At 72.1% G+C, this 57,671-nt stretch carries 50 protein-coding genes and 1 tRNA gene (2 of these 51 only partly in view); 31 read left to right on the forward strand and 20 right to left on the reverse strand.

Going from position 1 to position 57,671, the window contains the following annotated elements; genetic code table 11:
• Positions 1–1,628, reverse strand: partial view of a glycoside hydrolase family 25 domain-containing protein gene (locus BR70_RS22485; RefSeq protein ID WP_051596919.1) — the 5' portion only. It extends 235 nt beyond the left edge of the window; the window shows 1,628 of its 1,863 coding nt (coding positions 1–1,628); the start codon lies at positions 1,626–1,628; the stop codon falls past the left edge of the window.
• 120 nt (positions 1,629–1,748) lie between these two features.
• Positions 1,749–3,050 (reverse strand): O-antigen ligase family protein, encoded by a 1,302-nt coding sequence (locus BR70_RS20995; RefSeq protein WP_081827387.1) that lies wholly within the window; start codon positions 3,048–3,050, stop codon positions 1,749–1,751.
• Between the two features lie 90 nt (positions 3,051–3,140).
• Here BR70_RS20995 and BR70_RS0113475 point away from each other — a divergent pair, with 90 nt between their 5' ends.
• Positions 3,141–4,508, forward strand: coding sequence for a hypothetical protein (locus tag BR70_RS0113475; protein ID WP_027466494.1), 1,368 nt, complete (start codon positions 3,141–3,143; stop codon positions 4,506–4,508).
• A gap of 37 nt (positions 4,509–4,545) precedes the next feature.
• Here BR70_RS0113475 and BR70_RS21000 read toward each other — a convergent pair whose 3' ends face one another.
• Together BR70_RS21000 and BR70_RS21005 are read right to left on the reverse strand one after the other, a co-directional pair.
• A complete protein-coding gene (locus tag BR70_RS21000) occupies positions 4,546–5,946 on the reverse strand; it encodes an O-antigen ligase family protein (protein ID WP_051596920.1) in 1,401 nt (466 codons plus the stop codon).
• Positions 5,943–8,087 (reverse strand): acyltransferase family protein, encoded by a 2,145-nt coding sequence (locus tag BR70_RS21005; protein WP_081827388.1) that lies wholly within the window; start codon positions 8,085–8,087, stop codon positions 5,943–5,945. The genes BR70_RS21000 and BR70_RS21005 overlap by 4 nt, the downstream gene beginning before the upstream one ends.
• A gap of 45 nt (positions 8,088–8,132) precedes the next feature.
• Here BR70_RS21005 and manA point away from each other — a divergent pair, with 45 nt between their 5' ends.
• The 5 genes from manA (at position 8,133) to BR70_RS0113510 (ending at position 15,297) form a co-directional block, all read left to right on the forward strand.
• On the forward strand, positions 8,133–9,341 hold the full coding sequence (gene manA, locus BR70_RS21010; protein WP_035808868.1) for a mannose-6-phosphate isomerase, class I: 1,209 nt from the start codon (positions 8,133–8,135) through the stop codon (positions 9,339–9,341).
• 56 nt (positions 9,342–9,397) lie between these two features.
• The gene (gene galE, locus BR70_RS0113495; protein ID WP_027466495.1) at positions 9,398–10,360 is read left to right on the forward strand and encodes a UDP-glucose 4-epimerase GalE; all 963 of its coding nucleotides are present in this window, start codon (positions 9,398–9,400) and stop codon (positions 10,358–10,360) included.
• Between the two features lie 188 nt (positions 10,361–10,548).
• Positions 10,549–10,881 (forward strand): WhiB family transcriptional regulator, encoded by a 333-nt coding sequence (locus BR70_RS0113500; RefSeq protein WP_081827389.1) that lies wholly within the window; start codon positions 10,549–10,551, stop codon positions 10,879–10,881.
• Positions 10,882–11,059: 178 nt separating this feature from the next.
• Positions 11,060–13,897, forward strand: coding sequence for a glycosyltransferase (locus BR70_RS21015; RefSeq protein WP_051596922.1), 2,838 nt, complete (start codon positions 11,060–11,062; stop codon positions 13,895–13,897).
• On the forward strand, positions 13,894–15,297 hold the full coding sequence (locus tag BR70_RS0113510; RefSeq protein WP_027466497.1) for a DUF5719 family protein: 1,404 nt from the start codon (positions 13,894–13,896) through the stop codon (positions 15,295–15,297). The genes BR70_RS21015 and BR70_RS0113510 overlap by 4 nt, the downstream gene beginning before the upstream one ends.
• A 48-nt stretch (positions 15,298–15,345) precedes the next feature.
• Here BR70_RS0113510 and BR70_RS0113515 read toward each other — a convergent pair whose 3' ends face one another.
• Positions 15,346–15,786 carry a metallopeptidase family protein gene (locus BR70_RS0113515; protein ID WP_027466498.1) on the reverse strand — a complete coding sequence of 147 codons (441 nt, stop codon included), beginning with the start codon at positions 15,784–15,786 and terminating at the stop codon, positions 15,346–15,348.
• A gap of 59 nt (positions 15,787–15,845) precedes the next feature.
• On the opposite strand from BR70_RS0113515, the gene BR70_RS0113520 reads away from it, so the two are divergent.
• Together BR70_RS0113520 and ahcY are read left to right on the forward strand one after the other, a co-directional pair.
• Complete coding sequence (locus BR70_RS0113520) at positions 15,846–16,061, forward strand: DUF3499 family protein (RefSeq protein ID WP_027466499.1); 216 nt, start codon at positions 15,846–15,848, stop codon at positions 16,059–16,061.
• A gap of 103 nt (positions 16,062–16,164) precedes the next feature.
• Positions 16,165–17,643 carry an adenosylhomocysteinase gene (gene ahcY / locus BR70_RS0113525; protein WP_027466500.1) on the forward strand — a complete coding sequence of 493 codons (1,479 nt, stop codon included), beginning with the start codon at positions 16,165–16,167 and terminating at the stop codon, positions 17,641–17,643.
• Positions 17,644–17,795: 152 nt separating this feature from the next.
• On the opposite strand, the gene BR70_RS21020 is transcribed toward ahcY, so the two are convergent.
• Complete coding sequence (locus BR70_RS21020; RefSeq protein WP_051596923.1) at positions 17,796–18,665, reverse strand: RDD family protein; 870 nt, start codon at positions 18,663–18,665, stop codon at positions 17,796–17,798.
• Positions 18,666–18,707: 42 nt separating this feature from the next.
• Here BR70_RS21020 and BR70_RS0113535 point away from each other — a divergent pair, with 42 nt between their 5' ends.
• On the forward strand, positions 18,708–19,706 hold the full coding sequence (locus tag BR70_RS0113535; RefSeq protein WP_027466501.1) for a stage II sporulation protein M: 999 nt from the start codon (positions 18,708–18,710) through the stop codon (positions 19,704–19,706).
• A gap of 13 nt (positions 19,707–19,719) precedes the next feature.
• On the opposite strand, the gene BR70_RS0113540 is transcribed toward BR70_RS0113535, so the two are convergent.
• The 5 genes from BR70_RS0113540 to BR70_RS0113560 are packed head-to-tail and all read right to left on the reverse strand — an operon-like array spanning position 19,720 to position 25,355.
• Positions 19,720–21,072 (reverse strand): DUF58 domain-containing protein, encoded by a 1,353-nt coding sequence (locus BR70_RS0113540; protein ID WP_027466502.1) that lies wholly within the window; start codon positions 21,070–21,072, stop codon positions 19,720–19,722.
• Positions 21,072–22,079 carry an AAA family ATPase gene (locus BR70_RS0113545; protein ID WP_371836761.1) on the reverse strand — a complete coding sequence of 336 codons (1,008 nt, stop codon included), beginning with the start codon at positions 22,077–22,079 and terminating at the stop codon, positions 21,072–21,074. The genes BR70_RS0113540 and BR70_RS0113545 overlap by 1 nt, the downstream gene beginning before the upstream one ends.
• Positions 22,080–22,084: 5 nt before the next feature.
• A complete protein-coding gene (locus BR70_RS21025; RefSeq protein WP_051596924.1) occupies positions 22,085–23,335 on the reverse strand; it encodes a DUF4350 domain-containing protein in 1,251 nt (416 codons plus the stop codon).
• Positions 23,332–24,024, reverse strand: a complete 693-nt coding sequence (locus BR70_RS22490) for a DUF4129 domain-containing protein (protein WP_051596925.1) — start codon at positions 24,022–24,024, stop codon at positions 23,332–23,334. Before BR70_RS22490 ends, BR70_RS21025 begins: the two co-directional genes overlap by 4 nt.
• The gene (locus BR70_RS0113560; protein WP_081827391.1) at positions 23,979–25,355 is read right to left on the reverse strand and encodes a glycerophosphoryl diester phosphodiesterase membrane domain-containing protein; all 1,377 of its coding nucleotides are present in this window, start codon (positions 25,353–25,355) and stop codon (positions 23,979–23,981) included. Before BR70_RS0113560 ends, BR70_RS22490 begins: the two co-directional genes overlap by 46 nt.
• Positions 25,356–25,504: 149 nt before the next feature.
• On the opposite strand from BR70_RS0113560, the gene mtrA reads away from it, so the two are divergent.
• The 6 genes from mtrA (at position 25,505) to secA (ending at position 34,178) form a co-directional block, all read left to right on the forward strand.
• Positions 25,505–26,179, forward strand: a complete 675-nt coding sequence (gene mtrA / locus BR70_RS0113565) for an MtrAB system response regulator MtrA (RefSeq protein ID WP_017888813.1) — start codon at positions 25,505–25,507, stop codon at positions 26,177–26,179.
• Positions 26,180–26,184: 5 nt separating this feature from the next.
• Positions 26,185–27,909 carry an MtrAB system histidine kinase MtrB gene (gene mtrB, locus BR70_RS0113570; protein ID WP_027466505.1) on the forward strand — a complete coding sequence of 575 codons (1,725 nt, stop codon included), beginning with the start codon at positions 26,185–26,187 and terminating at the stop codon, positions 27,907–27,909.
• Positions 27,909–29,591 (forward strand): LpqB family beta-propeller domain-containing protein, encoded by a 1,683-nt coding sequence (locus BR70_RS21035; protein WP_051596926.1) that lies wholly within the window; start codon positions 27,909–27,911, stop codon positions 29,589–29,591. Before mtrB ends, BR70_RS21035 begins: the two co-directional genes overlap by 1 nt.
• Positions 29,592–29,688: 97 nt before the next feature.
• Entirely contained in the window at positions 29,689–30,351 is a 663-nt protein-coding gene (locus BR70_RS0113580; protein ID WP_051596958.1) for a ComF family protein, read from the forward strand.
• Positions 30,352–30,509: 158 nt separating this feature from the next.
• The gene (hpf, locus tag BR70_RS0113585) at positions 30,510–31,226 is read left to right on the forward strand and encodes a ribosome hibernation-promoting factor, HPF/YfiA family (protein WP_027466507.1); all 717 of its coding nucleotides are present in this window, start codon (positions 30,510–30,512) and stop codon (positions 31,224–31,226) included.
• A gap of 171 nt (positions 31,227–31,397) precedes the next feature.
• A complete protein-coding gene (secA, locus tag BR70_RS0113590) occupies positions 31,398–34,178 on the forward strand; it encodes a preprotein translocase subunit SecA (protein WP_027466508.1) in 2,781 nt (926 codons plus the stop codon).
• Between the two features lie 143 nt (positions 34,179–34,321).
• On the opposite strand, the gene BR70_RS0113595 is transcribed toward secA, so the two are convergent.
• Entirely contained in the window at positions 34,322–34,759 is a 438-nt protein-coding gene (locus BR70_RS0113595) for an Rv3235 family protein (RefSeq protein WP_051596927.1), read from the reverse strand.
• A gap of 118 nt (positions 34,760–34,877) precedes the next feature.
• Here BR70_RS0113595 and BR70_RS0113600 point away from each other — a divergent pair, with 118 nt between their 5' ends.
• Positions 34,878–36,377 carry a sensor histidine kinase gene (locus BR70_RS0113600; protein ID WP_027466510.1) on the forward strand — a complete coding sequence of 500 codons (1,500 nt, stop codon included), beginning with the start codon at positions 34,878–34,880 and terminating at the stop codon, positions 36,375–36,377.
• A 356-nt stretch (positions 36,378–36,733) separates the two neighbouring features.
• Here the strand turns inward: BR70_RS0113600 and BR70_RS0113605 are convergent, their stop codons facing one another.
• Positions 36,734–36,982, reverse strand: coding sequence for a WhiB family transcriptional regulator (locus tag BR70_RS0113605; RefSeq protein ID WP_017888820.1), 249 nt, complete (start codon positions 36,980–36,982; stop codon positions 36,734–36,736).
• Between the two features lie 261 nt (positions 36,983–37,243).
• On the opposite strand from BR70_RS0113605, the gene BR70_RS0113610 reads away from it, so the two are divergent.
• Entirely contained in the window at positions 37,244–37,675 is a 432-nt protein-coding gene (locus BR70_RS0113610; protein ID WP_035808873.1) for a hypothetical protein, read from the forward strand.
• Between the two features lie 79 nt (positions 37,676–37,754).
• Here the strand turns inward: BR70_RS0113610 and bcp are convergent, their stop codons facing one another.
• Positions 37,755–38,225, reverse strand: a complete 471-nt coding sequence (gene bcp / locus BR70_RS0113615) for a thioredoxin-dependent thiol peroxidase (RefSeq protein ID WP_027466512.1) — start codon at positions 38,223–38,225, stop codon at positions 37,755–37,757.
• 95 nt (positions 38,226–38,320) lie between these two features.
• Here bcp and BR70_RS0113620 point away from each other — a divergent pair.
• Positions 38,321–38,393, forward strand: a tRNA-Lys gene (locus BR70_RS0113620).
• A gap of 105 nt (positions 38,394–38,498) precedes the next feature.
• On the opposite strand, the gene BR70_RS0113625 is transcribed toward BR70_RS0113620, so the two are convergent.
• A complete protein-coding gene (locus BR70_RS0113625) occupies positions 38,499–39,149 on the reverse strand; it encodes a YigZ family protein (RefSeq protein ID WP_027466513.1) in 651 nt (216 codons plus the stop codon).
• A gap of 101 nt (positions 39,150–39,250) precedes the next feature.
• Between BR70_RS0113625 and BR70_RS0113630 the strand changes: the two genes are divergently transcribed.
• The 7 genes from BR70_RS0113630 (at position 39,251) to BR70_RS22495 (ending at position 44,272) form a co-directional block, all read left to right on the forward strand.
• Complete coding sequence (locus tag BR70_RS0113630; RefSeq protein WP_051596928.1) at positions 39,251–39,691, forward strand: hypothetical protein; 441 nt, start codon at positions 39,251–39,253, stop codon at positions 39,689–39,691.
• Positions 39,688–40,149, forward strand: a complete 462-nt coding sequence (locus BR70_RS0113635) for an ImmA/IrrE family metallo-endopeptidase (protein WP_027466515.1) — start codon at positions 39,688–39,690, stop codon at positions 40,147–40,149. Before BR70_RS0113630 ends, BR70_RS0113635 begins: the two co-directional genes overlap by 4 nt.
• Entirely contained in the window at positions 40,146–41,072 is a 927-nt protein-coding gene (locus BR70_RS0113640) for a hypothetical protein (protein WP_027466516.1), read from the forward strand. Before BR70_RS0113635 ends, BR70_RS0113640 begins: the two co-directional genes overlap by 4 nt.
• 162 nt (positions 41,073–41,234) lie before the next feature.
• Positions 41,235–41,447 carry an SCO4848 family membrane protein gene (locus BR70_RS0113645; RefSeq protein WP_027466517.1) on the forward strand — a complete coding sequence of 71 codons (213 nt, stop codon included), beginning with the start codon at positions 41,235–41,237 and terminating at the stop codon, positions 41,445–41,447.
• A gap of 48 nt (positions 41,448–41,495) precedes the next feature.
• Positions 41,496–42,173 carry a response regulator transcription factor gene (locus BR70_RS0113650; protein WP_027466518.1) on the forward strand — a complete coding sequence of 226 codons (678 nt, stop codon included), beginning with the start codon at positions 41,496–41,498 and terminating at the stop codon, positions 42,171–42,173.
• Positions 42,166–43,566 carry a sensor histidine kinase gene (locus tag BR70_RS0113655; RefSeq protein ID WP_027466519.1) on the forward strand — a complete coding sequence of 467 codons (1,401 nt, stop codon included), beginning with the start codon at positions 42,166–42,168 and terminating at the stop codon, positions 43,564–43,566. Before BR70_RS0113650 ends, BR70_RS0113655 begins: the two co-directional genes overlap by 8 nt.
• 49 nt (positions 43,567–43,615) lie before the next feature.
• Positions 43,616–44,272: a PepSY domain-containing protein gene (locus tag BR70_RS22495; RefSeq protein WP_197019652.1), complete on the forward strand. Its 657-nt coding sequence runs from the start codon at positions 43,616–43,618 to the stop codon at positions 44,270–44,272.
• An 84-nt stretch (positions 44,273–44,356) separates the two neighbouring features.
• Here the strand turns inward: BR70_RS22495 and BR70_RS0113665 are convergent, their stop codons facing one another.
• Positions 44,357–44,656 (reverse strand): hypothetical protein, encoded by a 300-nt coding sequence (locus BR70_RS0113665; RefSeq protein WP_155896884.1) that lies wholly within the window; start codon positions 44,654–44,656, stop codon positions 44,357–44,359.
• Positions 44,657–44,733: 77 nt separating this feature from the next.
• Positions 44,734–46,266, reverse strand: coding sequence for an amino acid permease (locus tag BR70_RS0113670; protein ID WP_027466521.1), 1,533 nt, complete (start codon positions 46,264–46,266; stop codon positions 44,734–44,736).
• 138 nt (positions 46,267–46,404) lie between these two features.
• Here BR70_RS0113670 and BR70_RS21045 point away from each other — a divergent pair, with 138 nt between their 5' ends.
• On the forward strand, positions 46,405–47,568 hold the full coding sequence (locus tag BR70_RS21045) for a mechanosensitive ion channel family protein (RefSeq protein WP_035808876.1): 1,164 nt from the start codon (positions 46,405–46,407) through the stop codon (positions 47,566–47,568).
• A 124-nt stretch (positions 47,569–47,692) separates the two neighbouring features.
• Here the strand turns inward: BR70_RS21045 and BR70_RS0113680 are convergent, their stop codons facing one another.
• A complete protein-coding gene (locus BR70_RS0113680; protein ID WP_027466522.1) occupies positions 47,693–47,881 on the reverse strand; it encodes a hypothetical protein in 189 nt (62 codons plus the stop codon).
• A gap of 93 nt (positions 47,882–47,974) precedes the next feature.
• Between BR70_RS0113680 and BR70_RS0113685 the strand changes: the two genes are divergently transcribed.
• On the forward strand, positions 47,975–49,126 hold the full coding sequence (locus BR70_RS0113685) for an SLC13 family permease (RefSeq protein WP_027466523.1): 1,152 nt from the start codon (positions 47,975–47,977) through the stop codon (positions 49,124–49,126).
• A gap of 45 nt (positions 49,127–49,171) precedes the next feature.
• On the opposite strand, the gene BR70_RS0113690 is transcribed toward BR70_RS0113685, so the two are convergent.
• Both BR70_RS0113690 and BR70_RS0113695 read right to left on the reverse strand, forming a co-directional pair.
• Positions 49,172–50,143 carry a magnesium transporter CorA family protein gene (locus tag BR70_RS0113690; protein WP_027466524.1) on the reverse strand — a complete coding sequence of 324 codons (972 nt, stop codon included), beginning with the start codon at positions 50,141–50,143 and terminating at the stop codon, positions 49,172–49,174.
• Between the two features lie 99 nt (positions 50,144–50,242).
• Positions 50,243–52,951, reverse strand: a complete 2,709-nt coding sequence (locus BR70_RS0113695; protein WP_027466525.1) for a hypothetical protein — start codon at positions 52,949–52,951, stop codon at positions 50,243–50,245.
• Between the two features lie 226 nt (positions 52,952–53,177).
• On the opposite strand from BR70_RS0113695, the gene otsA reads away from it, so the two are divergent.
• The 4 genes from otsA to BR70_RS0113715 form a co-directional block, all read left to right on the forward strand.
• Positions 53,178–54,770, forward strand: coding sequence for an alpha,alpha-trehalose-phosphate synthase (UDP-forming) (otsA, locus tag BR70_RS0113700; protein WP_027466526.1), 1,593 nt, complete (start codon positions 53,178–53,180; stop codon positions 54,768–54,770).
• A complete protein-coding gene (gene otsB / locus BR70_RS0113705; protein ID WP_027466527.1) occupies positions 54,763–55,545 on the forward strand; it encodes a trehalose-phosphatase in 783 nt (260 codons plus the stop codon). Before otsA ends, otsB begins: the two co-directional genes overlap by 8 nt.
• A gap of 70 nt (positions 55,546–55,615) precedes the next feature.
• Positions 55,616–57,310 (forward strand): dihydroxy-acid dehydratase, encoded by a 1,695-nt coding sequence (gene ilvD, locus BR70_RS0113710; RefSeq protein WP_027466528.1) that lies wholly within the window; start codon positions 55,616–55,618, stop codon positions 57,308–57,310.
• 45 nt (positions 57,311–57,355) lie between these two features.
• Positions 57,356–57,671, forward strand: partial view of an acetolactate synthase large subunit gene (locus BR70_RS0113715; protein ID WP_027466529.1) — the 5' portion only. Its footprint extends 1,508 nt past the window's final position; 316 of the gene's 1,824 nt are visible here — the first part of the coding sequence; the start codon lies at positions 57,356–57,358; its stop codon lies beyond the right edge, outside the window.

The raw sequence follows: 57,671 nt of genomic DNA on the forward strand, positions 1-57,671 counted from the left end.
GCCCGCAGGGCGGCGACCATGCCCTCGATGTCCGCGCGGTTCTGCGTCTGGTGGTCCTTCGCGTCGGCGGCCGTCAGCCAGGACAGCCCCGTCTCGACGTCGATCCACCAGCGGTGAGAGGACGGGTTGGGGACCCCACGGGTGTGGGTGTCCTCGTACGCTCGGGTGTAGCCGTACATGAAGGAACACGCCTGGTCGTAGCCGCCGGTGCAGGTGCCGTACGGGTTCGTGACCGTCGTGCCACCCGGGTCGCGGTTCGTCCGCGGCCAGACCGACGCGGCCTTTCCGGGGTTCGCGGCGAGCACGTAGAGCTGCGTCGCCGGCTGCGACGTCCCGCCCGTGGACCCGGCTGCCCACGCGAGCTGCGGGGCGAGCGAGGGGTTGTCCTGGTTCGGCAGCGAACCGTTCACACCGACGATCCCGAACGCCTGGCCGACGGGGTAGTCCGACGGCGAACCGCCCTGCGGCCACGAGACGTCGGCGCCGAAGCCGGTCCCGCTCGAGCCGTCCAGGAAGTACCCGGCGACGTCGAGGTGGAGCTGCGCCGAGCCGCGCGAGACCTTGGCCTGCACCCGGCGGTCGACGCTCGACCCGGTGACCTTGGCCATCACGAGGTTCGCGACGGGCCGCCCGGCGTCGAACAGCTGCGTCGCCACCTGGGGGTCCTGTCCGGCCGGCGTGAGGCGCAGGTACCCGGCCGTCGTGGGCTTCGTGACCTCGGCGTTGGCGACGACGGCGGTCGCGGTGCCCGGGACCCCGGCCACGCCGGAGAGCCGGACGGTGCCCGCGGTCGTCGACACGGCTCCGGCGAAGGCGCGCGTGGTGTCGATCGGCACGAACACCGAACCGGTCGACGCGTTCGAGTAGTACCCGGCGACGTCCATGAAGACGGTCCCCGATCCCTTCGAGAGCTTCACCTGCGCCGCACCGCCGACGAGCTTCACGATGGCGAGGTTCGACAGCGACTGCCCGGCCGAGTACAGCTGCGTGACGACCTGCGGGTCCTGCCCGGCGGGCGTCACCCGGACGTAGCCCGCCGTCGTCGGCCCACTGACCTCGACGTTGACGGCGACGGCCGTGGCGTCGGCGGGGATCCCGCCGCGGCCGGCGAGCGGCACGGGGACGGGGGTGGTGCCGACCGGGCCGCTGAACACGCGGGCGGCGTCCAGCGGGGTGTACGTCGCGCCGGCGCCGTCGGCGTAGTAGCCGGCGACGTCGAAGTACCCGCTCGCGGTGCCCGCTGAGAGCTTCGCCTGGATCGACCCGTTCACCAGGCGGACGGTCACGAGGTTCGCGATCGTCTGGCCGGCCGCGAAGTCCTGGGTGGCCACGGTGGCGTCCTTGCCGGCCGGCGTCACCCGCACGTAGCCGGCGGCCGTCGGCTTCGCGACCTCGACGTTGACGACGACGGCGGTCGCGTTCGTCGGCACCCCGGCCGAACCGGCGATCTTCACGGCCTTCGGCGTCGTGCCGAGGGCGCCCGACCACACGCGCGTCGTGTCGATCGGCGTGTAGCGACCGGTCGCCGGAGCTGCGGCGTCGGCCGCGGTCGCGGGTGCGACGACGGCGACGCCGGTGGCGACGAGCGCGGTGGTCAGGACGAGAGCGAGGCGGCGGTGCAGGCGCATGTGGTGCTTCCTTGACGACGAGGACCGTCCCCCTGACGGTCCCGGGCAGTCTAGGGGCACCCGGTGACGGGAGCGCGTTCGACGGCGCGGTGGTGTGTCCGTCGGCACACGGCCCGGCGATCAGGTGCGTGGCAGGTGCCGACGCCACGACCGACGTCGTGCCGCGATGACGAGGACGGCCACGAAGACCATCAGGCCCGCGCCGTGCAGCAGGTAGCTCTCCGCCGTGCTGGTGACCGCGAGGAGCACCAGGACGGCGGCCGGCCACACGTAGGCGACGCCGGGGAACGTCGTCGCCGTCACCCACGCGCGTGCGAACGCGAGCACGGCCGTCAGCCCGAGGATGATCGTGCCGGCGAGACCGATCTGCAGCCACGCGTCGATGAACGCGTTCAGCCCGGACGTGAACCGGTGCCCGGCGGGGTCGATGAAGGTGACGTACGGGACGACTGCCTCCCGGGGCCAGGTCCCCACCCAGCCCCAGCCCTGGATCGGGTACTGGCCGATGAACACTCTGATCTGCGACCACAGGTCGAGCCGTGTCGCGGTACCGCCCGCTGCGCCGATCTCGGCGAGGACCCGGTGCCGGGCGAGCACGGCGACGGCGACCATGAGCAGCACCGTCCCGCCCAGGACCCCGTTGACCACGGGCCGTGTCGTCGGGCGGGCGTGCCGCAGCGACCACAGTGCGAGGGCGGTGACCGCGAGGGCGATCATCGCCAGACCGGTGATGGGGGACTGCACCAGCATCAGCGCGATCACGGCGAGGGCGACGGACCCGATCGCCCGCCAGGTGGTCACCGAGCGGGTGAGGAACTCGACGACGAAGGTGACGAGGGCCATCGCCGCGATGAACCCCATGAAGTTGCGGGTGCCACCGATGCCCTGGATCGGGCCGCCGTAGGCGATGGTGCCCTGGATCCCGAACGCGGGGATCGGCAGGTCGAGGACGAGCCCGGACAGGACCTCGAGGCCGAGCGCGGCGACGAGCAGGATGCGGAAGGCGTCGCCGGACGCCCGGATGAGCTGCACCAGGTCGCGGCCGAGCGCCAGGTACAGGCCGAGGCCGATGAAGCAGACGGTGCTGACGAGCCCCCGCAGGGCGACCCACGAGTACTCGCTCCAGAGCACGCTCAGGGCGCAGTAGCCGACGAGGGCCAGGAGCGACAGCGGGAGGACCCCGTGCCACTCGATCCGGTAGCGCTGGCCGAGCAGGCTGAGCCCGGCGAGGACGACGAGGGCGACGAGCACGGCCCAGACCCCGGCACGGCCGACGAGCGCCTCGACCGTCGGCTGGCCGAAGGCGAACAGGACGATGACCGTCGCGAGCGCCTGGCTGAACCGTCCACCGGCGGAGAACCCGACCCACGCGGAGAGGTAGCGGCGCGCGAGCACACGCTTCGTCAACCGTCCGTCCGTCACCCGACCATCTTGGCGCACGCACCTCGGAGCCGGGCATCGCGGAGCGTCGATATCGCTGATCCGTGATGAACCGGCTAGCGTCGTCCGACGATGCAGCGCCCCGCGAGCACGATCCCCCGCCCCTTCCACGCCCTCGGCGCGGTCGGCGCCGCACTCGTGGTCGGCGTGGTCGTGGCCGCGCTCACGTGGTGGCGCCTCGGTCCGGCGACCCGGGGGACCGTGTGGGCGGAGGACGGCGGTGTGTTCCTCCGGGAACGCCTGGCCCTCGGCCCGGTCGACTCCCTCCTGCACCCGTACGCCGGGTACCTGCACCTCGTGCCGCGGGTGCTCGTCGACGTCGCCTGGTCGGTGCCCGTCGAGGAGTACGCCCGGGCGCTGTCGGTCGGCGCCTGCCTGGTCGTCGGGGCTGTGGCGGCGACCGTGTTCGTGCTGTCCCGCGAGGTCGTGCCGCAGTGGCCGCTCCGTGCGCTGCTCGCCGCGGTGCCCGCCCTGCTGCCCCTCGCCCCGTTCGAGATCGCCGGGAACGCCGCGAACCTCCACTGGTTCCTGCTGTTCGCGGTGCCGTGGCTGCTCGCGTACCGGGCACGGACCTGGTGGGGCTCCGGCGTCGTCGCCGTCCTGACCGGCCTCGTCGTCCTCTCCGAGCTGCAGGCGGTGCTGTTCCTCCCGCTCCTCGGACTCGCGTGGTGGCCGCCACGGGATCCGTCCGGAGCCCGGGCGTGGCCCCGCGCCGTCCCGGTCACGGTGGTCGCCCTGACCGGAGGCGTCGCACAGATCGTGACGGCGGCCACCGACCACCGTTCGCGCACCGCGGGCTCGCCGACGATCGCCGACGTGATCGCCGGCTGGGTGCTGCAGCCGGTCGCCGGGATCTGGAACCCCGACGTCGGAGCCGCCGTCCGCTCCGTGGTGACGCACGGCTGGGGCGTCGTGGTCGTCCCCGTCCTGCTCCTGACCGCCGTGCTCGTCGCCGCCGTCGTGGTCGCGCAGTGGCGAGCCCGGTGGGTGATCGTGGCGCTCGCCGTGGCGTCCGGCGGTCTGTGGTGGGCGGCGCTGTACGCCAACGGCGGCGAGGCGCAGCCCTGGGCGGCGCCGACCGCGGCCCTCGCGGCCGTCCCGCCGCTGCGCTACGCCGCTGCGTCCGGCCTGCTGCTGCTCGCCGGCGCAGTCGTCGCGGCGAGCGTCCTGCTGGGGGAGCAGCCGAGGCGGAAGGCCTCGGGCTCGTCGCCGACCCGGTTCGTCCGTCTCCTGACCGGCTGGTGCGTCGTCGCGGTGGTGGTCGTCGCCACGCTGGGCAACGTCGGGCCGGGCCCGACCCGCCGGAGCGATGGTCCGGTGTGGGCGACACAGATCCCGGCGGCGGTCGCGGCGTGCGACGGGGACCCGACGGGTGCGGTCGCCGTCCGGAAAGCACCGTGGCTTGCACGGGTGCCGTGCGCGCGACTGCTCGAGCGCTGACGGCCCCGGTGTGCTCGGTCCGTGTCCGGGGAGGCGGTCAGCGCCCGGTCGGCAGCCGGAACTCGCGTCGTGCGGCCGGTGTGCGTGGGCCGTCGCCCGTGGAGTGGGGTTCCTCGCCGACCAGGACGATGCGCGTCTTGATCGCGATGAGGGCGAACAGCACCCAGTTGCCCTGGTAGAGCAACCGGGACTCGGCGACGGACTGCACGAGCAGTGCGACGACGACGAGCAGCGGCAGCAGGGACACCGGGTCGAACGGCCGTGGGACCTGCGTCGCCCCGTACCCGATGCGGGTCGCCGACGACCACGAGCGGTTCAGGGTGGTCAGGACGTACACGGCGAACAGGACCAGCCCGATCAACCCCGTCTGCATCCACACGTCCAGGTACGCGTCGTGGGCCTGCAGGTAGGTCACACCCTTCCGGTGCGCCAGGTCGGCCAGCGTCGGGATGCTCGGCCACCAGTACCCGATCCAGCCCCACCCGAGCACCGGGTGCTGGTCGACCAGGCCGAGGACGCGGTCCCAGATCTGCCCGCGGCCCGTCGCGTCGGCACCCTTGCCGAGCAGCTCCGAGACGGCTCCGCTCGCCGCTGACGAGACCACGGCGACCACCGCGGCGCCGAGCAGGACGACCAGGTACCTGGGGGTCCGCCGCTCGGTCGGGACGCTCCGGATCCACAGCGCGACGACGAGGACGACCACGACGACGAGCGCCGCGACGAGCACGGTGGACGACCGCGTGAGGGCGAGCACCAGGGCGGCCAGGACCAGCCAGCCGACGGCACGGTTCCGCCGGATGCGCCCCTCGGCGAACTGCACGGCGACGGCGATGGCGACGAGCAGGGCCACCATGGCGAGCAGGTTCGCGTTGCCGGGCAGACCCTGGATGCGTCCGCCGGTCAGGAGCTCGGCCCGCGAGAAGTAGAACGCGTCCGGGATGTCCCGGTCGCCGTAGTCGGTCCAGACCGGCACGATCGGGTGGCGCACGACCACGGCCACGAACGCCTCGAACAGCAGCGAGACCAGCAGCACCCAGCGCATGGCGAGGCTCAGCGCGTCCAGGATCCGGCGCCAGGTGAGGGTGGACGCGACGGCGAAGGCCACCGCGACGCAGATCACCTGCGCGGTGATGCTGGCGAGCGTCGCGAGACGCCAGTGCGACCACGCCACCGACACCAGGCACCAGCCCAGGAAGAACCAGAGCGCCCAGGGCGTCCGGACGATCGGCGGACGCGCCCGGACCAGGATCGAGACACCCCACGCGGCGACGAGCGCCCAGAGGACCGCCCCGCCCACCCACGTGAGCGTGTTGGGGACGGCGTCCCCGGCGAAGAGCACGAACAGCAGGGTTGCCCCGAAGGAGAACGCCTCGCGCTCGGGGACGGTCCCGCGGGACAGCGGCCAGGTGTTCGTCACGACGTCAGGGTACGTGCTCATCGACGACCGTCGCCGCCGAACGTGTCGAGTGCGCCGGCGATCTCGTCGCCGAGGTACGGGGCCAGGGTCACCGCGAAGGTGTTCGTCAGGTGGGTCCGGTCACGGTGCACGAGCACGCCGCCGATGACCGCCGGGCAGATCGTGTCGGTGCAGTAGTAGCGCGACAGGTCGATCAGGCGCGCCTTGTCCGGCATCCGGGCGACCGCCTGCTCGGAGCCGTCGAACAGGGTGAACCCGACCGAACGGCTGGAGTCGCACTCGTCGGTGGTCGGTCCGGACATCTGCCCCACGCAGGCCACGATGTCCGGTCGCGCAACCGGGTTGTCGCGCAGCGCCACGATCGGGATCCCGACGTCGGCCGCGGCCTGCCACGCCTGCACCAGGCCGCCGACGACGGCGTCCTCATCGGACTCGCCGGCCGCCGGCTCGACCGGCCCGTTGCCGGTCGAGTGCGTCGCGATCACACCGTCGAGGTCCGGGTGGGAGCGGAGGTACGCCATCGCGTTCTGCTTCCAGGCGTTGCAGTCGTCGACCTGCTTCTGCGAGCCAGCGCTCTGCACCGCCGTGGTGAGGTAGCAGCTCTGGTGCCCGGCGACGTCGATGCGCCAGTTGCGCGCCTCGGCGATCTTCTCGTACGTGTCCACGAAGACGTTGTTGTGCGAGTCGCCGATCGCGATGAGGTGCTTCGTGTAGCCGGACTTCGGGCCGAGCGCGCAGACGTTGAACGCGCTCGAGTCGTTCGACCAGCACGCCGGCCGGTTCGAGTCGTCCTCAAGGGCGTTCGCGGGAGCGGGGACGCGGACCTCCGCGAGCGCCGGGTTGACGCAGGGATCGGACGACGAGATCAGTGCCGCCGCTCCGAAGCACCGGACGTCACCGGTGCTCAGGCGCTCCTGGAACTCGGCCGCCTGGACCTGCTGCACGTGCAGGGCGGTGAGCGACGCGGCACCGAGCGCCACGACGAGGGCGGTGCTGACGACGCCGTACAGCGCGACCCGCCGCGGTCGGAGCGACCGCACCCGCGCGGAGAACCGCAGGGGTTCCTCGATGCCGAGCGTCGTCACGGCGGCGACCACGACCGAGCCGACCAGGATCGCGAGCCGGTCCTTCGTCGTGAGGTCGTGGCGGAGCACGATCGGCAGCAGGACGACCGCGGGCCAGTGCCAGAGGTAGACCGCGTACGAGATCCGGCCGAGGAACGCGACCGGGGTGGACCGGCCGACGCGCTGCAGGCCGGAGTGCCCACCGAACAGCACGACGAGCGTGGCCGACACGACGGGCAGGGCCGCGGCGATGCCCGGGAACGGCGTCGACGCGGTGATGGCGAACAACGACACCACCAGCCCCGCTGCGCCGAGCCACGCGCCGACGATGCGCACCGACCGCGCCGGCGTCGTCCGCGGTGCCGTCAGGGGGAGGGTCGCGGCGAGGCCGCCGAGCGCGAACTCCCACGCCCTGGTCGCCGTCGAGAAGTACGCGACACCCGGGGCCGTCTGCGTCTGGATGATGCTCCACGCGAGCGACAGCACGACCACGGCCCCCAGGAGCACCCGGGTGACGGTGACCGGGTCGGCACCCGATCGGCGCATGCGGCGAGCAGCCCACAGTGCGGCGAGCAGGAGGAGCGGGAGCGCGATGTAGAACTGCTCCTCGACCGACAGCGACCAGAAGTGCTGGAACGGCGACGGCCGGTTGCCCTGCGCCAGGTAGTCGACCGAGTCGGCTGCCAGCTGCCAGTTCTGCACGTACACCGTCGACGCGATGAGCTCGCGTCCGTACTGCCCCCAGAGCGCGCTCGGCACCCACAGCAGGACGGCGGAACCGGTCGCGACGATGGTGATGAACGCCCCGGGCAGCAGCCGTTTCGCGCGGCGCGCCCAGAACCCGGCGAGCCCGATCCGGCCGGTGGCGGTGAGCTCGCGGAGCAGGTGTCCGGTGATGAGGAAACCCGAGATGACGAAGAACACGTCGACGCCGACGAACCCGCCGGGCAGACGTGCCGGCCAGAGGTGGTAGAGCACGACCGCCAGGACCGCGAACGCGCGGAGCCCCTGGATGTCCCACCGGGTCGGGTCGGTCGACCGGGGCGAAGAGGTGCGGAGGGATCCTCGGGTCGGCGGTTCCACCGTGCTTGCAGACATCGCGGAGATTCTAGTGTCGCGCGCCGCGCCGGTAGGCTCTGGCCCATGTTCCTCGGCATCACGAACACCCCCCGCGACTACGCCTGGGGCTCGGTCACCGCGATCCCGGAGCTCCTCGGCCGTACCGTCACGGGTGCCCCGCAGGCGGAGCTCTGGCTCGGCGCCCACGCCGGCAGCCCCAGTGTCGTCGTCAACCCGGCCATGGTCGGCGGGGCCGACACGCTCCGTGACTGGATCGCCGACGAGCCGGAGACCGCACTGGGTCCGGACCGCACCGACCTGCCCTTCCTCCTCAAGGTGCTCGCGGCGGCGGCACCGCTCTCGCTGCAGGCGCACCCGACCCCGGAGCAGGCGGAGGAAGGGTTCGCCCGCGAGGAGCGCGAGGGGATCCCGCTCGACGACCCGGCCCGCAACTACAAGGACCCGTTCCCGAAGCCCGAGCTCGTCGTCGCGCTGAGCGAGCGGTTCGAGGCGCTGAGCGGCTTCCGCCCCGTCGAGGAGACCCTGGCCGAGGTGCGCGTGCTCGACGCCGGCACCGGACGGCTCGGTCCGCTCGAGGTGCACCTGCTGCACGGGCTCGAGGACACCGTCCGCTGGCTCGAGACCGCCGACGAGTCCGCGCTCGCCGTGGTGCAGGCCGCGAGCGACCTGGCCGTCTCGCTCGACGACGACCTGCTCACCCCGAACACCGCGACCGTCCGCGACCTGGCGACCAGCTGGCCCGGTGACCCCGGCATCGTCGTCTCCCTGCTCATGCACCGGGTGACGCTCGCCGCTGGGCAGGCCATGTACCTGCCCGCCGGCAACATCCACGCCTACCTCGACGGGCTCGGCATCGAGCTGATGGCGCCGTCGGACAACGTGCTGCGCGGCGGGCTCACGCCGAAGCACGTCGACGTACCGGAGCTCCTGCGGGTGCTCGACTTCACCGCGTACCCGGCCCCGGTCCTCGAGCCGGAGCGCATCGCCCCGGGCGTCGACCGGTTCGCGCCGGACGGCGTCGGGTTCGCGCTGCTGCGGGTGGACGGCGACGGTCGCCCCGCGGGACTGAGCACCGGCGGCGTCGCCCCGCTGGTCGGCCCGTCGATCGCCGTCTGCACCGAGGGCGTCGTCACGCTCGTCGGCGCGAAGTCCGCCACCCTGCTCCGCAAGGGCGAGTCGTGCTTCGTCACGCCGGACGAGGGCGACGTGACGGTCGAGGCGGACTCGTCGGACGGCATCACGTCCACCGTGTTCATCGCCACCGGCGCCTAGGGCGCGACACCGGCGCCGCGACCGGGGCGTCGCCGACGTCCGCTAGCGTGGCGAGCATGAGTTGGCTGGTCACCGGCGGTGCCGGGTACATCGGGTCCCACGTCGTCCGAGCACTGCGCTCGGCCGGCATCGACACGGTCGCGTTCGACGACCTCTCGAGCGGCTTCCGCGCGTTCGTCCCGGACGACGTGCCGTTCGTCGAGGGCACGATCCTCGACGGCGAGCTCGTCGCACGCACCCTGCGCGAGCACGAGGTCACCGGCGTGGTCCACGTCGCGGGGTTCAAGTACGCCGGCGTCTCGGTCGAGCGTCCGCTGCACACCTACGAGCAGAACGTCACCGGCATGGCCACCCTGCTGCGTGCGATGGCCGAGACCGGCGTCACCAAGGCGGTGTTCTCGTCGAGCGCGGCGGTCTACGGCACCCCGGACGTCGAGACCGTGGTCGAGTCCACCCCGAAGAACCCGGAGTCGCCCTACGGCGAGTCGAAGCTCATCGGCGAGTGGCTGCTGCGCGACATGGAGGTCGCCGCGGGCTTCACCACCACGTCGCTGCGGTACTTCAACGTCGTCGGTTCGGGGGAGCCCGACCTGTACGACGCCAGCCCGCACAACCTGTTCCCGCTGGTCTTCGACGCGCTGCTCGCCGGCCGGACCCCGCGGATCAACGGCGACGACTACGCCACCCCGGACGGCACCTGCGTGCGTGACTACGTGCACGTGGCCGACCTGGCGCACTCGCACGCGGTGGCCGCGCAGAAGCTCGAGGCGGGGGAGCCGCTCGAGCGTGCCTACAACCTCGGCAGCGGCGACGGCGTCAGCGTCCGGCAGATCATGGACGCCATGGCGGCGGGCACCGGGATCGCCTTCGACCCCGAGATCGCACCGCGGCGCCCCGGCGACCCGGCCCGCATCGTCGCGACCGGCGAGGCCGCCGCCCGTGACCTCGAGTGGGCGATGCGGCACTCCCTGGACGAGATGGTGTCGAGCGCGTGGGAGGCACGTCGCAGCGCCTCCTGAGCGCCTGAGGACGCGTCAGTTGTCCCCCGGAAGGCCCACCGGTGCGGTGCGACACGCCCAAACGGGGGACATGACACGCTGGAGCGGTCAGTGCCTTCTATGATCCGCGACTTGACTCAGACGAATGACACCGCTGTAATTACAGGCAACGGCCGCAAGAGTTGGGGTTCGTTGTCGAGGCGGCAGGGGTGATCAGGGTGAACGGTTCCGAGTTCCACGCCGGAGTTCCGGAGGACTGGCACGTCGATCCCGTGGCGCTCGGCGTCCCGGGTGTCCGACGTCCGGAGACCGACGACGAGGAGAACCCGCTCGCCTGGCAGGTCGACTCGCTCTGCGCGCAGACCGACCCCGAGGCGTTCTTCCCCGAGAAGGGCGGCTCCACGCGCGAGGCGAAGAAGATCTGCACCTCGTGCGAGGTCCGGGCGCAGTGCCTCGAGTACGCGCTCGAGAACGACGAACGCTTCGGCATCTGGGGCGGCCTCTCCGAGCGCGAACGCCGCAAGCTGCGGAAGCGGGCGTAGGAGCGTTCACGGCGCGCCAGCGCCGTGCGACCGCGCCCCTGAGGAGCCTGCGACGAAGGCGCCGGAAGGCGACCACCTCCGCCCGTCCCGCACCGTGCAGTGAGCGCGTCCACAGGTTCACGGCGCGCCGCCGTGCGCAGCCGACACCGCGCCTCCAGACCGTAGAGTGACGCCCGTCATGCAGCCCAGAGTCACCGCGATCCTCGTCGCCGCCAACGGGGCGGCCCACCTCGACCGGACCCTGGACGCGCTCGCCGCCCAGACCCGCCACCCCGAGAACCTGGTGGTCGTCGACGTCGGCACGACCGACGGATCGACCGCCGAACTGTCCTTCGGTGGGTCCGCGCAGCTCGTCCGTCTCCCCGCGGGCAGGGCGTTCGGCGACGCCGTCCGCCAGGGCGAGCGCAGCGCGCCGCCCGCAGCGACCGACGAGCCGGTCGACGAGTGGCTGTGGATCCTCGGCCACGACAACGCGCCGGCACCGACCGCGCTCGCCGAGCTGCTGTCCGCCGTCGAGATCGCACCGTCCGTCGTCGTCGCCGGTCCGAAGCTCGTCGCCGACGACGACCCCTCGCTCATCCGTGCCTTCGGCGAGAGCATGACCCGTTTCGGCCGGTCGATCGTGCTGGTGCAGGACGAGCTCGACCAGGGCCAGCACGACCGCAACACCGACGTGCTCGCCGTCGCCGCTGGCGGCATGCTGGTGCGCCGCTCGGTCTGGAACGAACTCGGCGGCTTCGATCCGGCGCTGCCGGACGTCGACGCGGCCCTCGACTTCTCGGTGCGGGTCCGTCTCGCCGGACACCGCGTCGCCCTCGTGCCGGAGGCCAAGGTCACCAGCGCCGGACCGATCGAGGAGTTCGGTCGCAAGCGCGTGTCCGAGGCGCGACGCGTCCGGATGCACCGGCAGGCGCAGCTGCACCGCCGGATGACCTACGCGCCGGCCGCGCTGGTCTGGCTGCACTGGCTCACGCTCGTGCCGTTCGCGATCGGCCGCGCGCTCGGACACCTCGTCGCGAAGCACCCCGCCGCCGTGGTCCCCGAGCTCTCCGCCGCGTTCGCCGTCGCGTTCGGCGGTGGCACCGGGCGCGCGCGCAAGAACCTGGCCCGCACCAAGAAGCTCGGCTGGGCGGCCGTCGAGCCGCTCCGCGTGAGCTGGCGGCGGGTGCACGAACACCGCACCACCTCGCGCGACGTCGAACTCGCCCGGGTCGAGGACGCCCCGATCGCCCGGGCGTCGTTCCTGAGCGACGGGGGCATCTGGGTGGTCCTGGCCGCCGCGGTGCTCAGCGTCGTGACGCTCTACCCGCTGCTCGGGTCGCCGGCCCTGACCGGAGGGGGACTCCTGCCGCTCTCCGCGACCCCGGGGCAGCTCTGGCAGAACGTCGGCTACGGCTTCCACTCGCTCGGCACGGGCTTCACCGGCCCGTCCGACCCCTTCGCCGCGGTGCTCGCCGTGCTCGGCTCGATCGTCTTCTGGTCGCCGTCCACCGCGGTCGTGCTCGTCATGCTCGTCGCGTTCCCGCTGTCCGCCCTGGGTGCCTGGTTCGCAGTGCGCAAGGTCACGACCCGCACGTGGGTCCCGGTCATCGGTGCGTCGCTCTACGCGATCGCCCCGTCGCTCGTCGGCGCGGTGACCACCGGGCACCTCGGCGCCGTGATCGCGCACCTGGTCCTGCCGTGGCTGTTCGTCGCCGTGCTCGAGGCGCACCGCTCGTGGGCGTGGGCCTCCGGCGCGTCGCTCCTGTTCGCCGTCGTCGCCGCCTCGGCGCCGTCGCTGTTGCCGGTCCTGCTGATCGGCTGGCTCGTGGCGCTCCTGGTCGGCTGGCGCCGGGCACACCGTCGTGTGTTCATCCCGGTGCCGACCGCGGTGCTGTTCCTGCCGCTGATCCTGGCGCAGGCGGCACGGGGCAACCTGCTCGCCGTGTTCGCCGACCCCGGTGTGCCGTCCGCGACGCGGGCGCCGTCCGCGCTCCAGCTGGCCATCGGGCAGCCCCTGCCGGACTGGAGCGGCTGGCTCCCGGCCACCTCCGGGCTCGGACTGGTCGCCGCGGCCCTGCCGATCGTGATGGCCGTCCTCGCGCTCCCCGTGGCCGTCGCCGCGATCGGGGCGATGCTCGGACACCGCTGGGCGGTCGCCGGCTCGGCGCTCGTCATCGCGCTCCTCGGCTTCGCGACGGCCTTCGCCGCCACCCACGTCACCGTCACCGGTGTCGGCTCGACCACCACCATCGTCTGGCCCGGCAGCGGTCTGTCCGTGTACTGGCTCGCCCTCGTGGTCGCGGCCTGCATCGGCATCGACGTGCTGCCCAAGGCCGCCCCGGTCACCGGGCTCGTCGCGACCGTGCTCGCCGGGGTCGCCGTGGCGCCGGCCTTCGCAGCGTTCTACCTCGGCACGGCCACGATCGAGCCGACCACGGGCCGGGTGCTCAGCGCCTACGTGAACGCCGAGGCCCAGGCGAACCCGGACGTCGGCACGCTCGTGGTCGTCCCGCAGGACGACGGATCGCTCGCGGTCACGCTCGAGCGCGGGCAGGGTTCCACCCTCGACGACCAGTCGACGCTCGACGCCACCGCACTCCGGCTGAGCGAGTCCGGCGCACGCCTCACCACGCTCGCCGGCAACCTGGCGAGCCGCAGCGGGTACGACCCGCGGCCGGCGCTCCGCGAGCTCGGCGTGAGCTTCGTGCTCATCGATGACGCCGACGACGACCCCGAGGCGCAGACGGTGCACGACCGGGCCGCGGGCGCCATCGGGCAGAACGCGCTCTTCACGAGCATCGGCGAGACCACCAACGGGCAGCTGTTCCACTACGACGGCGAGGTCGACCGCACCCGCTCCGGCTCCGCCGCGACCCAGGCCACCCACGTGCTGTACCTCGTCGTGCTCGGCGTGGTCTTCGGCGCCGCAGCCCTGCTCGCGGTCCCGACGGCACCGCGCCGCCGCCGTGCCACCTCGAACGTCATCGAGGCCGAGGAACCCGCCACCACCTTCGACGAGGAGCGAGACGAATGAGCCGCACCCCCGCCTCCGTCCGCCGGTGGGTCGTCCGCGGCACCGCCACGGCGGTCGCCGTCGTCGTCGCCGCCGGCGCGGTCACCGCGGCGCACGCCTACGGCACCGACTCCGAGCCCGGGCGTCCGGCCGGGCGCACGGTCACACCGATCCCGGCCGCTGCCGAGCGCGTCTGCGCCGGCAGCGCCCTGCGCCTGTCCGACGACGCCGGCAACGACGCGACCCAGGCGAGCACGGTCGGCACCGCCACCGTCGCCACCGCGACCACGGGCTCGACGGTCGACCGGTCCGAGCTCGACGCCTCGACCACCGGCGGCAGCGACCCCCGGCTGCTGACGGCCCCGGCGGGGGAGACCACGCCGCAGGTCGCGGGCAGCAGCTTCCAGAGCGTCTCGAACGGCGACCTCGTCGGCGCCGGTGCCGCCTCGTGCGACGACCCGAGCCAGTCCACCTGGCTCGTCGGCGGTTCGACGGAGACCGGGCGCACCAGCCTCGTCACGCTGTCGAACCCGACCGACGTGAACGCCACCGTCGACCTGGCGATCTTCGACAGCAACGGCACCGTCAGCGCGCCGGGCACCACCGGGATCGTCGTGGCGCCGAACACGCAGAAGGTCGTCCCGCTCTCGGGCTTCGTCTCCGACGCGGCCTCGACCGTCGTGCACGTCACCTCATCCGGCGGCCAGATCGTGGCACACATGCAGGAGACCGTCGTCCGGACGCTCACGCCGGGCGGCTACGACATCGTCTCCGGCGGCGCCGCGCCCACGCGCTCGCAGGTGATCCCCGCGGTCGCCCTCGCGAACGCCAAGGCGGCCCAGCGCGGCAGCGACACCGCGGACGCCGCACCGGTCGTCCGGCTGTTCGTCCCCGGCGAGCGGTCCGCACGCGTCACCCTCGGCATCACGACGGCGGACGGTGGCGGCACGACCGTCAACGCCACCGCCGAACCCGGCGTCGTCACCGACGTCCCGCTCGACGACTTCCCGGACGGCCGGTACTCGTTCACCATCACCTCGACCGTCCCGATCGTCGCCGGGGCCCGCACGACGACCCCGACCGACGGCGACGGCACCGACCTCGGCTGGTTCGCGTCGGCGGAGCCGCTCGGCGAGCGGGCGATCACCTCGATCGCCCCGGGCGACGGCGCACGGCTGAACCTCGTCAACCCGACCCGATCGGACCGCACCGTGACGATCCGCTCGGGCGACGAGCAGCGTCGGGTCGAGGTGCCGTCGGGAGCGACCGAGACCCTGTCGGTCCAGACCGCGAAGCAGCTCACGATCACCGGTGCCGACGGAGTCGTCGCCGGCGTCAGCTACCTCGGGGACGACGGGATCGCCGGGTTCCCGATCCGTCCGGCCACCGCGGTGTCGACCCCGGTCCGCGTCTACCCCTGACGCCCGGCGGAGGCGCGTCGACGGACGTCGTCGGCGGCCCGCCGTGGCTCACCAGTGGCGGTAGCGGTCCGGTGCCAGGTCCCAGGGGTCCTTGCCGATCAGCTCGCCGACGGCGCGGAACACCGCGGTCTCGATGATGATGCGGCGGTCCGAGTCGTCCTTCTCGGGGCTCCGGTTCACCCGTTCGACGGGGATCCGGAAGACGGTCACGCGGCGGGTGTCGCGGTCGATGCGCCAGCGCGGCATCTCGTCCGGCAGCGTCGTGTCGCTCGGCATGTCCGCCACCTGGAACACCACGCCGGAGAGCTCCTCGGGCCAGAGACCGAGCAGGTAGTGCGCGCTGTCACCGACGATCCGGTCGAACGCCTCGGCGCGGGTGATGACCGGGGCGAGTTCCGGCCCGGTGACGCTCGAACGCCCGCCACGGCCGTGCCGGGAGCGCCCCCGACCGCGGTCGACCGGGGTGACGAGGCGAGGCTTCCGACGCATCCCCACATCGTACGCGGGGACCGGTGCGCGCCGGACGCTCCGCTAGGCTCCCTGACGAGATGGACGTGCGGATCTGCAGCAAGGTGGCGTGTGCCAACAGCGCTTCGTCGACCCTGACGTACGACTACGGCGACTCCATGGTGGTCGTCGGCCCGCTGTCGACCCGGGTCGAACCGCACGGCTACGACCTCTGCGCCCGCCACGCGGCCACCCTGCGCGTCCCGCGGGGCTGGCAGGTGGTGCGGCGCGAGCCGCTGCCGCGCGACGCCGACTGACGGCTCGCGTCCGCGACGTGCCGCGGTGGTCGGACGGGAGGCCCGTGGGACGTGACCGGGATCGGCTGGTGATCCGCGCCTCCCGGCATGGAAGACTGTGGGCATGCCCACCGAAACCCGCACCGCTGCTGCGTTCCGCGTCGCCGACCTGTCCCTCGCCGAGGCGGGCCGGCACCAGATCCGCCTCGCCGAGAACGAGATGCCGGGCCTGATGTCCCTGCGTGACGAGTTCGCGGCGTCGCAGCCGCTCGCCGGCGCGCGCATCGCGGGGTCCCTGCACATGACGGTGCAGACCGCGGTGCTCATCGAGACGCTCGTCGCCCTCGGCGCGCAGGTGCGCTGGGCCAGCTGCAACATCTTCTCCACCCAGGACGAGGCCGCCGCCGCCGTCGCCGTCGGACCCACCGGCACCCCGGACGCCCCCGCCGGCGTCCCGGTGTTCGCGTGGAAGGGCGAGACGCTCGAGGAGTACTGGTGGTGCACCAGCCGCATCTTCGACTGGAGCGACGAGGCCACCGCGGCCGGCGCCGACTGGACCGGGCCGAACCTGATCCTGGACGACGGCGGCGACGCCACGATGCTCGTGCACACCGGTGCCGACGCCGAGGCGGCCGGCGCCGCTCCGGTCGCCGAGCCGGACGCGAGCACCGAGTGGAAGATCGTGCTCGACACCGTCGCGCGGTCGCTCGAGACATCGTCGGACCGCTGGACCCGCATCGCGGCCGACATCCAGGGCGTCACCGAGGAGACCACCACGGGCGTGCACCGTCTGTACGAGTTGTTCCGGAACGGCGAGCTGAAGTTCCCGGCGATCAACGTCAACGACTCCGTGACGAAGTCGAAGTTCGACAACAAGTACGGCATCCGGCACTCGCTGCCCGACGGCCTGAACCGTGCCACCGACGTGCTCATCGGCGGCAAGGTCGCCTTCGTCGTCGGCTACGGCGACGTCGGCAAGGGGGCGGCCGAGGCGCTCCGCGGGCAGGGTGCGCGTGTCATCGTCAGCGAGGTCGACCCGATCTGCGCGCTGCAGGCGGCGATGGACGGCTACCAGGTCGCGCGCCTGGCGGACGTCGTCGACACCGTCGACATGGTCATCACGTGCACCGGCAACCTGGGCGTCGTCGGGGTCGACGAGATGCTCGGGCTGAAGCACCTGGCGATCGTGGCGAACGTGGGGCACTTCGACAACGAGATCGACATGGCCGGGCTCGAGGCGCTGCCCGGCGTCTCGAAGGTCGAGATCAAGCCGCAGGTGCACGAGTGGCGGCTGCCGACCGAGCGGTCGATCCTGGTGCTGTCCGAGGGCCGGCTCATGAACCTCGGCAACGCGACCGGGCACCCGTCGTTCGTGATGAGCAACTCGTTCACGAACCAGGTGCTCGCGCAGATCGAGCTGCACACCCGGCGCGAGGAGTACCCGACGGGCGTGTACGTACTGCCGAAGCACCTGGACGAGAAGGTCGCGCGGCTGCACCTCGACGCCCTCGGGGTGCAGCTGACGTCGCTGCGTCCGGAGCAGGCGGCGTACATCGGTGTCCCCGTCGAGGGTCCCTTCAAGCCGGACCACTACCGCTACTGAGCGCGGCGGGGCGGCCCGCACAACCAAAGTCACCCGGAACCGCGCGATTGTGTGGTGCCGGGTGACTTTGGTTGTGCGAACTCTTCCGGCGCTGCGCGCAGCGGCGCAGCGCGCAGGGCGCAGCGCGCAGCGCGCAGCCCGCGCGCCGCGCGTCAGCGCGGGAAGCCCGGCGGGGGCGCCGCCGCCGTCGCCCCCGCGGCGGTGAGCAGTTCTGCGCGGGCGCCCAGCGCCCGGACGTCCCGTCGGCGCCGCAGCACGACGACCCCGGCCAGGAAGACCTCCGGCGGGACGGGCGGCACGGGGTGCGCGAACGCGGACACCTCGGCCGCCAGGGTCTGCGCCGCGGCCTCGCGCAGCTCGGGGCGCATCAGAGCAGCCCCGCGGAAGAACGCACCGAGACGGTTCTCCAACCGCTGCGGCAGCGCCGAGACGTCCGCGACGACGGCCCACGCCGTCAGCTCCGGGGGCAGCAGCACCTCGGGGTCCCGCTGCTTCGGCAGGCGCTCGTGCTGCACGATCGTGCCCGCGAGCAGGTCGCCGAGGCGCCGGGGCCGACTGCCGAACAGCGCGACGAGCAGGGCGACCGAGCCGAACGTCATCCAGAGCTCGAACAGGCCGACGAGCGCCCGGGTGAAGGCGTGCCGGAACCCGATCGCGCCGCCGTCGAGCCGGACCACCCGGGTGCCGGTGGCGAACCGTCCGACGCTCCGTCCCTTCGTCACCGTCTCGACCGCCGCGGGGACCAGCACCAGCACGACGACGAGCAGCACGATGCCGAGCGCTGCGCCCCAGGCCGGGTCGATGCCGCTGGGCCAGAGCCGCGAGACACCGAACAGCGCGAGCACGAACAGGACGAGGACGCACAGGCCGTCCAGCAGCGCGGCCGCGAGCCGCAGCACGAGTCCGGCGGGTTGGACGTCGAGCGCGACGCCCTCGCCCACCACCAGCTCGTCGGCGGTCTCGTCGAGGTCGCGCGAGAACCGGGCGTCGGCGAGGTCACGCGGCGTGCGGGGCTTCGGCATGGGATCATTCTGTCGGAGATCGCGCGACCTGAGGGGGAACACGTGGACCTGGATGCCTACACCGAGGTGCACCGTGACCGGTGGCAGGAGCTCGACCGTCTGGCGCGTGCCCGGCACCGGTCCGGTGCGGACGTCGACCGGCTCGTCGCCGGCTACCAGGAGGCCGCGACCGACCTCGCCCGCATCCGGGGCGCCGCACCGCGTACCGTGGCCGGCGACCGGCTCTCGCTGACGCTGTTCCGCGCCCGTCTGCGGTTCACGGGGACCCCCGTCGACCCGCTGACCGCGGTCGCCCTGTTCTTCACGCGGCAGCTGCCCGCGGCGCTCTACCGGATCCGCTGGGTGACCATCTGGGTCGCGCTCGCGACGGTGGCGATCGCGGCGATCGTCGCCGTCTGGATCACCACCACCCCCGGTGCGACGGCGACGTTCGGCAGCGACGAGGCCCTGCGCCGGTACGCCACGCATGACTTCGTCGACTACTACTCCGACCGTGGCCTCGGGGCCTTCACCGCGCAGGTCTGGACGAACAACGCCTACATCGCCGCGACGATGGTGGCGTTCGGCATCACCGGCGTCTTCGTGCCGTTCTCGATCATGCAGAACGCCGTCAGTCTCGGGGTCTCCGCGGCGATCATGCACTCCCAGGGGCGCCTGGCCGACTTCTTCCTCTACATCTCCCCGCACGGGCAGCTCGAGCTCTACTCGGTGTTCCTCGCCGGCGGCGCGGGGCTGATGATCTTCTGGTCGTGGGTGGCACCGGGGTCCGGACGGACCCGCGCCCAGGCTCTCGCCGAGGACGGCCGTGCGCTCATCACCATCGCGATCGGCCTGACCCTGACCCTGCTGCTGTCCGGCATCGTCGAGGGCGTGGTGACGCGGCAGGACTGGCCGTGGCCGATCAAGATCGGCATCGGTACCCTCGCCCTGGTCGCGGTGCTCGCCTACCAGTGGGTACTCGGCGGCCGCGCGTACCGAGCGGGAGAGCGCGGCGACCTCGAGGAGTTCGAGCGCGGCTCCACCGCCCTGGTGGCCGGCTAGCGTCCGTCCCGGTTCAGAGCCGGCCGGTGGCCTTCGCCCGGATGTACGCGTCGGCGACGAGCGGCGGGACGTCCGCCGGTGCGCCGCGCACGACCTCGGCGCCGGAGCGCCGTGCGACGTCCGCCGCACCGTCCGCGTCGAGCAGGGTGCGTTCGGCGGCGGCGCGTCGGTAGACGTCGCGCTCCGCGCCGGTCGGGAGGCCCGGCACCCGTCCGCCCCGCGCGGTCCGGATCGCCGTGGTCGGGTCCACCCCGCCGCGCGCCATCCGCTGGACGGCCGGGTCCTCGATGCTCGTCACGACGACCGCGTGCCGTCGGGACAGCCGGGGGAGCACGGCGAGCAGGTCGCCCGAGGCACCGACGGAGTCGAGGCTCGAGGCGAGCACGACCAGGGCGCGCGAGGTCGTGATCGACTCGACGAGTGCGGGCACGGATGCCCAGTCGGTCGCGGCGAGCCCGGGTTCGGCCATCGCGAGCGCCTCGCCGAAGCGCTGCACGACGTCGGTGCGGGTGGCGCCGTGCACCCGGTCATGTGCCGTGTCGTCGAGCACCACCAGGTCGACGCGGTCACCGGCGGCTGCCGCGAGGGCGCCGAGGAGCAGTGCCGACTCGATGAACGTGTCGAGTCGGGGTTCGTCGGCGACCCGGCCGGCACCCGCCCGGCCCGCGTCGACCACGACGACGACGCGCCGGTCGCGTTCCGGACGCCAGGTGCGGACGACGAGGTCCTGCCGTCGCGCGGTGGCTCGCCAGTCGATCGACCGCACGTCGTCGCCGCGCACGTAGTCGCGCAGGGAGTCGAACTCGGTGCCGTGCCCGCGGAGCTGCAGCGTGGTCTCGCCGTCGAGCTCGCGGAGCCGCGCCAACCGTGACGGCAGGTGCCGCCGGGAGCGGAACGGCGGCGTCACGACGAGTTCGCCCGGTGCCGCGACGACCCGCTGCCGTGCGGCGAGGCCCAGGGGACCGAAGGACCGCACGGCGACCCCGGTGGTGCGGCGTCGACCCCGACGGAACGGTGTGAAGCGCATCCGGGCCGTCCGCCGCTCCCCGGCGGGGACCGTCATCCGGATCCGACGGGGACGGTGGCCGGCCGACGGCTCCCACATGTCGCGGACCACACCACGGACGGTCCGGGAGCCGTCGTTGGCGAGCACGAGGGTGCCGTCCGCGGTGCTGTCGCGTCGAGCGAGCCGGGGCATCCGCCGCTCCACGCGGACCCGTCGCAGGTCGGCGGCGAGCACGACGTCGAGCACCGCGGCGAGCAGCACCACCCCGACCCACGCCAGACCGGCCCACCCGCTGCCGAGCAGCACGGTGGGCACGAGGGCGACGGCGAGGAGCGCGACGAACCGGCCGGAGACCGCCACTAGATCGGCACCCGCACCTGCTCGAGCACCTGCTGGAGCACGCCGTCGGCGCCGACGCCCTCGAGCTCGGCGTCGGCGGCGACCCGCAGGCGGTGCCGCCAGACCGGCAGGGTCATGGCCTGCACGTGGTCCGGGGTGATCGCGTCGTAGCCGGTGAGCCAGGCCCAGGCCTTGGCGGCCGCGAGCAGTGCCGTCGCACCGCGGGGGCTGACACCGACACGGACGGACGGTGCCTGCCGGGTGGCCCGGGCGAGGTCGACGATGTACGCGAGCACGTCGTCGCGGGCACCGACGGCGCGCACGGCACGCTGCGCACGGACCACCTCGTCGACGCCGACCACCGGGGTGATGCCGGCCGACCGGACGTCGCGCGGCACGAAGCCGTCGGCGTGGCGACGGAGCACCTGCCACTCGACGTCGCGCGGCGGGATGTCGAGGGTCAGCTTCATCAGGAACCGGTCGAGCTGCGCCTCGGGCAGCGTGTACGTGCCCTCGAACTCGATCGGGTTCATCGTCGCGGCGACGAAGAAGGGGTCCGGCAACGCGCGGGCGTCACCGTCGACGCTCACCTGGCGTTCCTCCATCGCCTCGAGCAGCGCCGACTGGGTCTTCGGCGGCGTGCGGTTGACCTCGTCGGCGAGCAGGACGTTCGTGAAGACGGGGCCCTCGCGGAACGGGAACGTGCCGGTCGAGGCGTCGTAGACGAGCGACCCGGTGACGTCGCCGGGCATCAGGTCCGGCGTGAACTGGATGCGCTTCGTGTCGAGCGTCATCGCGGCGGCGAGGCTGCGGACGAGCAGGGTCTTCGCGACACCGGGGACGCCCTCGAGCAGCACGTGCCCCTGCGCGAGGAGTCCGACGATCATGCCGGACACCGCGCCCTCCTGGCCGACGACGGCCTTCGCGACCTCGGTGCGGACCCGGCCGAACGCGTCGCGCAGGTCGGAGACGGCCGCGGTCGTGGGGTCGTGCTCCGGCGCGGTGTGCTCGGTGGTGGCAGGGGGCAGGTCGGTCACGGTCGTGCTCCTGGTCGGTCGGGGTCAGAGGTGGGTCGGTCGCCGGAGGTCGCCCGGCGCACGGCGCGTTCGAGGTCGTCGAGCGCCGCGGTGCCGTCGACGAGCGCACGGTCGTCGGCGGTGGTCCCGCCGACGAGCACGGCACCGACACGGGTGTGCGGGATGCCGGTGGCCTGGGCCGCGGCCCGGACGACCTCGTCGACGTGGGCCGAACGGGGGAGTCCGAGCATCCGGCCGATGCGGCGGACGGCGGCGACGCGCAGGGTGTCGAGGGCGTGGGTGCGGTCACGGGTGCGGGCGTACATCCGGGCACGCCCCTCGGTGGTCTCGGCAGCACGGACGACGACGGGCAACCGCTCGACGACGAGCGGGCCGAGCCGTCGGCCCCGCCAGACACCGGCTGCGACGGCGACGAGGGCGAGCAGTGCGAGGGCACTCGGGACCCACGGCGGGGCGAGCTCGCCGAGGGTCGGGGCGGCGTCGGGGGTGCCGACGGCCGGGGTGTACCAGACGAGTCGCTCGTCGGCGCCGAGCAGCCCGAGGCCGAGCGCGGCGTTCCCGGCGGTGGCGATCGTGTCGTTCCGGAACGCCGAGGTCGTGCCGAGCAGGGTGACGTCGCCGCCCGGCGTCGCGGTGCGCACGAGGCCCCAGACGCGCGAGCCGCCGTCGCCCGTCGGCGCGCACCGTTCGGCGGCGTCGTCGTCGTCCACGGTGAACCCGGAGCCGGCGGTGGTGACCCGGGCAGCCGAGGCCGCCGCCGGGATCCCGCACGAGGCCGTCGAGACGGTGGCGTCCCCGTCGACCTGGACGGCCGGGTCGACCGGGAACCCGAGCAGTGCCTCGAGCCCGGCGCCGCTCGTGCCGACGACCACGACGTGCCGCGCCGTGCGGGCGATCCGTTCTGCGACGTCGGGGTCGAGCGCCCCGTCGGCGTCGTCGATGAACACCGTGCCGCCGTCGATCCCACCGACGCCGTCGACGGTGTCGGTGACGGAGACCGCGGTGCCCCGCTGCTCGAGCACCCTGACCAGGGCGGCCGAACCACTCGCCGTCGTCGAGGTCGGGTCGAGCGCGCGCGGTGCGTCCGGGTCGGTGCCCTGCACGAGGGCGGTCAGGGCGGCGAGCAGGACGCCGACCAGGACGATGGCGACCCAGAACCCGACGCGGAACCGGCGTCCCTCGGTCGGAGCCGGAGCCGGAGCAGGAGTCGGCCCGGTGCTCGTCCGCGTGGCGGTGTCGGTCGTCATGCCGGTACCGCCGGACCCTCGGCGCGGGCGGGGCGGGCCTGCCGGACGGAGCGCTCGGTGTCGAGCACGCGGAGGGCCGCGGCCTCGTCGGCCTCGTCGGCCTCGCCACCGAGGTACCGGACCGCGTCGAAGGCGGTCGCTGCCGCGTCGAGTGCACCGGCCGACGCGGGGAACGGCACGGCGCCCCGTGCGGCGATCGTCCGCGCGGTGGCTCCGGGCACGTCGGGCACCAGGTCGCGCTCGCCGAGGCCCCTGGCGATCGCGCGGAACCCGTCGAGCACCGCTGCTGACCAGTCGGCGCGACGGACCGCGGCCTGTGCCGCTTCGAGGAGTTCCCGGGCGGAGCGCAGGTCGTCGGCGTCGAACACCCCGCCGGTGTCACCGTCACCGGCCCGGGCGCGCCGGCGGGGGAGTCCGCGGGCCACGACGACGAGCACGACGACCGCGACGAGGACCACGATCGCGATCACCAGCGCCGTGCGGGCCGCAGCGGGGGAGTCGATGCCGTCGGCGCGGAGCGACCCGAGCCAGTCGAGGAAGGAGCGCGAGGCACGGTCCCACCACGTCGGCCGGGCACCGTCGTAGGCGGACCGCTCGAGTTCACGCTCGAGCAGGCGCCGCGCCTCGTCCGGGTCGACCGCCGTCACGCGGAGCCGTTCGGTGGCGCCTGGCCCGGACCCGGCTGCCACGGCTGCTGCTGTTGCTGCGGGCCCGGCTGCCACGGCTGTTGCTGCTGACCGGGCTGCCACGGCTGCTGCTGCGCGGGCTGCCAGGACTGCTGCTGCCCCGGCCACTGCTGCGCCTGCCACTGCTGGCCACCCCACTGCTGCTGCGGCGGCCACGGCGGGCGTGCGACGGGCTCGGACGGCGCGAACGGGTCGGTCGGCTGCCCCGAGTCGAGGTGCGACGCGATCCGCTGGTCGAGCGCCTCGGTGCGGATCCGCCGGTCGATGGCGAGGAACGTGGTGATCGACGCGCTCAGCACGTCGGTGACGCACTGCACCGCGATCGCGAGCAGGCTCCCGACGACGATGGCGATGACCGCACCGGTACCGGCACCCGACGTGCCGCCCGTCTGCCCGAGGGGGTCAAAGGTGCCTGCGATGAGCACGGCACCGATGGTGAGCGGGATCGACGCGATGGACGCGGCGAACCCGAACATGAGCTGCACGAGCAGCAGGATGCCGAAGGTCCGCCAGAAGGCCCCGCGGGTCAGGCGCCACGACTGGGCGGCAGCGGCGAAGACCGGCCGGCCCTCGAGCGCGATGGTCGGGACGGTGAGCACGAAGCGCGTGGCGAGCCACACGACGACGACACCGATCCCGAGCACGAACAGCACGAGCGCCAGCACGAACCACCCGGCGGAGTCGGCGGCACCCATGGCCGCGAACACCCCGAAGAACACGAGCCCGGCCAGGATCGCGAGGACCACGCCGGCCCCGATCTGCACGAGCATCCACGCGACGACGGACCACCGGCGGCCGGCGAGCAGCGCCCACAGCCCCCGGAACGTGGCTCGACGGCCGAGCACCCGCTGCCCGGTGTCCGCGGCGACCGGCGCCACCAGGAACCCGCGACCGAGGTAGGCGAGGAACGGCAGCACGACCGAGAGCAGCGCCGTGAGCGTCAGCGTGCCCGCGACCACCGAGTCGGCACCGCTGCCGCCGTCGAGGGCCGAGAACATCCGCGACTGCAGCGCCTGCTGCCCGAAGGTGCTGGCCAGCGTCGAGAGCAGGCCGAGCACACCGCTCAGCAGCACGCTCCAGAGCAGCAGCACGCGGGCGTTCCGGCGGAAGACCGTGAACGCGCCGGCCAGGACGTCACCGAGGCCGAGCGGGCGCAGCGGGATCACCGGACGCGAGCCGCCGGACGGGCCGCCCGGTCGCCCCGGACCCGGCCCGGGGGCGGGCTGCGGCGGCACGGAGAAGCGGGGCGGGCCTCCAGACAGGGGTCCTGGTCCGGACGCCGGCGGCGTCGGCGCACCCTGCTGCCCACCGCCCGGTGTGTGCCAATCGGACATGACTCCAGCCCCCTCGTCGTGTCGGACCGAGCCAGCGATGCACGGTCCACCTCCATCCTGGCGGAAAACCCGGCGCGGCGGGGCCTCGGCTATCGTGTGGGGACACGTGCCGACCACGGCACCCGCACGCCACCCGGAGTCCAGATCACATGACACCGCGCATCCTCGTCGTCGACGACGACCAGGCCCTCTCCGAGATGATCGGCATCGTGCTCCGCTCCGAGGGGTACGAACCCGAGTTCAGCGCCGACGGCAACGACGCCGTCGACGCGTTCCACGCCACCAAGCCGGACCTCGTCCTGCTCGACGTCATGCTGCCCGGCATCGACGGCATCGAGGTGTGCAAGCGCATCCGTGCCGAGAGCGGCACGCCGATCATCATGCTCACCGCGAAGAGCGACACCGCCGACGTCGTCCTCGGCCTCGAGAACGGTGCCGACGACTACGTCGTGAAGCCCTTCAACCCGAAGGAGCTCGTCGCCCGCATCCGGACCCGCCTGCGGCCGAGCGCGTCCGACGCCACCGTGCTGCACGTCGGCGACGTCACGGTCGACGTCGCCGGGCACGAGGTGCGCCGCGGCGACACCGTGATCGCGCTCACGCCGCTCGAGTTCGACCTGCTCCGGGCGCTCGCCGAGAAGCCGAACCAGGTGTTCACCCGCGAGATGCTGCTCGAGCAGGTCTGGGGCTACCACTACAAGGCGGACACCCGCCTGGTGAACGTGCACGTGCAGCGGCTCCGCGCGAAGATCGAGCACGACCCGGACAACCCGAAGACCGTCACCACGGTCCGCGGCGTCGGGTACCGCGCCGGAGGAGCCTGAGCACCGTGCCGCCCTCGACGCGCCCGTCGGGCTCGGCACGCCGCTCGGGCCGCGCCGGCGGGGCCGGCGGCGCCACCGTCTCGATCGGCGTCGTCGACCGCAGCCGTCGCCGGATGCGGCGCTGGCTCCGACGCGCCTGGCGTCCGATCGCGTACCTGTGGCGGCGCTCGCTCATGTTCCGCTCGGTTGCCATCACCGTGATGACGACGGGACTCGCGGTGGGGATCATCGGCACCGCGGTCATGGTGAGCATCTCGACGAACGTCTACTCGCAGCGCCGCGACCAGATCGAGTCCGAGTCGGCACGGGCAACGATCGTCGCCCAGGGGATCTTCGACGCGGCGACCGCGGGCGAGGACAACAACCAGTCCGAGCTCGAGACGCTGCAGAACGAGGCGCGGCAGGCGATCCTGTCGAACACGACGAGTCCGGGCGGCACGAGCATCGCGATCGAGCGGAGCCCGGACCAGTCCACCGCGCAGACGCTGCAGACCATCGCCAGCCAGGGCTTCCCGGACGCCGTGATCACCGATGCCCTGCGCAAGGAGGTCGCGCAGAACACCGGGCGGCTGAGCCTGCAGCCCGTCGAACTCGAGGACGACGGGCGCCGGGTGCCGGGCCTCGCCGTCGGGTCCACGCTGCAGATCCCGAGCGCCGGCCAGTACGAGCTCTACCTGGTCTACGACCTCTCCGACGCGCAGCAGACCCTGGACTTCGTCTCCCAGACGCTCTCGATCGGCGGTGTGGCGCTCATGGTGCTCATCGCCCTGGTCACGTCGCTCGTCGTCCGGCTCGTCGTCGTGCCGATCCGCGGTGCCGCCGAGACGAGCCGGAAGATCGCCGCGGGGCGCCTCGACGAACGCATCCCGGTGCGCGGGCAGGACGACCTGGCGACCCTGGCGCGGAGCTTCAACGGGATGGCCGAGGCGGTCAGCCGCCAGATCACCCAGCTCGCCGAGCTCTCCCGCGTGCAGCAGCGGTTCGTGTCCGACGTGTCGCACGAGCTCCGCACCCCGCTCACCACGATCCGGCTCGCCGGCGACATGCTCTACGACTCCCGGCACGCGTTCGAACCATCGGTCGGCCGGTCCGCCGAGCTCCTGCACACCCAGGTGGAGCGCTTCGAGACGCTCCTCGCCGACCTGCTCGAGATCTCGCGGTACGACGCCCAGGCGGTGCAGCTCGACACCGCACCCGTCGTGCCGGCGTCCCTCGCCGCGGACATCGTCGACGAGTTCCGTCCGCTCGCCGAACGCGCCGGCGTCGAGCTGCAGCTCGCGACCCCCGGCGGCCACACCACGATGCGGCTCGACGCCAAGCGGGTCCGCCGGATCCTGCGCAACCTCGTCGGCAACGCCATCGAGCACGGTGACGCGAAGCCCGTGCAGGTCGTCGTCGACAGCGACGCACGCACCGTCGCCATCGCCGTCCGCGACCAGGGCGTCGGCATGCCGCCGGAGGACGCCGCTCGGGTGTTCGACCGCTTCTGGCGGGCCGACCCGAGCCGGAAGCGCACCATCGGCGGCACCGGGCTCGGCCTCGCGATCAGCCTCGGCGACGCGAAGCTCCACGGCGGGCGCATCGACGTGTGGTCCCGACCGGGCGAGGGATCGACCTTCGTGCTCACCCTGCCCCGCAACGAGCAGGGCACCACCGCCACCTCGGCGATCCCGCTGCCCGAACTCGACGAGTCGTACGACGGCCCCCGCGCCGTGCGAGAGGAGTCCTGATGCGCCACCGGATCCGCCACGTCCTCGCCGTCGCGCTCGCCGCGGTCAGCCTGCTCGCGGTCACCGCCTGCGCGGCCATCCCGACCGACGGCGCCGTGCGCACCGGGCAGACGATCAAGGACGAGTCGCTCTCGGGCGTCGACTTCCGGCCGGACAAGCCGATCACCGGGTCCGACCAGACGGCGATCCTCCGCGGGTTCATCGCCGCCGCGACCGGTGCCCAGGACAACTACGCGATCGCCCGGCAGTTCCTGGCCGCCGACTTCGCCCAGCAGTGGAACCCGCGGCAGGGCGTCACGATCCGCGACGGCAGCGGCACCGTCGAGCGCGCCGACGACAGCGAACTCACCTACACGATGACGGCCAGTGCCACGGTCGACTCCGAGGGGGAGTACACCCAGGCCGTCCGCCCGACCTCGTCGACGCTGACGTTCCAGTTCGTCCGTGAGGACGGCGAGTGGCGCATCGCCTACGCCCCGGACGGCATCATCCTGTCGCCGGTCAGCTTCGAGTCGGTGTTCCAGCCGCACGCGCTGTACTTCTACGACCCGACCTACCGCTTCCTCGTGCCCGACCAGCGCTGGTTCCTCGCCCGGTCCTCCACGAGCACCCGCATCGCCAGCGCCCTGCTCGCGGGGCCCGCCGACTGGCTGAAGGGCGCCGTCGTCTCGTCGTTCCCGGAGGGCACCCAGCTGTCGCTCAACGCGGTGACGATCGACAGCGGCACCGCCCTGGTCGACCTGTCGAGCGACGCCCTGCGCGCGAGCACCGTCGACAAGGTCCGGATGCGGGAACAGCTCAGCAAGTCCCTCGCCTCGGTCGCCACCATCTCGTCGGTCTCGATGACGATCGAGGGCGCGACGCTGTCGGTGCCGGACTCCGGGGGAGCGGACGCCCAGCAGAACCCCGACGTCGACCCCCGACCCCTGGTCGACGAGGACGGCGTCGTCGGCTACGCCGCCTCGGGCACCGGCAAGGTCTCCGAGCTCGGCAGCGGCGTCGGGGCCGCGATCGCCGGCCTCGACCCGACCTCGATCGCCCTGTCGGCGTCCGGCACCACGGCCGCCGTCGGCAACCGGGACGGCGTCGTCGTCGTGCGCGGCAAGGACCGCCTGCGCGTCGATGCCCGCGACGACCTCATCGCCCCCGCCGTCGACGACCTCGGCTTCGTCTGGGCGGGGCAGCAGTCCGACACCCGTCACATCACCGCGTACGGCCTCGGCGGCGACCCCCACCAGGTGCGCACCACCCTGCCGCGCGGCGACCTCGTGTCGTTCCAGGTGTCCCGCGACTCGACCAGGGCGCTCGCGCTCATCCAGACCTCGGACGGCCCCGGCCTGTACGTGATGGCGATCATCCGCGGTTCCGACCGGTCACCGACCTCGTTCGGCGCCCCGGTCCGGGTGCAGGCCGCCAGCGGCACCGCGGTCGATGCCGCGTGGGTGAGCGACACCGACGTCGCCTCGGTCGGGCAGACCCCCACCGGTCCGAACATCGTCCGCACCACCATCGGCGGCAAGTCGAGCACCCTGCCGAAGCCCGACGGGCGCGCCACCGCGATCAGCGGCGGCAGCGGTGGCGCGCTGCTGCTCCGGATGTCGAGCGGCAACGTCCTGCAGTCCACCGGGGGTGGCTGGGACACGACGGGCGTCACCGCCGACGTGCTCGGCGTCCAGCGCTGACGCGACGGTCCTCCACACCCCACCCGGCCTGGAGGCCCGTCCACCGTCCGGCGCACCGGCCCACCGCCGTCGTCCGGTCACCACCACAGTCGTGGGCATGTCCCCTGATGACGCCCCCACCCCCTGGTGCGATGCCCTGCTCGCCGTGCTCGGGCTCGTCCTGCCCGTCACCTGCCTGGGCTGCGGCCGCCCGGACCGCGCGCTCTGCCCACCGTGCGGCGCGGCGCTCGCAGCACGGCCCCGGCGGGTCCGGCTGGTCGCCGGCGTCCGGCTCGACGCCGCCTTCGAGTACGAGGGGCTGGTCCGCACCCTGGTCCTCGAACTCAAGCTCCGGGGCCGGGTCGACGTCGCCCGACCGCTCGGCGTCCGCTTCGGTGCACTCGTCCGTGCGGCGCTCGCCGCGGCCCCGGACGGCACCGTGGTGCTCCGGGTGCCGCCGTCCCGGGCGGGCGCCCGACGGCGTGGGTTCGACCCGGTGGTGCTGCTGCTCGCCCGTGGTGGTGTCCGGCACACGGGGCGCCTCGTCCGCTCCCCTGCCGGACGACGGCGATCCGGACCGGGGCAGAAGGAGCGGTCGGCGGTGGAACGCGTCGCCGCGACCGTCGGGACCCTGCGTGCGTCCGGCGTCGACGGCCGCGACGTCGTGCTCGTCGACGACGTCGTCACCACGGGAGTGACGATGGCCGAGGGCGTCCGTGCCGTGCGCGCTGCGGGCGGGCGGGTGGTGCGCTGTGTCGCCGTGGCGAGCGTCGACGACTGACGCTCGGTGAACACCCGGTGGCCGCTGTGTGTCCGGTGAGTGTCCGACGGACTCGCCGCCTCCCCGTGACGCCGAGGGTGCGCCGGGTCTAGCCTCGCGACAAGGCGTTCGGGTCGCCGGACGGAGGCGACGCGCCGACACTGGATGGGAGCCGCCACATGGACGTGACGATCACGGGCCGGAACGTCGGGGTCACCGACCGTTTCCGCACCTACGTCGAACAGAAGTCCGAGAAGATCGACGTGCTCGCCGACCGCGCCCTCGCCTTCGAGGTGCGCATCAGCCGCCACCACGAGAAGTCGAGCGGCAGCCAGGGCGAGGACCGCGTGGAGCTCACGCTGATCGGACCGGGGCCGCTCGTGCGGGCCGAGTCCGCGGCGTCGGACAAGTACGCCGCCTTCGACCTCGCCTTCGCGCGGATCATGGAACGCCTCCGTCGGGCGCGTGACCGCCGCAAGGTGCACCACGGCCGGCACCGCCCCACCTCGGTCGCCGAGGCCGCCGGCAGCGGCTTCGACGGCATGGGTGTCGTCCCGGCCGACGGCAAGCTCATCGAGGACGTCGCGACCGGTGCCGTCCCGGTCGTCGACCAGGAGACCGCCGAGGACGAGAACGAGGTCTACAGCCCGGTCGTCATCCGGCACAAGGTCTTCGAGGCCGCCCCGATGACGGTCGACGACGCCCTGTACTACATGGAGCTCGTCGGGCACGACTTCTACCTGTTCCTCGACGCCGAGACCCGCCGTCCGAGTGTCGTGTACCGACGCAAGGGCTGGGACTACGGCGTGATCGGCATCGACGAGGTGCCGGCCGGCCAGGCGCCGGCCGCGGTCGACGCGGACGCCGACGCGGAGCGCGCAGCCGCGATCGCCTGATCCCACTCGGGACCACCGGTCCCGCACCGTGTGCGCGGTCCGTTCGCGGGCCGCGCACACCCGTGTCCGCGGGCAGCGGCGCCGCTCACAGCGCCGTGCGTTCGCGGGTTGCTAGCATGACTGGTCGATCGGGCGTGCAGGTCGCGCGCGACGACCTCGTAAGGAGTTCACGTGGCAAACGTGCTGGAGAAGGTCCTCCGCATCGGCGAAGGACGAACCCTCCGTCGGCTGAAGGCGTACGCCTCGGCCATCAACGACCTCGAGGACGACTTCTCGAGCCTCACCGACGAGGAACTCCACGACGAGACCAAGGAGCTGCGCGAGCGGTACGCCAACGGCGAGACCCTCGACGACCTCCTGCCCGAGGCGTTCGCCGCCGTGCGGGAAGCCGCGAAGCGGACCCTCGGCATGCGGCACTTCGACGTGCAGCTCATGGGTGGCGCGGCACTGCACCTCGGCAACATCGCCGAGATGAAGACCGGTGAGGGCAAGACCCTCGTCGCGACGACCGCCGCGTACCTCAACGCGATCCCGTCGCGCGGCGTGCACGTCATCACGGTCAACGACTACCTGGCGTCGTACCAGTCCGAGATCATGGGCCGCGTCTTCCGCGCGCTCGGCATGACCACCGGCTGCATCATCGCGAACCAGAGCCCGGCCGAGCGCCGCGAGCAGTACGCCGCCGACATCACGTACGGCACGAACAACGAGTTCGGCTTCGACTACCTGCGCGACAACATGGCGTGGCAGGCCTCGGACATGGTGCAGCGCGGCCACTTCTTCGCCGTCGTGGACGAGGTCGACTCGATCCTCATCGACGAGGCCCGCACGCCGCTCATCATCTCCGGTCCGTCCTCGGGCGAGGCCAACCGCTGGTTCACCGAGTTCGCCTCGATCGCCAAGCGCCTCACCCCGGGCGAGGACTACGAGGTCGACGAGAAGAAGCGCACCGTCGGTGTCCTCGAGCCCGGCATCGAGAAGGTCGAGGACTACCTCGGCATCGAGAACCTGTACGAGTCGGCGAACACCCCGCTCATCTCGTTCCTGAACAACTCCATCAAGGCCGTCGCCCTGTTCAAGAAGGACAAGGACTACGTCGTGATGAACGGCGAGGTGCTCATCGTCGACGAGCACACCGGCCGCATCCTGATGGGCCGCCGCTACAACGAGGGCATCCACCAGGCGATCGAGGCGAAGGAAGGCGTCGAGGTCAAGGCCGAGAACCAGACCCTCGCCACCGTCACGCTGCAGAACTACTTCCGCCTCTACCAGAAGCTCTCCGGCATGACCGGTACCGCCGAAACCGAGGCGGCCGAGTTCATGTCGACCTACAAGCTCGGCGTCGTCCCCATCCCGACGAACAAGCCGATGCAGCGCATCGACCAGACGGACCTCGTCTACAAGAACGAGAAGGCGAAGTTCGAGCAGGTCGCCGAGGACATCGCGGAGCGCCACGAGAAGGGCCAGCCCGTCCTCGTCGGCACCACGAGCGTCGAGAAGTCCGAGTACCTGTCGAAGCTCCTCGCCAAGCAGGGCGTCAAGCACGAGGTCCTCAACGCGAAGAACCACGCACGTGAAGCCGCGATCGTCGCCCAGGCCGGTCGCTTCGGCGCCGTGACCGTCGCGACGAACATGGCCGGTCGTGGTACCGACATCATGCTCGGTGGCAACGCGGAGTTCCTCGCCGTGCAGGAGATGCACGCCAAGGGCCTGTCGCCGGCCGAGACCCCGGACGAGTACGAGGCCGAGTGGGACGACGTGTTCGCCCGCGTCAAGGCCGAGGTCGAGGAAGAGGGCGACAAGGTCCGCGCCGTCGGCGGCCTGTACGTGCTCGGTACCGAGCGCCACGAGTCGCGCCGCATCGACAACCAGCTGCGTGGTCGTTCCGGCCGCCAGGGTGACCCGGGCGAGAGCCGCTTCTACCTGTCGCTGACCGACGACCTGATGCGCCTGTTCAACTCCGGTGCCGCCGAGAGCCTGATGGGCCGCTCGAACGTGCCGGACGACCTGGCGATCGAGAACAAGCTCGTCGGCCGTGCGATCCGGTCCGCCCAGGCGCAGGTCGAGGGCCGCAACGCCGAGATCCGCAAGAACGTCCTGAAGTACGACGACGTCCTGAACCGCCAGCGCGAGGCGATCTACAGCGACCGCCGCCACATCCTCGAGGGCGACGACCTGCACGACCGTGCGCAGTCGTTCCTCAAGGCCGTCATCGACGACGTGATCGACAGCCACACCGGCGAAGGCTCCCCGGACGACTGGGACCTCGACGCCATGTGGACCGAGCTCGGCACGCTCTACCCGATCTCGATCTCCATCGACGAGGTCATCACCGAGGCCGGCTCGAAGGGCAAGGCGTCGCGTGACTTCCTCGCCCGCGAGATCCTCTCGGACGCCAAGCTGGCCTACCAGCAGCGTGAGGAGCTCCTCGGCGACGAGGCGATGCGTGAGCTCGAGCGTCGCGTGGTGCTCTCGGTGATCGACCGCCGCTGGCGCGACCACCTGTACGAGATGGACTACCTCAAGGACGGCATCGGCCTCCGCGCGATGGCGCAGCGCGACCCGCTGGTCGAGTACCAGCGCGAGGGCTACGCCCTGTTCCAGACGATGATGGGGCAGATCCGCGAAGAGTCCGTCGGCTACCTGTTCAACCTCGAGGTCCAGGTGCAGTCCGACGGCGAGAACGCGGTGATCGAGGCCAAGGGTCTCGGCGAGGACGAGGTCTCCGGCCTCGAGTACTCGGCGCCGTCGATCGACGGCGAGGTCGAGGTCCGCGACGAGAAGGGTCGCCTCGAGCAGGCCGCGACCGCTCGCGCGCAGCGCGCCCAGGCCGAGGCCGAAGCGGCCGCCGAGCCGGAGCAGGGCTCCGCGTTCGGCAACGCGGCCACGGCCTCCGGCCAGGCCGCGGCGAGCAACCGCGCCGAGCGTCGCCAGGCGGCCAAGAAGAACTAGCGTCCGCGCGCGAGCGCATCGTGAGCAGGAATGGTCGGGTCCCACGTCGGGACCCGACCGTTCGTGCTCACCAAGCGTGACCGCCGACGGACGGGAGGCCCGTGGCGGCGCCGCCACGGGCCTCCCGTCCGTCCGCCACCCGGCTACAGGACCCCGATCGCGGTCGCCTGCCAGCGACCGTGTCGCTCTTCGAGCCGCATGGCGACCGCTCGCGCGTGACTGCGCGTGTGCACGACCACCGTCGCCTCGGCGACGCCCGCCGCGGGGCGGCACACCAGGACGCTGCCGACCCGGAGCACCGGGCGCCCGCGTGCCCGCCGACCGGAGCCCCGGGCGTGCGCTGCCACCGCGGCCCGCTGCTGCAGGTGCCGCTGCACGTCGTCGCTGATCCACCGGGCGATGCTGTCGACCTCCCGCGCGCCGGTGAGCACCTCGGCGACGCAGAGCCCGAGCGCTCGTGCCGTCGTCGCCGGGTCCGGGGGACCGGTCGCCGGGGCGGGCTCCGGCGGCGGTTCGACGATCCGCAGCGGCGGCGGGTGCGTCGTCGTCTCGTGATCGATGCGGCGTGCCTGCTCTGCCACCCCTGCCCCTTCCGTCGTTGGAGCGAGCGTATGGGGCGTGCAACATGCAAAATACAAACCGTTCCACCCTGTGGAGAGGGCGACGTTCTCCACAAGGCGTCGGACCTAGACTGGCTGGGTGTCGACCCTCAGTGACCTCGTCCTCGCGCAAGGCCGTTCCTCGGAAGCAGACGTGGAGTGGCTCCACCTGCTCGTGGGGGACTGGCAGCTCCTCGCCGACCTGTCGTTCGCCGACATGGTGCTCTGGGTGCCGACCGCCGAGGACGGCTCGTTCGTGGCCGTCGCACACGCCCGGCCGAGCTCCGCGGCGACGCTGTTCTACCGGGACATCGTCGGGCAGGAGATCCGCGAGGAGTGGCGCGGCCAGGTGACCGAGAGCTTCGCCGGGTCACGGGTCGTCGACTCCGCCGAGCCGGACTGGTACGAGGACACCCCGACCCGCGTCCGCGCAATCCCGGTGCTCCGCCGCCTGAGCGCGAAGAGCGCCGAGACCACCGAGCGGCCGATCGCGGTCGTCACCCGGCACTCCAACCAGGACGAGATGCGGACCCCGAGCCGCCAGGAGCTCAACTTCACCGCGAGCGCGAACGACCTGTTCGGCATGATCGCCACCGGTGACTTCCCCGACCTCGGTGCACCGGCGGGCCCCCGTCGTGGTGCGCCCCGTGCCAGTGACGGCCTGCTGCGCCTCGACACCGCCGGCATCGTCACGTTCGCGAGCCCGAACGGCCTGAGCGCGTTCAACCGCATGGGCTTCGAGGGGGAACTCGAGCGGAAGTCCCTCGCCGAGGTCACCACCGAGCTCATCGGTGCCCAGCTCGACGTCGACGAGTCCCTGCCGCTCGTCGTCACCGGCCGTGCACCGTGGCGGGCGGACATCGAGTCGAAGGGCGTCACGGTGTCGCTCCGCTCGATCCCGCTCCGCGACCACGGTGAGCGCATCGGTGCCATCGTGCTCTGCCGCGACGTGTCCGAACTGCGGCACCAGGAGCGCGAGCTCATCACCAAGGACGCCACGATCCGCGAGATCCACCACCGCGTGAAGAACAACCTGCAGACGGTGGCGTCCCTGCTGCGGATCCAGGCGCGTCGTACGCACTCGGACGAAGCGCGGACCTCGCTGCAGAACGCCATGCGCCGCGTCGCCGCCATCGCCGTCGTGCACGACACCCTGTCGAGCGGCCTCAGCCAGACGGTGGACTTCGACGAGGTGTTCGACTCGGTGCTCAAGCTCGTCACCGAGGTCGCCGCGTCGCACAACACGACCGTGCACCCGAAGAAGACCGGCGAGTTCGGGGTGCTGCCGTCCGAGGCTGCGACGCCCCTCGCCCTCGGCCTCACCGAGCTCGTGACGAACGCCGTCGAGCACGGGCTGGACGGCCGTGACGGCGAGGTCGAGATCGTCGCCCGCCGCTTCGACGACCACCTGGAGATCGAGGTCCGCGACAACGGCGTGGGGCTCCCCGAGGGCAAGGTCGGTTCGGGCCTCGGCACGCAGATCGTCCGCACGCTCATCCAGGGCGAGCTCGGCGGCACCATCGACTGGCACACCCTGACGGGCAGCGGCACCGAGGTGACGATCACCATCCCGTTCCGCTGGTTGACCGCACCCGCCTGACGCCGCCCGGCGGTTGGCGCGCTCGTCGTCCGCACAACCGAAGTGCATCCGCGCCCTGCGCTCGTGTGGCGCGGGTTCGCTTTGGTCGTGTCCGCCGACGGCCAGCCCTGCGGACTCCGTCGCAGCTCGCGACGCGACCGCCCGGAGGCGCGGCGGCTGCACGGCGGACCGGCAGCGGGCCTCCAGGCGGTTGCGCGAACGTCCGCACAACCAAAATGCATCCGCACAAGCCGATCACGTGGCGCGGACGCATTCTGGTTGTGCGCAGCCGCGCTGCGCCGCGCCCGCCCCGCGCGCACGACGACGCCCGCCGCCCCCGAGGGGACGACGGGCGTCGTGGTGTCAGACGACCGGGGTCAGGACGCGCGGCGAGCGCGGGCGGCGCGGCGCTTCAGGGCACGACGCTCGTCCTCGCTGAGACCACCCCAGACACCCGAGTCCTGGTTGTTCTCGAGTGCGTACTGCAGGCACATCTCGGTGACCGTGCAACGCGCACAGACCGACTTGGCCTTCTCGATCTGGTCGACGGCGGGCCCGGTGTTCCCGACGGGGAAGAAGAGCTCGGGGTCTGCGGTGAGGCAGGCAGCCTTGTCACGCCAGTCCATGTGTGGTGCTCCTTGATGTCGATGCTCGAACGGCAGGCCGGGGCCGTGGTTCGGGGGATCGGAACGCTGACCATGCATGCGGCATGGAGGGGACAACTGTGGGGAGGAGTCCGCAGGAAGCGTGTCTGACGCCCGCGAGACGCTCGGGGGAGGAGCGATGAACCACGGGAGACGCACACCACATCGTGCCGTCCAAACGACCTCCAATATCGTTCCATACTGGTAGGGCCAAATCAAGGGTTCCGATGCTGGAGGATCACTGTGCACGACGACACCCCGAACGACACCGATCCCTCCGCACCCGTCGCGCGCCGGTCGCCGGCGATGCTGGGGTTGCTCGCCGTGGTCGGCCTCGAGTTCCTCGCGCTGGTGGTGGTGACGGTCGTCCTGGTGGTCGAACTGCTCGTCGCGCCGGCCACGAGCATCGCCTCCGGCATCGCCCTCACGGTCCTCGTCGCCATCGCCGCGCTCTGGCTCGGTGCGCTGCTGAACGGCCTGTGGCAGGGCCGGGCCTGGGTGCGCTCCGGCATCATCGTCTGGCAGGTCCTGCAGGGCGCCATCGCCATCGGGGCGTTCCAGGGCGTCTTCCGGGTCGCCGCGGTCGGCTGGTTGCTGCTCGTCCCGGCCCTGCTCGGCATCACGCTGGTGCTGTCGCGGTCGGTGACGGCCGCGCTCGCGCGTCCGGCCGAGTAGACGGTCTGGTCCGCCACGCACCGGAGGCCCGGTGCCGGTTCCGAGAACCGGCACCGGGCCTCCGGTGCGTGGCCGGTCCTCAGACCAGGCCGAGCTTCTTCCGCAGGCTCGCCACGTGACCGGTCGCCTTGACGTTGTAGAGCGGCAGCTGCACGGTGCCGTCCTCGTCGACCACGATCGTGGACCGGATCGTGCCGGTGACGATCTTGCCGTAGTTGTTCTTCTCGCCCCAGGCCGCGTAGGCCTTGTGCACGGCGAGGTCGGGGTCGCTCAGCAGCGGGAAGGTCAGCGCCTGCTCGTGCTGGAACGTCTTGAGCTTCGCCTGCTCGTCCTTCGAGACGCCGAGGACCTCGTAGCCGGCGGCCTGCAGCGAGGACATGTTGTCGCGGAAGTCGCAGGCCTCGGTGGTGCAGCCCGGGGTGGAGGCCGCCGGGTAGAAGTACACGATGACCTTCTTGCCACGAAGGGCAGCGAGGGAGTGCTCCACACCGTCCTGGTCGGGCAGCGTGAAGTCGGGGGCGGTGTCGCCGGGGACGAGACGGTCGGTCATGGTGCTCCTGTTCGCGTCGTACGCCCACGAGTGGTCGTGGGCGCGCGAAACCCATGCTATTGTTGATTCCCGTTGCGGCACGGAAGCCGCAACATGCACCTCTAGCTCAATTGGCAGAGCAACTGACTCTTAATCAGTGGGTTCTCGGTTCAAGTCCGAGGGGGTGCACCGCAGGACGAACGCCCCGGCTCATCGAGTCGGGGCGTTCGTGCGTTCCGGGCAGGTTTCCACGCCGAAGCGGAGACACGCCCGAGGTGTGCAGGAACCGCGGATTCAGTCGGCGGAGACGTCGACGATCCGCTCCTCGCCGATGACGGGTTCGAGCGAACCGGCCGACGCGGCGGCGAGGTCGGCCGTCAGGGCGCCGAGCGACTCGTGGGGGACCCACACCTCGAAGGTCGCCGCCTGCCCGTACTCGGTCGGGCCGAGCGTCGCGTGGTGGTGCCGGACCCAATCGCGCAGCACGTTGTCGAGCCGCCCGGCGTCGGCGTGGTCGACGTCGAAGCGCACCTGCGTCAGGGCCTCGCGGCGGACGAGGACCGCCGTGTCGAGCGCCTCGGACACCGAGGTCGAGTAGGCCCGGACCAGTCCGCCGGCACCGAGCTTCACCCCGCCGAAGTACCGCGTGACGACCGCGACGACGTCGGTCAGACCGCGGCGTCGCAGGACCTCGAGCATCGGGACGCCCGCGGTGCCGGAGGGTTCCCCGTCGTCCGAGGAACGGGCCTGGTCCCCGAGCACGCCGGTGACCATCGCCGTGCAGTTGTGCCGGGCGTCCCAGTACCGCCGGCGGACCTCGGCGATCACGCGGTCGGCGTCCTCGACGCCGGAGACCGGCACGACGGTGGTGATGAAGCGCGACTTCGTGATCACGATCTCGTGCTCGACCGGTGCCGCGACGGTGGCGGGGAAGCGGCGGGGCATGCCCACGAGGCTAGCGGCGCGCGTGCCGGGCGCCCGCGCTAGCATGGCGTCCACGCGCCGGACCCACACCTCGCGCGGACACGGCTGGGGAGGAGTCCGACATGGACACGGGTGATCTGAAGGGCGGGGCGCTCGACGCCGCCGAGCTCGCGCGCCGCCTCAACCTGCTCCTCGACTTCGAGGAGTCCCAGCGTGGCGCGCCGGTGCCGTTCTCCTCGATCGAGGAGTACGTCGCGGCCCACGGTGGGTCGCTGTCCCGGGCGAAGTGGACCTACATGCTCTCCGGCGACGGCCGCCGCAACCGCGACACCGAGCTCCTGCGCCTGCTGGCCGGGTACTTCGAGGTCGACGAACGCTTCCTGCTCGAGGACAGCGAGGTACCGGAACGGATCGGTGCCCAGCTTGCACTCGTCCGGTCCCTGCGCTCCGCCCGCGTGAGCGGCTTCGCGGCCCGGACCTTCCCCGGTGAACTCTCACCCGACGCGCTGCGGCGCATCGCCGAGGTGCTCGAGGAGGAATCGCAGCGGGGGAGTGTCGCATGACCGACGCCCTCGTCGAGGCGTTCTGGGCTCGTGGTGCCGCCGAGGGGTGGTCGGACGTCGACCAGGCCGTCGCCGCCGCCGCTGACGTCGTCGGCAAGCCGATCGTGGTGCGCGAGGAGTCGTTCCTGGCCGCCGAGCCCGTGTGCGGCTTCGTGGCGACGCTCGAGCACGCGCACCTCGTGATGATCTCGCCGACGGCCTCGCCGACGTTCCGGTCGTTCGTCATCGGCCACGAGCTCGGGCACGTCCTGCACCGGCACCAGGAGCACGCCCCGCAGAGCGCGTACATCCGCGACGTCATCCCCGACCTGCCCGAGTACAAGGTCGAGCGTGCGCTGGCCCGGGGCATGTTCTCGAACACCTACGAGCACGAGGCCGAGGTCTTCGCCGACCGCCTGGCCACGGTGATCCGCCAGCACCGCGGCCGCCCGAGCGCCTTCCGAGGGGTCTTCGGGTGATCATCGCCGTCGTCCAGGCGGTGCTGCTCATCGTCGGGACGATCGTGCTGCTGGTCCTGCAACGGGGGCAGGACCGCACGCTGGCGTTCACGTTCCTGCTCTTCGCCGCCACCATCGTGACGAACGTCGACCCGCTGTACCGGTGGCTCGACCCGCTGCTCGGCGGGTACAACGTCGTGACCGTCGTCAGCGACTGCCTCATGGTGGCCGGCACGAGCACGCTGCTGTGGGGCGTGGCGAAGGCGGTCGGTGCTGCGCGGCCCTGGCTCCGGAACGCGGTCGTGGTGTCCTTCGCCGTGGTCGTCGTGGTGGTCGTCGTCGCGTTCACCGTGCTCGACAAGCCCGCGACCACGACGACCTTCATGCTCGACGCCGGCTCCCACCCGGCGGCCACCGTCTACTCGATCGCGCAGACCGTCTACCTCGGAGTCGCTCTCGGCGCGACGGGGTTCATCTGCGTGCTCCGGCTCCGCGAAGCCCGGACGACCACCGACCTGGTGGGGCTGTGGGTCCTGGTCCTCGGTGGGGTGCTCGGGGTCGTCCGCATGGTCGTGGTCGTCGTGATGGACGTCGCCCACGTCGCCGGTGACCTCGACGTCACGCACGCGCTCTCGCTGCCCTACGACGTCACCACGCCGGGAGCCGTGCTGTGCGTGGCGTCCGGCATGCTGCTGCTCGTCGTCGGACACCGGGTCTCCCGCCGGCGCCGGGCCCGCCGCGTGGACGATGCGCTGCGCCGCCTGGCGCCGCTGCACGAACGGATCGGGGTGGACAACGCCTACCCGCCGACCGACGACCCCGCGACCCGGCTCAGCCGCCGCATCGTCGAGATCAACGACGGCGTCCGGGGCGCACGGGCGTCACTGTCCGACGCCGAGCGTGCCGCCCTCGCCGACGCCGAGGCCGCGCTCGAGACCGCGTAGTCCCTCGACGCTGCCGGACAGGCCGTGTAGAGTCTGTAGCAGGTGCTACAGATCCTGTGGCCTGCCGGGTCGGGACTCGGCCGCGTTGGGGGCGGCCGAGCACCACCCGCCCGGCATCGCGGCACCAGCATCGTCGAGACCGGCGTTCAGTAGGATCGTCCCGTGCTCGTCTTCGCCGCAGTCGTCCTGTTCATCGGCGCCGTCTTCAACGTCGTCACCTGGCCGCGCTTCTTCCAGCGCGTCGCGAAGGACTCTCGTGCCCGCGACGCCGCCGGCAAGCCGACGACCTTCTACACGGTGCACCTCGTGCTCCTGCTCATCGCGCTCGCGATCGCCGTCGCGTCCGTCATCGCAGGGATCCTGCTGCTGGTCTGAGCCGGTCGCTTCAGCCCTGCTTCAGCGGGGCACGACAGGATCGAACCCATGCGTGTGCTGGTGGTCGACGACGAGGTCCGGCTCGCCGACGGCGTGCGCCGCGGCCTCGAGGCCGAGGGATGGGCGGTCGACGTCGCGAACGACGGCGTGGACGGTCTGTGGCACGCGCGTGAGTTCCGATACGACGCGATCGTGCTCGACCTGATGATGCCCGGCCTGAGCGGCTGGGCCGTGTGCGCGCAGCTCCGCGCCGACGGCGACTGGACCCCCGTGCTCATGCTGACCGCCAAGGACGGCGAGTGGGACCAGGTCGAGGCGCTCGACGCGGGGGCCGACGACTACGTCACCAAGCCGTTCTCGCACCCGGTGCTCGTCGCACGGCTCCGGGCGCTCGTCCGACGGGGTGCCAGCGAGCGCCCCACCGTGCTGACCCTCGGCGACCTGGTCGTCGACCCCGCGGCGCGCACCGTGGCCCGGGGCGAGACCCCCGTCGAGTTGACCAGCCGCGAGTTCGCCGTGCTCGAGTACCTCGCACGGCACCCGGGACAGGTCCGGTCGAAGCGCGACGTCATCGAGAACGTCTGGGACGTCGACTTCGAGGGCGACCCGAACATCGTCGAGGTGTACGTCGGACACCTCCGCCGGAAGCTCGACCGGCCGTTCGGGCGTGCCGCGATCGAGACGGTCCGTGGCGCCGGGTACCGCTTGGCGGCCGACGGTGGCTGAGCGGCCGGTCAACCCCCGTGCGAGCGGGCCCGCACGAAGCAGGCCACGGCGCCCCCGGTCGGTCCGTGCCCGCACCACCCTCGGCGCCGGGGTCGTCGTCCTCGCGGCCCTGGTCCTCGGCGCCGTCGCGTTCGTCGTCGTGCTGCGGCTCGTGCTGCTCGACGGCGTGCGGACCTCGGCCGAGGCCGGTCTCGAGCAGGTGTCCTCGCGGGTCGAGACGGACGGTGCGGCCGCGGTGACCGGCTACGAGGACGTCCTGGTGCAGGTGATCGGCGACGGCGGGGCGGTCCTGGCGCACGGCGAGGACGCCGACGGCGCCGCACTGCCCACCGCCGACGAGTCCCGGTGGACCCACGACGGCGAACGCTGGCTGCTCGTGGCGGACGACGTGGACCTGCCCGGCGGCGGTGAGGCGACGCTCGTCTACGGCACCACGCTCGACCAGGCCGACACCGCGGTCCGCACCGCCGTCGTGCTCCTCGCCGTCGGGGTGCCCGTGCTGGTGCTCGTGCTGGTCGCGGTCACCTGGGCCGTCACCGGGCGCTCGCTGCGGCCCGTGGAGCAGATGCGCACCGAGGTCGAGACGATCCGGGCGGCCCGTCCCGACGCCCGGGTCGAGGTGCCGGACACCGGCGACGAGGTCGCCCGGCTCGCGAGCACCATGAACGCCATGCTCGACCGCCTCGAACTCTCCGCCGAGAGCCAGCGGCGCTTCGTGTCCGACGCCTCCCACGAACTCCGGTCGCCGATCGCGTCGATCCGGCAGCACGCCGAGGTCGCCGTCGCGCACCCGGAGCGGACCGAGGTGGCCGACCTCGCCGACGTCGTCCGGTCCGAGGCGGTGCGCCTGCAGGACCTGGTCACCGGGCTGCTCGAGCTCTCCCGCCTCGACGAGGGCGGGATCCGCACGCGGCGCCCCGTCGACCTCGACGACCTGGCGTTGGACGCGGTGGCCCGCGCGCGAGCACGGTCGACGGCCGGTGACGCGCCCGCGCGGGACGGCGACGCCCCGGCGGTCCGGGTGGACGGCTCGGCGATCTCGGCAGCGCGGGTCCTCGGCGACGAGCGCGTGCTGGCAGGGGTGGTCCGGAACCTCGTCGACAACGCCGTCCGGCACGCGAGCACACGCGTCGCCGTGTCGCTCACCGAGCACGACGGGTCCGCGGTGCTCACGGTCGACGACGACGGCACCGGCGTCCCCGAGGACGAGCGCGAGCGCGTCTTCGAGCGGTTCGTCCGTCTCGACGAGGCCCGCAGCCGGGACGCCGGTGGCGCGGGGCTCGGCCTCGCCATCGTCCGCGACGCCGTGCGGGCGCACGGCGGCGACACGACCGTGGTCACGTCCCCGCTCGGTGGCGCGCGGTTCGTCGTCCGCATCGCACTCGGCGGCTGAACAGGTGGCTTCAGGGCTGCTTCAGCACCCCGACGCGATGCTCGTCCACATGAACTTCCGCACCCAGCACCAGAAGCCCTCCGCCCGCCGGATCGCCGCGTTCGCCGCCCTGCCGATCGTCGCGGCGCTCGCACTCACCGGTTGCGCCAGCGACGACTCCGACGACGACACCGGCTCGGCCGGCTCCGGCTCGGTCGGCTCGTCGGCGACGGACTCGTCGGGCTCCGGTTCGTCGTCGTCCGGTGCGTCCGGCGTCGCGTCCACCGGCTCGAACACGGCCCTGCTCGCAGCGGTCGCCACCGCACGCGGCGAGGTCGGCTCGGGCACCGTCATCTCGGTCGAGCAGGAGCAGGGCGCCTCCGCCTACGAGGTCCTGGTCGTGACGAAGGACGGCACCGAGCACGAGGTGCACACGAACGCCGACGGCACCTCGGTCGTCGGCACCCCGCAGACCGAGGCCGCCGACGCGGACGACAAGGCCGAGCACGAGCGCTTCGTCGCCGCCGCCGACCTGAGCGTCAAGCAGGCCGTCGACGCCTTCCAGGACCTGCACGCGGGGACCGTGACCGAACTCGGACTCGACGACCACGTCGGCGCGGTGGTCTGGGAGGGCGACGTGCTCGACTCGTCCGGCACCAAGCACAGCGTGCGCATCGACGCCGGCTCCGGTGACGTCGTCACCGACCGCGTCGACAGCGACGACTGACCCGGCCCCCAGCCCCCGGCCCCCCGGGCAACCGCGCAACCGGGCAGCCGCGCCGCGGCCTCCCGCGGCCCGGCACCGGCGTCCTCAGGACTCCAGCGGCGGGCCGAGCACCTTCCGGATCGCCAGCGCAGCGAGCTGCTCGTCCGGGGTGTCGAGCAGCACCCGGTAGGTGTCCTGCCCGGCGAGGAACTCGACGCAGACGGCGTCCTCGTCGCACGGTCCGAGGCGCCACCCCTGCACCGCGTCCATCGGCACCGTCGTGCGCGTCTCGCGCTGGTAGTCGGTCTCGGCCTCGAGACGATCCGGGAACACCCGGAGGCGTCCGTAGGCACCTCGCCAGCTGAGCTGCAGGTCGAGGGTGGGAGAAACAGAGCGGTCCGGCACCCGCTGATGGTAGCGACGGGTGCCGGACCGCTCGTGTTCGGCGCTGGGGGCCTTGCGTTCCGGGGACAAGCGGAGCGCTAGCTCCCGTCGCCGTCGCGCCGTACCGAGGCGGCGGGGTCGCGGACACCGATCGGGTAGGGGCCCGTGACGCCCTCGCGCAGGGCGGCGATGCGCAGGATGCGGTCACGCTGCAGGAACCACCCGACGATGAGCAGCGGGATGATGATGACGAGCGACGCGATCGTGTACGTGCCGACGGGGTAGTCGATCGCCATCAGCACGATGACCGAGGCGAGGAACGCCAGGGTCAGCCAGGCGGTGACCGGTGCCCCGGGGAGCTTGAACGAGGGTTCCTTCGCGAGCCCCTGCTTGGCCCACTGGCGCAGCCGCATCTGGCACAGGATGATCGTGCCCCACGCGGTGATGATGCCGAGGCTGGCGATGTTCAGGGCGATCTCGAACGCCTGGCTCGGCACGAAGTAGTTCAGCACGACGCCCGCGACGGTGAACGCCGCGGTGAGCAGGATGCCGGCGTAGGGGACACCGCCCTTCGACATCTTCGTGGTCCACTTCGGCGCCGAACCGTTCATCCCCATCGAGTGGAGCGCACGTCCGGTGGAGTACAGGCCGGCGTTCAGGGACGACAGGGCCGCGGTGAGCACGACGAAGTTCATGATGCCGCCGACGATCGCGCCGACGTGCGGGTTGCCGAGCGACGAGAAGAACGTCACGAAGGGGCTCTCGCCCTCCTTGTAGGCCGTGTACGGCAGCAGCAGGGAGAGCAGGACGATCGACCCGACGTAGAAGACCGCGATGCGGAAGACCACGGAGTTGATCGCGCGCGGGATGACCTTCTCGGCGTTCTGCGTCTCACCCGACGCGGTGCCGACGAGTTCGATCGCGGCGTAGGCGAAGACGACACCCTGGATCACGATGACCGCGGGGAGCAGCCCGTTCGGGAACAGCCCGCCGTTGTCACCCCAGATCGAGAAGCCGGTCCGGACGGCCTCGCCACCGGCCTCGACCGGGAACGCGAAGACGAGCCAGATGATCGCGACGACGAGGAACGTCACCAGTGCGGCGACCTTGATCAGGGCGAACCAGAACTCGAGCTCACCGAACACCTTCACGGCGACCATGTTCGCCGCGAGGACGACGACCAGGGCGATCAGCGCCAGCAGCCACTGCGGTGCGGCGGTGAAGGCCGACCAGTACTGCAGGTAGATCGCGACCGCGGTGGTGTCGACGATCGAGGTCATCGCCCAGTTCAGGAAGTACATCCAGCCCGCGGCGTACGCGAACTTCTCGCCGTAGAACTCGCGGGCGTACGAGATGAACGACCCCGAGGACGGGCGGTGCAGCACCAGCTCGCCCAGGGCCCGCAGGATGAAGAAGGCGAAGATCCCGGCGACCAGGTAGGTCAGCGCGAGCGCGGGGCCCGCGGTGTGCAGGCGTCCACCGGCACCGAGGAAGAGGCCGGTGCCGATCGCGCCGCCGATCGCGATCATCTGCAGTTGCCGGGGCTTCAGACCGTGCTGGTAGCCCTCCTGCTCGTGCGAGAAGTCGTTCGCCGGCGCTCGGTTGCCACCCGTGTCGTTCTGCGCTGTCATGCGAGAGAACCTACATGCGCACCGGACCGGGCCGTCACGCAAACCCCGGTTCGGTCGAACCGCAGCTGCTGAACGTCCGCACAGCCGACGGTGGCCCGATCCTGAACGACGACCGTCGTCCGTTGCTTGCATGGAGGGATGGACATCCTCCTCCGACTCCTCGTCGCGATCGGGTTCGCCCTGCTCGTCACCGCCGTCGTCGCCCTCGTCCTGCACCTGGTCCTCCGGGCGATCGCGCGCCGGGAACGCTGGGCCGGCGTGCTCTCGCGACGGACGAAGCACCCGTTCCGCACCGTGCTGCTGGTGGTCCTGCTCTGGATCGCCTTCACGTCGAGCATCCCGCGGAACGCCGACGCCTACCCGTGGCGCGACGAGGTCGCGCACGCCTTCCTCATCGTCACGATCGCGACCGGGTGCTGGCTGGCGTGCCAGGTCGCGATCTTCCTCGAGGACCTGGGGCTGCACCGCTTCCGCATCGACGTGCCCGACAACCGGCAGGCGCGTCGCATCCGCACCCAGGTGCTCATCATCCGGCGGCTCACCGTCGCCGTGCTCGTCATCATCGCGGTCGGCGCGATCCTGCTGACCTTCGACGGGGTCGAGGCGGCCGGCGCGAGCGTGCTCGCCAGCGCCGGCCTCATCTCCGTGGTCGCGGGCCTCGCCGCGCAGTCCACGCTCGGCAACGTGTTCGCCGGCATGCAGCTGGCGTTCTCCGGGTCGATCCGGGTGGACGACGTCGTCGTGGTCGAGCAGCAGTGGGGCCGGATCGAGGAGATCACCCTGACCTACGTCGTGGTCCACCTGTGGGACGACCGTCGGTTCGTGCTGCCGTCGACGTACTTCACGAGCACGCCGTTCGAGAACTGGACGCGGACCGGCAGCGAACTGCTCGGCGCCGTGGAGTTCGACCTCGACTGGCGGGTGAGCCCGGCCGACATGCGCGCGGAGCTCGACCGGATCCTCGACACCTCGACGATCTGGGACCGCCGGGTCAAGGTGCTCCAGGTCACGGACGCCGTCGGGGGACTCGTCCGGGTCCGCATCCTCGTGACCGCACCCGACGCCGGTGGCCTGTTCGACCTCCGCTGCTACGTCCGCGAGGAGATGGTCGAGTGGATCCAACGCACCCACCCGGACGCCCTGCCGGTCCAGCGGGTACAGCTCACCGAGCCGAGCGCGACGGCGCCGCGGCGACGCGGACGCCCGGCAGAGGGGGACTCGCAGCTGTTCGGCGACGACGAGCGCGGTGCGCTCTTCACCGGACCGATCCAGACCTCCGGCATCCCGGAGTCCGAGCGCTGACCCGGTGACCGGATCGGCGTGCCCTGCACGGCCAGGACGACGAACGGGAGGCACGGTGCCAGCTGGCACCGTGCCTCCCGGTCTCGAGGTCGGTCGCGTCTGCGACCGCCTGCCGCGTCTGGTCCTACTGGCGCGCCTTGACCGCGCGGTCGTCCTCGACGACCGTGCCGATCGCCACGATCGTCGTGGCGAGCCACGCGACCCAGGTCAGCGCGAGCCGCCAGTCGCGCGGTCCCTGGCGGGTGGTCTGCAGCACGCTGTAGCCGCTGATGAGCGAACTCCACACCGCACCGTTGAACATGAACTTGCGCACAGAGGCCTCCTGTCGTCGTGCTGACAACGCTACCGGCCCGTACATTGGAGCGCCGCCGGTCACCCTGCCGCGGTGTCTGCCAGAGGAGTGTTCGTGCGTCAAGCGGTCATCGGAGCGGCCCTGCTCGTGGTCGGCGCGGTCTGCGTCGTGTTCGGGCTGCTGCCCCTCGACGACCTCGCCGTGCTCGCCGACCGGGTCCTGCCGGTCCTCGGGTTCGTGCTCGGACTGACCATCGTCGCCGAGCTGGCCGCGGACGCCGGAGTGTTCGACCGCCTCGCCGACGTCGCCGCCCGGGTCGGTGGCGGACGCACCATCGGGCTCTGGGGTGCGGTCGTCGTGCTCGCCGTGCTCTGCACCGTCTTCCTGTCGATCGACACCACCGCGGTGCTCCTCACCCCCATCGTCGTCTCGCTCGCACGGCGTGTGGGACTGCCCCCGATGCCGTTCGCCCTGACCACGGTCTGGCTCGCGAACACCGCCTCGCTGCTGCTGCCGGTGTCGAACCTGACGAACCTGCTCGCCGTCGACCGGATGGGGCTCGGCGGCCCGCTGCCGTTCGCCGGACTGATGGCCTGGCCCGCGGTCGCCGGGGTGGTCGTGCCGTGCATCGTCCTGCTCGTGGTGTTCCGGGGCAAGCTGTTCGGCCGCTACTCGCCGGTGTCCGTCCGCACGCCGAAGGACCCCGTGTTCTTCTGGGCGGCCTCCGCCGTGCTCGTCGCGCTCGTCGTCGCCCTGACGGCCGGGGTGACCGTGTGGATCGCTGCGGTCCTGGCCGCCGTGGTGCTCGTCGTGGTCGCGGCGTTCCGGTCCCCGTCCGAACTCCGGGTGTCCCGAGTGCCGTGGTCGACCCTGCTGTTCGCCGCCGGGCTCTTCGTGGTGGTCGAGGCGCTGCACACGACGGGCATCACCGACCCGATCGTGCACGCGCTGCAGGGCGGCACCGGGACCGGCCCGCTGCTGCTGCTCGGCGGTGCGGGCGCGGTGGCGGCGAACGGCATCGACAACCTGCCGGCGTACCTGGTGCTCGAACCGGCCGCCGGGCACGAGGCCGTGCGGTACGCGGCCCTGCTCATCGGCGTGAACGCCGGCTGTCTCATCACCCCGTGGGCCTCACTCGCGACGCTCCTGTGGCACGCGCGGCTGTCGGCCGAGGGCGTGCACCTGTCGTGGGGCCGGTACATGGCGCTCGGGTGCGTCGTCGCGCCGCTCACGGTCGTCGCCGGGGTCCTGGCGCTCGCGCTCTGACGTCGGCGGGGCCTCGGACCGTTCGGGTGCCGGAGCCCTGCGCGCTCAGAGCCAGTCGCGGGTCTTGAACACGCGGTAGAGCACGAGCGACGACGCGGTGATGATCGCGAGTGACGCCCAGAGCCCGCTCCAGGCACCCTCGCCCGGGAACTCGACGTTCTGCCCGAAGAAGCTCGTCACCCCCGTCGGGATCGCGATGATCGCCGCCCAGCTCGTGACCTTCTTCATGACGGTGTTCTGCCGGTTCGACGCCAGGTTCAGGGTCGTGTCGAGCACGCTCGACACCGCGTCGCGCAGCTGTTCGACCGAGTCGGCGATCGAGACCAGGTGGTCCTCGACGTCGCGGAAGTACGGCCGGATGCCGTTCGAGATCGTCTCCGCGTCACCGTGCAGCAACGAGGCGACGCTGTCCCGCGTCGGGACGACCAGCCGCCGGAGCACCCCGAGGGTCTTGCGGAGCCGGAACGACCGCCGCTGGATCTGCTGCTCACGGGGGTCGCCCGGCTCGAACAGGTCGTCCTCGAGCGCGTCGATCTGCCGCTCCAGGTCCTCGACGGTGTCGGTGGCCCGGTCGACGACGGCGTCGAGCAGCGCCCAGACGAGCCAGGGCACGCCGTGTTCGGCGATGTCGGAGTTCGCCGTGAGTCGGTGTTCCATCGGGGTGGTGTCGACATCGGACCCGTGGATCGTGACGAGCGCCCGTTCGGTGACGAAGGCCTTGACCTCGTGCGTGATCAGGTCGCCCTCGTCGTCCGTGCCGCCCACGTCGTAGACGACCAGGAACAGACTGTCCCGGTACCGGTCGAGCTTCGGCCGCTGTCCGTGCTCGACGGCGTCCTCGACCGCGAGCGCGTGGATGCCGAGCTCCTCCTCGATCTGCTCGAGGTCGCCCGACGTCGGGTCGGTGTAGTCGATCCAGACGAACGTGTCCGGATCGGCGACGAGGTCGGAGATCCGGTCGACGGGGAAGTCCCGCTCGACCGTGTCGCCCTTGCACCACGCCCGTGTCCTGACCATGCTCGTCAGCCTACTGAGACGGCCGACCCGGGAGATCCCGGGTCGGCCGTCGCGGTGCTGCGGAGCCGCTCAGTCGGCTCCTGCTCATTCGGCTCCTGCTCAGTAGGCGGAGACGAGCTTGCCGTCCTCCACCTTCAGGTACTGGTTCACATCGAAGGAATCCTCGCCGCGCTTCTCGTCACCGAGGTACGAGGTGTAGCTGTACGAGACGCTCCCGTCCTTCGTGCTCGTCACCATCACGGTGCCGGCGCGGGACGCCTCGACCTGCAGCTCGGGCTTCGACGTGACGTCGTACTGCACGCCGCCGTCGGCGTCGTAGGGCCCGTACCAGGGGCAACCGCTCAGGGCCCGGAGCTCGGTCTTCTCGGCGCAGTCGTCGATCAGGTCGGTCACGTACCGCTCGGCGTCCTGCTCGAGTGCCTTGGTCGCCTTCGGCGCGAAGTCGACGTAGCCGGACGCGGCCGTGCCCACGGAGACCTTCTCGGTGCCGCCGGTGAAGTACTTCGTCCCGCCGACCGAGACCTGGTAGGTGCCGGGGTAGGCGAGGGACGTGAACTTGCCCTCGCTGATCTTCCCGATCTCCTTGCCGCCGACGGTCACGGGTGCACCTTCGAGCACGTCGGAGGCCGTCAGGGTGACCTGCTGGGCGAGGGGCTGCGTGACACGCCACTCGTCCTTCACCAGGAACGAGGTGCCCGTGCGCCGCAACGACACCTGGCCGGAGCGGTTCTTGCCGTCCTGCGTGTAGCTCAGGGTGGCGATCGCGGTGTCACCGGTCCGGGCGACCCGGCCGACGCGGATGTCCGACGGGCGGTCCTTCGCGCTCCGGAGCACCTTCGAGTCGAGCATCGCGGCGTCGTCGGGGACCTCGCTCAGGTCGGCGGCGGTGTCGGCGTCACCGCTGGCGATGGCCTGCACGTAGGACTTGACGGTCGGGGCCGGACCCCACACGTTGGCGCGGAGGACGCTCGTCGTGACCGCGCCGGCGATGACGACGACGATCACGGCGCCGCCGGCGATGAGCGAACGGACCAGGATCTTCTTGGACCGCGGGGACATCGGTGCCGGAGCGGGGGCACCACCGCCGATGAACGGCTGCGACCCGTAGGCGGGTGGTGCGCCGTACGGGGGCTGCGTGCCGTAGGGCGGCTGCGACCCGTACGACGGCTGCGCGCCGGAGTTCGACTGCGGGCCGTCCGCGGGCTCCTGGCCGGACCCGGCCGGCGGGTACGGCGCCTGCTGGCCGGCGGCCGGGGGAGTGTTCCACGCGGCGGCGGCCGGAGCGCCGGCGGCGACAGGCGCGCCGGGCGCGGCGGGAGCACCGGGAGCGGCCGGGTCGACGGGGGCGGTGGGTGCCACGGGGGCACCCGGACCGGCGACGGGCCCGGCCGGGAACGCCTGCGGCACGACGGGGCGGGGGTCCGCCCCGACCAGACGCGACGTCCGGAGCACCGCGGCACCACCGAGGCGGGGCAGGAGCACCGGAGCGAGGTACCGGGCGACGACCTCGATCACGCCGCCCCACAGGGCGAAGACGATCGGCGTCCACGGCGCGACGCCGATCGACCCCGATGCGTCCACGGAGGTCGTGCTGCTCACCTGGTACGAGGCGACGCCGGTGCCGAGGACGAAGAACAGCAGACCGAGTGCGAACCACACCAGCGGCGTGACGACCCAGTCGAGGGTGGTGCGGATCCGGTCGTTGCGGCGGACGGCGAGTGCGAGCCCGGCCACGACCGAGGTGACGACGACGAACAGCACGACCAGCCAGGTCCAGCCGCCGGCCCCGCCGAACACCGAGGCGGTGTCGCTGGCGGACCCGAAGCCGGAGGTCCCCACACCACCGAAGAACCCGAGCGCGGTCAGCCCGACCGCGACGTTGCCGAGCAGCAGCGGCAACGCGGAGCCGAAGGACGGCTGGGCGATGACGGCGACGACGAGGACGACGAGGGCGACCAGCACGACGAGGACCGTGAGCTGCGACGCGGCGACACGCAGTGTGCCGAGCAGGCGGGCGGCGAAGACGTTGCCACCAGCCAGGACGGAGGGCCGGGCGAGGAGCGCGGCCAGGGCACCGATGACGAACGCGCCGAGGATGCTCCCGACACCGACGGCGTGCACCGGCTCGATGACCGCGCCGGACACCGACGGGAACCGGATCGCGAACAGGGCGGCCGCGACGTTCGTGAGCACGGTGGTGACGAGGCCGGAGACCACCGCCGTGATGAGCACCTGCGTGCGACCGAGGCCACGCGTACGGATCCGGCGGGTGAGCACGACGGCCAGGACGACCTGCGCGGTGAGCACCAGCGCGGGCACCACGGCGAGCGAGCCCGAACCGGAACCGAGGAACCCGATGGACCCGGACAGGTGCAGACGGCCGAGGTCGGCGAGGGCCACGAGCTGCGCCGGCGCACCGAGCAGGACGCTCACGCCGGAGAGCAGGGACTCCACGTCGGGGGCCGAGCCCGCGCCGAGGTCGGTGCCGGACCCGGTGGACGGAGCTGCCGAACCGCTGCCGCCGGATGCGAGCAGGCCCACGGTGATGAGCAGTGAGAGTCCCGCGACGACGTACGCCGCGACCCAGCCGCCGACGGCGGCGAGCACGGCCGCCAGCCAGTCGCGACCGGACACGGAGCGCAGGAAGCGACCGAACGCGTCGGACGGCTGCGCGGCGGTGGCGGGCTGACCCGACCACTGCTGCGGGCCTCCCGGCTGCTGTTGCCAGGCGGGCTGGCCGGTCCCGGCGGACTGGCCGGGGCCGGGCTGCGACGGCGGGACGGGCTGGTTGGGCGGGTTCTCGCTCACGGCTGGGGGTCCTCTCCGACCGGGAGGCCGGCGCCGCACTCCAGCACCCGTGTCCCCCCGACACGTGCCTGCAGCGTAGCGGAACCGCCGATCCGCCGTGAATGCGCTGTCCCCACGCTGGTAACTTCGGCAGCGCGCCCGGCGCACCACGCCGGCCGTCGCACCCGACGCACGACGCACCGACGCACCCGGCCCCGGCCGGGCGGAACGGAGATCACACCACCCCATGCCTGCAGACCGCACCGAACAGACCCGCTACTCGTTCGTCGTCGCCTCCAACCGACTCCCGGTGGACCGCGTCGTCGACCAGGACGGCAACGAGGGCTGGCGGCACTCGCCGGGCGGCCTCGTCACCGCCCTCGAACCCGTGATGCGCGCGAACGACGGAGCCTGGGTCGGCTGGGTGGGGCAGGCCGAGGTCGAGGTCGCACCGTTCGACAACGAGGGCATCCACATCGTCCCCGTCCCGCTCTCCGACGACGACGTCGAGGAGTACTACGAGGGCTTCAGCAACGACACGCTCTGGCCGCTGTACCACGACGTCATCGAGCACCCGAGCTACCACCGCGACTGGTGGAACGCGTACAAGCGGGTGAACGAGCGCTTCGCCACGCAGATCGCCGAGATCGTCGAGCAGGACGGCATCGTCTGGGTGCAGGACTACCAGCTGCAGCTCGTGCCGGCCCTGCTCCGTGCGAAGCGTCCCGACCTGACGATCGGCTTCTTCAACCACATCCCGTTCCCGCCGGTCGGCATCTACGCGCAGCTGCCGTGGCGTGCGCAGATCCTCGACGGGCTGCTCGGCGCCGACGTCATCGGCTTCCAGCGCCACGACGACGCCAGCGACTTCCTGCGCGCGGTGCGGCACATCAAGGGCTACACGACCAAGGGCACCACGATCGACGTCCCGGTGGACGACCCGGCAGCCCCGCGCAGCCGCAAGGGCATCACGGTGCGCCACGTCGAGGCCAGGCACTTCCCGATCTCCATCGACGCCGAGAGCTTCGAGGCGATCGCCCGCAAGCCCGAGGTGCAGGAGCGTGCACGCGAGATCCGCGAGAGCCTCGGCAACCCGAAGACGGTGCTGCTCGGTGTCGACCGGCTCGACTACACCAAGGGCATCCGCCACCGCATCAAGGCCTTCGGCGAGCTGGTGGAGGACGGCCGGATCGCGGTCGAGGACGCCACCCTCATCCAGGTCGCGAGCCCGAGTCGCGAGCGTGTCGACTCGTACGCGGCGCTCCGCGACGAGATCGAGCTGAGCGTCGGCCGCATCAACGGCGACCTCGGCGTCATCGGCCACCAACCGATCTCGTACCTGCACCACGGCTACCCGCGCGAGGAGATGGTGGCGCTGTACCTGGCCGCCGACATCATGCTCGTCACCGCACTGCGCGACGGCATGAACCTCGTCGCGAAGGAGTACGTCGCCGCCCGCTTCGACAACGACGGGGTGCTCATCCTGTCCGAGTTCGCCGGTGCCGCCGACGAGCTCAAGCAGGCCGTGATCGTGAACCCACACGACATCGGGGCGCTCAAGGACTCGATCGAGCGCGCCATCCAGATGCCGCGTCGCGAGCGGTCGACGCGCATGCGCGCGCTCCGCAAGCGCGTCCGCGACAACGACGTGGCGCGCTGGTCGCGCTCGTTCCTCGAGGCGCTCGACCGGCACGCGCCGCGGAACGCCCAGATCGACCCGTCCGCCGCCGACCCGCGCGAGCAGCACCGTGAGGCGCAGACCGACAACATGTCGATCTTCGACGAGGACGCCCAGTCCGCCAGGGCTGCCGAGGACACCCGGGAGGCACGTGATGACTGAGACCACCACCGACCAGACCGCCATCGACGCGGCCCTCGAGACGCTCGCGGCTGCGCCGCGACTGATCGTCGCCCTCGACTTCGACGGCACGCTGGCCCCCTTCGCCGACGACCCCTCGCAGGTCGGCGCGCTGCCCGGCTCATGGGCCGCGGTCCTGACCCTGCACCGCGCGAAGGACACCGAGGTGGTGCTCGTGTCCGGGCGCCCGCTCGGCAGCCTGGCCGCGGTGACCCACGCACCCGAGGACATGGCGCTCGTCGGTTCGCACGGTGTCGAGTGGCGCGTGGACGGTCACGACGAGGCCGCGCTGTCCGATGACGAGGTCGGTCGTGTGGCACGGATCGGTGCCGCGCTCGACGCGGTCGGCGAACGGTTCCCGGGCGTCGTCATCGAGCACAAGCCCGCGGGGCACGGGGTGCACACGCGCCGCGTCTCCGCCGAGGTCGCTGCCGAGGCGAACGCGGCGGCGAGCCGTGCGGCGCACGAGGCCGACCCCGAGGTGCTCGAGCGCGGTGGCAAGGACATCGTCGAGTTCGCGGTGCGCCACGTCACGAAGGGCGACGCGATCGCCCGGCTCCGCGAGTTGCACGGCGCCGACGCGGTGTTCTTCGCCGGCGACGACGTCACCGACGAGGACGCCTTCCGCGTGCTCGGCGACGGCGACGTCGGGGTGAAGGTCGGGCCGGGCCAGACCCGGGCCGGGTACCGCATCGCCGACCCCGCGGCCCTGACCGGGGTCCTGAAGCAGCTGGCGAGGCTCCGCGCCACCCGCTGATCGCGGGCCCGGAGCATGAGAATGCACGGGGGTGCACGGCTGGTATCCCAAAGCGTCCTAGACTCATCCCATGCCTGATATCGACGTCAAGCCGCGCAGCCGGGTCGTCACCGACGGGATCGAAGCAACCACCTCGCGTGGCATGCTGCGGGCCGTCGGTATGGGAGACGAGGACTGGAGCAAGCCGCAGATCGGCATCGCGTCCTCGTGGAACGAGATCACGCCGTGCAACCTCTCGCTCGACCGCCTCGCGCAGGGTGCGAAGGAGGGCGTGCACTCCGGTGGCGGCTACCCGCTCCAGTTCGGCACCATCTCCGTCTCGGACGGCATCTCGATGGGCCACGAGGGCATGCACTTCTCCCTCGTCTCGCGTGAGGTCATCGCGGACAGCGTCGAGACCGTCGTCAACGCCGAGCGCCTCGACGGCACCGTCCTGCTCGCCGGCTGTGACAAGTCGCTGCCCGGCATGCTGATGGCCGCCGCGCGACTCGACCTGGCGAGCGTGTTCCTCTACGCGGGTTCGGTCATGCCGGGCTACGTGAAGCAGGCCGACGGCACGATGAAGGAAGTCACGATCATCGACTCCTTCGAGGGCGTCGGTGCCTGCAAGGCCGGCACCATGAGCGAGGAAGAGCTCAAGAAGATCGAGTGCGCCATCGTCCCGGGTGAAGGTGCCTGCGGTGGCATGTACACCGCCAACACGATGGCGAGTGTGGCCGAGGCCCTCGGCATGTCGCTGCCGGGCTCCGCCGCCCCGCCGAGCGCCGACCGTCGCCGCGACTACTACGCGCACCGCTCCGGCGAGGCCGTGGTGAACATGCTCGAGCACGGCATCACCGCCCGCCAGATCCTCACCAAGGAAGCGTTCGAGAACGCGATCGCTGTCGCGATGGCCCTCGGCGGCTCGACGAACGTCATCCTGCACCTGCTCGCGATCGCCTACGAGGCCGAGGTCGAGCTGTCGCTGGACGACTTCAACCGCATCGGTTCGAAGGTCCCGCACCTTGCCGACATGAAGCCCTTCGGCAAGTACGTCATGGTCGACGTCGACCGCAACGGCGGCATCCCCGTGATCATGAAGGCGCTGCTCGACGCGGGCCTGCTGCACGGTGAGTGCATGACCGTGACGGGCAAGACCGTCGCCGAGAACCTGGCCGAGATCGACCCGCCGGCACTCGACGGCGAGGTCTTCCGCACGCTCGACAACCCGATCCACGCCACCGGTGGCCTGACCGTCCTGCAGGGCTCCTTCGCCCCCGAGGGCGCCGTGGTGAAGACCGCGGGCTTCGACGCCTCCGTCTTCGAGGGCCCCGCCCGCGTGTTCGATCGTGAACGTGCGGCGATGGACGCCCTGACCGAGGGCAAGATCGAGAAGGGCGACGTCGTCGTCATCCGCTACGAGGGCCCCAAGGGCGGCCCGGGCATGCGCGAGATGCTCGCCATCACCGCGGCCATCAAGGGCGCGGGCCTCGGCAAGGATGTACTACTCTTGACCGACGGTCGATTCTCAGGCGGCACAACCGGCCTGTGCATCGGCCACATCGCACCGGAAGCAGTGGACGCAGGTCCAGTCGCTTTCGTTCGTGATGGCGACCGCATCCGTGTCGACATCGCGGCTCGCTCGCTCGACCTACTGGTCGACCCGGCCGAGCTGGAGGCCCGCCGTGACGGCTGGGCCCCGCTGCCCCCGCGCTACACCCGCGGAGTCCTCGCGAAGTACGCCAAGCTCGTCAAGTCCGCCGCCCAGGGCGCGGTCACGGGCTAGCGTCCGACACCCGCACCACCGCCACCACTCAGGCAAGGACCACTCATGCCCACGGAAGCAACTCCGTTGTCCGCGGCCGCCGGTGCACGCCGGTCGCCGGAGATCCTGACCGGCTCGGGAGCCGTCCTCCGGACGCTCGAGCACCTCGGGATCACCGACGTCTTCGGCCTGCCGGGCGGCGCGATCATCCCGTTCTACGACGAGCTGATGGCGTCGACCACGATCCGCCACATCCTCGTCCGTCACGAGCAGGGCGCCGGCCACGCCGCCGAGGGCTACGCCTCGTCGTCCGGCAAGGTCGGGGTCGCCATCGCGACGTCCGGCCCCGGTGCGACGAACCTCGTCACGGCCATCGCCGACG

The sequence above is a fragment of the Curtobacterium sp. UNCCL17 genome (assembly GCF_000686685.1).
GTDB lineage: Bacteria > Actinomycetota > Actinomycetes > Actinomycetales > Microbacteriaceae > Curtobacterium > Curtobacterium flaccumfaciens.

Bases quoted from the DNA above. Each gene is read 5' to 3' on its own strand.
- BR70_RS0113625 (WP_027466513.1), bottom strand. From the start codon at position 39,149: ATGCCCCGCCGCTTCCCCGCCACCGTCGCGGCACCGGTCGAGCACGAG.
- BR70_RS0113560 (WP_081827391.1), bottom strand. From the start codon at position 25,355: ATGTCCGATTGGCACACACCGGGCGGTGGGCAGCAGGGTGCGCCGACG.
- BR70_RS22495 (WP_197019652.1), top strand. From the start codon at position 43,616: ATGAACTTCCGCACCCAGCACCAGAAGCCCTCCGCCCGCCGGATCGCC.
- BR70_RS21035 (WP_051596926.1), top strand. From the start codon at position 27,909: ATGCGCCACCGGATCCGCCACGTCCTCGCCGTCGCGCTCGCCGCGGTC.
- BR70_RS21000 (WP_051596920.1), bottom strand. From the start codon at position 5,946: ATGAGCACGTACCCTGACGTCGTGACGAACACCTGGCCGCTGTCCCGC.
- BR70_RS21020 (WP_051596923.1), bottom strand. From the start codon at position 18,665: ATGCCGAAGCCCCGCACGCCGCGTGACCTCGCCGACGCCCGGTTCTCG.
- BR70_RS0113650 (WP_027466518.1), top strand. From the start codon at position 41,496: ATGCGTGTGCTGGTGGTCGACGACGAGGTCCGGCTCGCCGACGGCGTG.
- BR70_RS0113630 (WP_051596928.1), top strand. From the start codon at position 39,251: ATGGACACGGGTGATCTGAAGGGCGGGGCGCTCGACGCCGCCGAGCTC.
- bcp (WP_027466512.1), bottom strand. From the start codon at position 38,225: ATGACCGACCGTCTCGTCCCCGGCGACACCGCCCCCGACTTCACGCTG.
- BR70_RS0113605 (WP_017888820.1), bottom strand. From the start codon at position 36,982: ATGGACTGGCGTGACAAGGCTGCCTGCCTCACCGCAGACCCCGAGCTC.
- BR70_RS21025 (WP_051596924.1), bottom strand. From the start codon at position 23,335: ATGACGACCGACACCGCCACGCGGACGAGCACCGGGCCGACTCCTGCT.
- BR70_RS0113635 (WP_027466515.1), top strand. From the start codon at position 39,688: ATGACCGACGCCCTCGTCGAGGCGTTCTGGGCTCGTGGTGCCGCCGAG.
- BR70_RS0113690 (WP_027466524.1), bottom strand. From the start codon at position 50,143: ATGGTCAGGACACGGGCGTGGTGCAAGGGCGACACGGTCGAGCGGGAC.
- BR70_RS0113510 (WP_027466497.1), top strand. From the start codon at position 13,894: ATGAGCCGCACCCCCGCCTCCGTCCGCCGGTGGGTCGTCCGCGGCACC.
- ilvD (WP_027466528.1), top strand. From the start codon at position 55,616: ATGCCTGATATCGACGTCAAGCCGCGCAGCCGGGTCGTCACCGACGGG.
- BR70_RS0113580 (WP_051596958.1), top strand. From the start codon at position 29,689: ATGTCCCCTGATGACGCCCCCACCCCCTGGTGCGATGCCCTGCTCGCC.
- otsB (WP_027466527.1), top strand. From the start codon at position 54,763: ATGACTGAGACCACCACCGACCAGACCGCCATCGACGCGGCCCTCGAG.
- hpf (WP_027466507.1), top strand. From the start codon at position 30,510: ATGGACGTGACGATCACGGGCCGGAACGTCGGGGTCACCGACCGTTTC.
- ahcY (WP_027466500.1), top strand. From the start codon at position 16,165: ATGCCCACCGAAACCCGCACCGCTGCTGCGTTCCGCGTCGCCGACCTG.
- manA (WP_035808868.1), top strand. From the start codon at position 8,133: ATGTTCCTCGGCATCACGAACACCCCCCGCGACTACGCCTGGGGCTCG.
- BR70_RS21045 (WP_035808876.1), top strand. From the start codon at position 46,405: ATGGACATCCTCCTCCGACTCCTCGTCGCGATCGGGTTCGCCCTGCTC.
- galE (WP_027466495.1), top strand. From the start codon at position 9,398: ATGAGTTGGCTGGTCACCGGCGGTGCCGGGTACATCGGGTCCCACGTC.
- BR70_RS21005 (WP_081827388.1), bottom strand. From the start codon at position 8,087: ATGTCTGCAAGCACGGTGGAACCGCCGACCCGAGGATCCCTCCGCACC.
- BR70_RS0113670 (WP_027466521.1), bottom strand. From the start codon at position 46,266: ATGACAGCGCAGAACGACACGGGTGGCAACCGAGCGCCGGCGAACGAC.
- otsA (WP_027466526.1), top strand. From the start codon at position 53,178: ATGCCTGCAGACCGCACCGAACAGACCCGCTACTCGTTCGTCGTCGCC.
- BR70_RS0113475 (WP_027466494.1), top strand. From the start codon at position 3,141: ATGCAGCGCCCCGCGAGCACGATCCCCCGCCCCTTCCACGCCCTCGGC.
- BR70_RS0113515 (WP_027466498.1), bottom strand. From the start codon at position 15,786: ATGCGTCGGAAGCCTCGCCTCGTCACCCCGGTCGACCGCGGTCGGGGG.
- BR70_RS21015 (WP_051596922.1), top strand. From the start codon at position 11,060: ATGCAGCCCAGAGTCACCGCGATCCTCGTCGCCGCCAACGGGGCGGCC.
- mtrA (WP_017888813.1), top strand. From the start codon at position 25,505: ATGACACCGCGCATCCTCGTCGTCGACGACGACCAGGCCCTCTCCGAG.
- BR70_RS0113520 (WP_027466499.1), top strand. From the start codon at position 15,846: ATGGACGTGCGGATCTGCAGCAAGGTGGCGTGTGCCAACAGCGCTTCG.